The 57,671-nt window shown below is 41.8% G+C and carries 60 protein-coding genes and 2 pseudogenes (1 of these 62 running past the window's edge); 26 read left to right on the top strand and 36 right to left on the bottom strand.

Translation table 11 applies throughout. The annotated features are described in order from the left end of the window. The 5 genes from BA1DRAFT_RS01695 to tssD all read left to right on the top strand — a co-directional run. Positions 1-10, top strand: partial view of a fimbria/pilus outer membrane usher protein gene (locus tag BA1DRAFT_RS01695; RefSeq protein WP_036775715.1) — the end only. 2,531 nt of this gene lie to the left of the window's left edge; only the last 10 of its 2,541 coding nucleotides appear in the window; the start codon falls outside the window, past its left edge; the stop codon is at positions 8-10. A 19-nt stretch (positions 11-29) separates the two neighbouring features. Next, positions 30-1,022: a fimbrial protein gene (locus BA1DRAFT_RS01690; protein ID WP_036775627.1), complete on the top strand. Its 993-nt coding sequence runs from the start codon at positions 30-32 to the stop codon at positions 1,020-1,022. 365 nt (positions 1,023-1,387) lie between these two features. Next, on the top strand, positions 1,388-1,750 hold the full coding sequence (locus BA1DRAFT_RS01685; protein ID WP_036775625.1) for a tlde1 domain-containing protein: 363 nt from the start codon (positions 1,388-1,390) through the stop codon (positions 1,748-1,750). Further along, entirely contained in the window at positions 1,747-2,274 is a 528-nt protein-coding gene (locus BA1DRAFT_RS01680) for a hypothetical protein (RefSeq protein WP_036775622.1), read from the top strand. The genes BA1DRAFT_RS01685 and BA1DRAFT_RS01680 overlap by 4 nt, the downstream gene beginning before the upstream one ends. 2 nt (positions 2,275-2,276) lie before the next feature. Then, positions 2,277-2,762 carry a type VI secretion system tube protein TssD gene (gene tssD, locus BA1DRAFT_RS01675; protein WP_036775620.1) on the top strand — a complete coding sequence of 162 codons (486 nt, stop codon included), beginning with the start codon at positions 2,277-2,279 and terminating at the stop codon, positions 2,760-2,762. 221 nt (positions 2,763-2,983) lie between these two features. Here tssD and BA1DRAFT_RS01670 read toward each other — a convergent pair whose 3' ends face one another. The 5 genes and pseudogenes from BA1DRAFT_RS01670 to hrpA form a co-directional block, all read right to left on the bottom strand. After that, positions 2,984-3,706 (bottom strand): hypothetical protein, encoded by a 723-nt coding sequence (locus tag BA1DRAFT_RS01670; RefSeq protein ID WP_036775618.1) that lies wholly within the window; start codon positions 3,704-3,706, stop codon positions 2,984-2,986. Positions 3,707-3,723: 17 nt separating this feature from the next. Beyond that, positions 3,724-4,074 (bottom strand): hypothetical protein, encoded by a 351-nt coding sequence (locus tag BA1DRAFT_RS01665; RefSeq protein WP_036775615.1) that lies wholly within the window; start codon positions 4,072-4,074, stop codon positions 3,724-3,726. Positions 4,075-4,655: 581 nt separating this feature from the next. Continuing rightward, positions 4,656-5,378, bottom strand: a complete 723-nt coding sequence (locus BA1DRAFT_RS01660) for a hypothetical protein (RefSeq protein ID WP_036775613.1) — start codon at positions 5,376-5,378, stop codon at positions 4,656-4,658. Positions 5,379-5,389: 11 nt separating this feature from the next. Further along, positions 5,390-5,740 carry a hypothetical protein gene (locus BA1DRAFT_RS01655; RefSeq protein ID WP_036775611.1) on the bottom strand — a complete coding sequence of 117 codons (351 nt, stop codon included), beginning with the start codon at positions 5,738-5,740 and terminating at the stop codon, positions 5,390-5,392. 285 nt (positions 5,741-6,025) lie between these two features. Continuing rightward, a pseudogene (gene hrpA, locus BA1DRAFT_RS01650) lies at positions 6,026-9,772 on the bottom strand (ATP-dependent RNA helicase HrpA); the annotation flags it as partial. Between the two features lie 285 nt (positions 9,773-10,057). On the opposite strand from hrpA, the gene BA1DRAFT_RS01645 reads away from it, so the two are divergent. Further along, the gene (locus BA1DRAFT_RS01645; RefSeq protein ID WP_036775607.1) at positions 10,058-10,660 is read left to right on the top strand and encodes an FMN-dependent NADH-azoreductase; all 603 of its coding nucleotides are present in this window, start codon (positions 10,058-10,060) and stop codon (positions 10,658-10,660) included. Positions 10,661-10,736: 76 nt separating this feature from the next. On the opposite strand, the gene BA1DRAFT_RS01640 is transcribed toward BA1DRAFT_RS01645, so the two are convergent. Genes BA1DRAFT_RS01640 through BA1DRAFT_RS01630 form a run of 3 tightly spaced genes read right to left on the bottom strand, consistent with a single transcriptional unit; the run spans position 10,737 to position 13,899 of the window. Then, on the bottom strand, positions 10,737-11,063 hold the full coding sequence (locus BA1DRAFT_RS01640; protein ID WP_036775605.1) for a YdbL family probable chaperone protein: 327 nt from the start codon (positions 11,061-11,063) through the stop codon (positions 10,737-10,739). 14 nt (positions 11,064-11,077) lie between these two features. Then, positions 11,078-11,275 (bottom strand): YnbE family lipoprotein, encoded by a 198-nt coding sequence (locus BA1DRAFT_RS01635; protein WP_036775603.1) that lies wholly within the window; start codon positions 11,273-11,275, stop codon positions 11,078-11,080. After that, positions 11,272-13,899 (bottom strand): YdbH family protein, encoded by a 2,628-nt coding sequence (locus tag BA1DRAFT_RS01630; RefSeq protein ID WP_200868751.1) that lies wholly within the window; start codon positions 13,897-13,899, stop codon positions 11,272-11,274. The genes BA1DRAFT_RS01635 and BA1DRAFT_RS01630 overlap by 4 nt, the downstream gene beginning before the upstream one ends. 241 nt (positions 13,900-14,140) lie before the next feature. On the opposite strand from BA1DRAFT_RS01630, the gene BA1DRAFT_RS01625 reads away from it, so the two are divergent. The 3 genes from BA1DRAFT_RS01625 to BA1DRAFT_RS01615 all read left to right on the top strand — a co-directional run bounded on the left by BA1DRAFT_RS01625 (position 14,141) and on the right by BA1DRAFT_RS01615 (position 16,531). Beyond that, positions 14,141-15,145: a 2-hydroxyacid dehydrogenase gene (locus BA1DRAFT_RS01625; RefSeq protein WP_036775601.1), complete on the top strand. Its 1,005-nt coding sequence runs from the start codon at positions 14,141-14,143 to the stop codon at positions 15,143-15,145. 21 nt (positions 15,146-15,166) lie between these two features. Further along, positions 15,167-15,583, top strand: coding sequence for a heat shock protein HslJ (gene hslJ, locus BA1DRAFT_RS01620; protein WP_036775598.1), 417 nt, complete (start codon positions 15,167-15,169; stop codon positions 15,581-15,583). A 327-nt stretch (positions 15,584-15,910) separates the two neighbouring features. Continuing rightward, the gene (locus BA1DRAFT_RS01615; protein ID WP_036775596.1) at positions 15,911-16,531 is read left to right on the top strand and encodes a hypothetical protein; all 621 of its coding nucleotides are present in this window, start codon (positions 15,911-15,913) and stop codon (positions 16,529-16,531) included. Positions 16,532-16,599: 68 nt separating this feature from the next. Here BA1DRAFT_RS01615 and BA1DRAFT_RS01610 read toward each other — a convergent pair whose 3' ends face one another. The 4 genes from BA1DRAFT_RS01610 to BA1DRAFT_RS01595 form a co-directional block, all read right to left on the bottom strand. Then, positions 16,600-17,241 carry a hypothetical protein gene (locus BA1DRAFT_RS01610; protein ID WP_036775594.1) on the bottom strand — a complete coding sequence of 214 codons (642 nt, stop codon included), beginning with the start codon at positions 17,239-17,241 and terminating at the stop codon, positions 16,600-16,602. A gap of 188 nt (positions 17,242-17,429) precedes the next feature. After that, positions 17,430-17,861, bottom strand: coding sequence for a YcgN family cysteine cluster protein (locus BA1DRAFT_RS01605; protein WP_036775592.1), 432 nt, complete (start codon positions 17,859-17,861; stop codon positions 17,430-17,432). Positions 17,862-17,885: 24 nt separating this feature from the next. Beyond that, the gene (locus BA1DRAFT_RS01600; protein WP_036775589.1) at positions 17,886-18,542 is read right to left on the bottom strand and encodes a fumarylacetoacetate hydrolase family protein; all 657 of its coding nucleotides are present in this window, start codon (positions 18,540-18,542) and stop codon (positions 17,886-17,888) included. A gap of 264 nt (positions 18,543-18,806) precedes the next feature. Beyond that, positions 18,807-19,079 carry a YcgL domain-containing protein gene (locus tag BA1DRAFT_RS01595; protein ID WP_036775587.1) on the bottom strand — a complete coding sequence of 91 codons (273 nt, stop codon included), beginning with the start codon at positions 19,077-19,079 and terminating at the stop codon, positions 18,807-18,809. Between the two features lie 140 nt (positions 19,080-19,219). Here BA1DRAFT_RS01595 and minC point away from each other — a divergent pair, with 140 nt between their 5' ends. From minC to minE, 3 genes are read left to right on the top strand one after another with little or no spacing between them, the layout of a single operon-like run. Next, positions 19,220-19,903 (top strand): septum site-determining protein MinC, encoded by a 684-nt coding sequence (minC, locus tag BA1DRAFT_RS01590; protein ID WP_036775585.1) that lies wholly within the window; start codon positions 19,220-19,222, stop codon positions 19,901-19,903. A 23-nt stretch (positions 19,904-19,926) separates the two neighbouring features. Further along, positions 19,927-20,739 carry a septum site-determining protein MinD gene (minD, locus tag BA1DRAFT_RS01585; protein ID WP_036775582.1) on the top strand — a complete coding sequence of 271 codons (813 nt, stop codon included), beginning with the start codon at positions 19,927-19,929 and terminating at the stop codon, positions 20,737-20,739. Between the two features lie 3 nt (positions 20,740-20,742). Continuing rightward, on the top strand, positions 20,743-21,012 hold the full coding sequence (minE, locus tag BA1DRAFT_RS01580; RefSeq protein ID WP_036775580.1) for a cell division topological specificity factor MinE: 270 nt from the start codon (positions 20,743-20,745) through the stop codon (positions 21,010-21,012). Between the two features lie 270 nt (positions 21,013-21,282). Here minE and rnd read toward each other — a convergent pair whose 3' ends face one another. Together rnd and fadD are read right to left on the bottom strand one after the other, a co-directional pair. After that, complete coding sequence (gene rnd, locus BA1DRAFT_RS01575) at positions 21,283-22,410, bottom strand: ribonuclease D (RefSeq protein ID WP_036775579.1); 1,128 nt, start codon at positions 22,408-22,410, stop codon at positions 21,283-21,285. 90 nt (positions 22,411-22,500) lie between these two features. Then, complete coding sequence (gene fadD / locus BA1DRAFT_RS01570) at positions 22,501-24,189, bottom strand: long-chain-fatty-acid--CoA ligase FadD (RefSeq protein WP_036775576.1); 1,689 nt, start codon at positions 24,187-24,189, stop codon at positions 22,501-22,503. Between the two features lie 353 nt (positions 24,190-24,542). Between fadD and BA1DRAFT_RS21160 the strand changes: the two genes are divergently transcribed. Next, positions 24,543-25,076, top strand: coding sequence for a GNAT family N-acetyltransferase (locus BA1DRAFT_RS21160; RefSeq protein WP_051560617.1), 534 nt, complete (start codon positions 24,543-24,545; stop codon positions 25,074-25,076). Between the two features lie 97 nt (positions 25,077-25,173). Here the strand turns inward: BA1DRAFT_RS21160 and BA1DRAFT_RS01560 are convergent, their stop codons facing one another. From BA1DRAFT_RS01560 to BA1DRAFT_RS01540, 5 genes are all read right to left on the bottom strand, one after another. Continuing rightward, complete coding sequence (locus BA1DRAFT_RS01560; protein ID WP_036775575.1) at positions 25,174-25,755, bottom strand: Slp family lipoprotein; 582 nt, start codon at positions 25,753-25,755, stop codon at positions 25,174-25,176. A 90-nt stretch (positions 25,756-25,845) separates the two neighbouring features. After that, positions 25,846-26,541, bottom strand: coding sequence for a tRNA (adenosine(37)-N6)-threonylcarbamoyltransferase complex dimerization subunit type 1 TsaB (tsaB, locus tag BA1DRAFT_RS01555; protein WP_036775573.1), 696 nt, complete (start codon positions 26,539-26,541; stop codon positions 25,846-25,848). 232 nt (positions 26,542-26,773) lie between these two features. Further along, positions 26,774-27,091, bottom strand: a complete 318-nt coding sequence (locus tag BA1DRAFT_RS01550) for a helix-turn-helix domain-containing protein (RefSeq protein ID WP_011146385.1) — start codon at positions 27,089-27,091, stop codon at positions 26,774-26,776. Then, positions 27,084-27,269, bottom strand: a complete 186-nt coding sequence (locus BA1DRAFT_RS01545) for a type II toxin-antitoxin system RelE/ParE family toxin (RefSeq protein ID WP_051560616.1) — start codon at positions 27,267-27,269, stop codon at positions 27,084-27,086. Before BA1DRAFT_RS01545 ends, BA1DRAFT_RS01550 begins: the two co-directional genes overlap by 8 nt. Positions 27,270-27,271: 2 nt before the next feature. Further along, positions 27,272-29,203, bottom strand: a complete 1,932-nt coding sequence (locus BA1DRAFT_RS01540; protein ID WP_036775571.1) for a DNA repair helicase YoaA — start codon at positions 29,201-29,203, stop codon at positions 27,272-27,274. Positions 29,204-29,303: 100 nt separating this feature from the next. Here BA1DRAFT_RS01540 and BA1DRAFT_RS01535 point away from each other — a divergent pair, with 100 nt between their 5' ends. The 4 genes from BA1DRAFT_RS01535 to BA1DRAFT_RS01520 all read left to right on the top strand — a co-directional run bounded on the left by BA1DRAFT_RS01535 (position 29,304) and on the right by BA1DRAFT_RS01520 (position 32,184). Then, positions 29,304-29,648 (top strand): RidA family protein, encoded by a 345-nt coding sequence (locus BA1DRAFT_RS01535; protein ID WP_036775570.1) that lies wholly within the window; start codon positions 29,304-29,306, stop codon positions 29,646-29,648. Positions 29,649-30,011: 363 nt separating this feature from the next. Then, a complete protein-coding gene (locus BA1DRAFT_RS01530) occupies positions 30,012-30,344 on the top strand; it encodes a helix-turn-helix transcriptional regulator (protein WP_036775567.1) in 333 nt (110 codons plus the stop codon). Continuing rightward, the gene (locus tag BA1DRAFT_RS01525; protein WP_152544260.1) at positions 30,334-31,590 is read left to right on the top strand and encodes a type II toxin-antitoxin system HipA family toxin; all 1,257 of its coding nucleotides are present in this window, start codon (positions 30,334-30,336) and stop codon (positions 31,588-31,590) included. Before BA1DRAFT_RS01530 ends, BA1DRAFT_RS01525 begins: the two co-directional genes overlap by 11 nt. Before the next feature lie 357 nt (positions 31,591-31,947). After that, a complete protein-coding gene (locus BA1DRAFT_RS01520; protein ID WP_036775565.1) occupies positions 31,948-32,184 on the top strand; it encodes a hypothetical protein in 237 nt (78 codons plus the stop codon). A 240-nt stretch (positions 32,185-32,424) separates the two neighbouring features. On the opposite strand, the gene mdtI is transcribed toward BA1DRAFT_RS01520, so the two are convergent. From mdtI to zwf, 3 genes are all read right to left on the bottom strand, one after another. Beyond that, positions 32,425-32,757, bottom strand: coding sequence for a multidrug/spermidine efflux SMR transporter subunit MdtI (gene mdtI, locus BA1DRAFT_RS01515; RefSeq protein ID WP_036775564.1), 333 nt, complete (start codon positions 32,755-32,757; stop codon positions 32,425-32,427). Position 32,758: 1 nt separating this feature from the next. Beyond that, a complete protein-coding gene (gene mdtJ, locus BA1DRAFT_RS01510; protein WP_036775563.1) occupies positions 32,759-33,175 on the bottom strand; it encodes a multidrug/spermidine efflux SMR transporter subunit MdtJ in 417 nt (138 codons plus the stop codon). Between the two features lie 502 nt (positions 33,176-33,677). Then, positions 33,678-35,153 carry a glucose-6-phosphate dehydrogenase gene (gene zwf, locus BA1DRAFT_RS01500; RefSeq protein WP_036775560.1) on the bottom strand — a complete coding sequence of 492 codons (1,476 nt, stop codon included), beginning with the start codon at positions 35,151-35,153 and terminating at the stop codon, positions 33,678-33,680. A gap of 343 nt (positions 35,154-35,496) precedes the next feature. Between zwf and BA1DRAFT_RS01495 the strand changes: the two genes are divergently transcribed. The 4 genes from BA1DRAFT_RS01495 (at position 35,497) to pyk (ending at position 41,137) form a co-directional block, all read left to right on the top strand. After that, positions 35,497-36,357, top strand: a complete 861-nt coding sequence (locus BA1DRAFT_RS01495; protein WP_036775559.1) for a MurR/RpiR family transcriptional regulator — start codon at positions 35,497-35,499, stop codon at positions 36,355-36,357. Between the two features lie 600 nt (positions 36,358-36,957). Beyond that, complete coding sequence (locus BA1DRAFT_RS01490) at positions 36,958-37,860, top strand: tail fiber protein (protein WP_036775557.1); 903 nt, start codon at positions 36,958-36,960, stop codon at positions 37,858-37,860. A gap of 269 nt (positions 37,861-38,129) precedes the next feature. After that, positions 38,130-39,143: a tail fiber protein gene (locus BA1DRAFT_RS01485; RefSeq protein WP_036775556.1), complete on the top strand. Its 1,014-nt coding sequence runs from the start codon at positions 38,130-38,132 to the stop codon at positions 39,141-39,143. 551 nt (positions 39,144-39,694) lie between these two features. Next, positions 39,695-41,137, top strand: a complete 1,443-nt coding sequence (gene pyk / locus BA1DRAFT_RS01480; RefSeq protein WP_036775554.1) for a pyruvate kinase — start codon at positions 39,695-39,697, stop codon at positions 41,135-41,137. A gap of 281 nt (positions 41,138-41,418) precedes the next feature. On the opposite strand, the gene lpxM is transcribed toward pyk, so the two are convergent. From lpxM to znuA, 3 genes are all read right to left on the bottom strand, one after another. Next, positions 41,419-42,387 (bottom strand): lauroyl-Kdo(2)-lipid IV(A) myristoyltransferase, encoded by a 969-nt coding sequence (lpxM, locus tag BA1DRAFT_RS01475; protein ID WP_036775552.1) that lies wholly within the window; start codon positions 42,385-42,387, stop codon positions 41,419-41,421. Positions 42,388-42,544: 157 nt separating this feature from the next. Then, positions 42,545-43,852 (bottom strand): murein DD-endopeptidase MepM, encoded by a 1,308-nt coding sequence (gene mepM, locus BA1DRAFT_RS01470; protein WP_036775551.1) that lies wholly within the window; start codon positions 43,850-43,852, stop codon positions 42,545-42,547. A gap of 20 nt (positions 43,853-43,872) precedes the next feature. Beyond that, positions 43,873-44,820 (bottom strand): zinc ABC transporter substrate-binding protein ZnuA, encoded by a 948-nt coding sequence (gene znuA / locus BA1DRAFT_RS01465; RefSeq protein ID WP_036775550.1) that lies wholly within the window; start codon positions 44,818-44,820, stop codon positions 43,873-43,875. Between the two features lie 76 nt (positions 44,821-44,896). Between znuA and znuC the strand changes: the two genes are divergently transcribed. Next, positions 44,897-45,655 (top strand): zinc ABC transporter ATP-binding protein ZnuC, encoded by a 759-nt coding sequence (znuC, locus tag BA1DRAFT_RS01460; RefSeq protein WP_036775548.1) that lies wholly within the window; start codon positions 44,897-44,899, stop codon positions 45,653-45,655. Continuing rightward, positions 45,652-46,437, top strand: coding sequence for a zinc ABC transporter permease subunit ZnuB (gene znuB / locus BA1DRAFT_RS01455; protein WP_036775547.1), 786 nt, complete (start codon positions 45,652-45,654; stop codon positions 46,435-46,437). Before znuC ends, znuB begins: the two co-directional genes overlap by 4 nt. Before the next feature lie 90 nt (positions 46,438-46,527). On the opposite strand, the gene ruvB is transcribed toward znuB, so the two are convergent. From ruvB to aspS, 6 genes are all read right to left on the bottom strand, one after another. Then, complete coding sequence (gene ruvB, locus BA1DRAFT_RS01450; RefSeq protein WP_036775545.1) at positions 46,528-47,535, bottom strand: Holliday junction branch migration DNA helicase RuvB; 1,008 nt, start codon at positions 47,533-47,535, stop codon at positions 46,528-46,530. 16 nt (positions 47,536-47,551) lie between these two features. After that, complete coding sequence (gene ruvA, locus BA1DRAFT_RS01445) at positions 47,552-48,169, bottom strand: Holliday junction branch migration protein RuvA (RefSeq protein WP_036775544.1); 618 nt, start codon at positions 48,167-48,169, stop codon at positions 47,552-47,554. 79 nt (positions 48,170-48,248) lie between these two features. After that, positions 48,249-48,770, bottom strand: coding sequence for a crossover junction endodeoxyribonuclease RuvC (ruvC, locus tag BA1DRAFT_RS01440; protein ID WP_036775543.1), 522 nt, complete (start codon positions 48,768-48,770; stop codon positions 48,249-48,251). 144 nt (positions 48,771-48,914) lie between these two features. Continuing rightward, the gene (locus BA1DRAFT_RS01435; protein ID WP_036775541.1) at positions 48,915-49,658 is read right to left on the bottom strand and encodes a YebC/PmpR family DNA-binding transcriptional regulator; all 744 of its coding nucleotides are present in this window, start codon (positions 49,656-49,658) and stop codon (positions 48,915-48,917) included. Between the two features lie 29 nt (positions 49,659-49,687). Beyond that, positions 49,688-50,125 (bottom strand): dihydroneopterin triphosphate diphosphatase, encoded by a 438-nt coding sequence (gene nudB / locus BA1DRAFT_RS01430; protein ID WP_036775540.1) that lies wholly within the window; start codon positions 50,123-50,125, stop codon positions 49,688-49,690. Next, entirely contained in the window at positions 50,125-51,897 is a 1,773-nt protein-coding gene (gene aspS / locus BA1DRAFT_RS01425) for an aspartate--tRNA ligase (protein ID WP_036775539.1), read from the bottom strand. Before aspS ends, nudB begins: the two co-directional genes overlap by 1 nt. 231 nt (positions 51,898-52,128) lie before the next feature. On the opposite strand from aspS, the gene BA1DRAFT_RS01420 reads away from it, so the two are divergent. After that, the gene (locus BA1DRAFT_RS01420) at positions 52,129-52,524 is read left to right on the top strand and encodes an MAPEG family protein (RefSeq protein ID WP_036775538.1); all 396 of its coding nucleotides are present in this window, start codon (positions 52,129-52,131) and stop codon (positions 52,522-52,524) included. A 130-nt stretch (positions 52,525-52,654) separates the two neighbouring features. On the opposite strand, the gene BA1DRAFT_RS01415 is transcribed toward BA1DRAFT_RS01420, so the two are convergent. Further along, positions 52,655-52,906 (bottom strand): type II toxin-antitoxin system Phd/YefM family antitoxin, encoded by a 252-nt coding sequence (locus tag BA1DRAFT_RS01415; protein ID WP_036775536.1) that lies wholly within the window; start codon positions 52,904-52,906, stop codon positions 52,655-52,657. Positions 52,907-53,184: 278 nt separating this feature from the next. Between BA1DRAFT_RS01415 and cmoA the strand changes: the two genes are divergently transcribed. Next, a complete protein-coding gene (gene cmoA, locus BA1DRAFT_RS01410; RefSeq protein WP_036775710.1) occupies positions 53,185-53,943 on the top strand; it encodes a carboxy-S-adenosyl-L-methionine synthase CmoA in 759 nt (252 codons plus the stop codon). Continuing rightward, a complete protein-coding gene (gene cmoB, locus BA1DRAFT_RS01405) occupies positions 53,940-54,911 on the top strand; it encodes a tRNA 5-methoxyuridine(34)/uridine 5-oxyacetic acid(34) synthase CmoB (RefSeq protein ID WP_036775535.1) in 972 nt (323 codons plus the stop codon). Before cmoA ends, cmoB begins: the two co-directional genes overlap by 4 nt. A gap of 40 nt (positions 54,912-54,951) precedes the next feature. Here the strand turns inward: cmoB and cutC are convergent, their stop codons facing one another. The 4 genes and pseudogenes from cutC to BA1DRAFT_RS01385 all read right to left on the bottom strand — a co-directional run. Further along, positions 54,952-55,698, bottom strand: a complete 747-nt coding sequence (gene cutC / locus BA1DRAFT_RS01400; protein ID WP_036775534.1) for a copper homeostasis protein CutC — start codon at positions 55,696-55,698, stop codon at positions 54,952-54,954. 167 nt (positions 55,699-55,865) lie between these two features. Continuing rightward, entirely contained in the window at positions 55,866-56,420 is a 555-nt protein-coding gene (locus tag BA1DRAFT_RS01395; protein ID WP_036775531.1) for a VOC family protein, read from the bottom strand. A gap of 187 nt (positions 56,421-56,607) precedes the next feature. Next, complete coding sequence (locus BA1DRAFT_RS01390) at positions 56,608-57,387, bottom strand: DUF4123 domain-containing protein (protein ID WP_036775530.1); 780 nt, start codon at positions 57,385-57,387, stop codon at positions 56,608-56,610. After that, positions 57,384-57,671, bottom strand: a pseudogene (locus BA1DRAFT_RS01385) (type VI secretion system tip protein VgrG); the annotation flags it as partial. The gene BA1DRAFT_RS01390 and the pseudogene BA1DRAFT_RS01385, both read right to left, overlap by 4 nt.

Here is a 57,671-nt window from a genome sequence, read left to right as displayed (position 1 = left end):
CTGTAAATAACAACCTACAGGAAAATGCTATGTTTAATATTTACAATAAACTTAAGTATTTGTTCATTATCATCAATTTATTAATTGGTTCAATCGTTAGTTCTTATAGTCTTGCTGCTAACTGCCAATTTGAGAAAGGATTTAAGCCAGAAATCACTCATCTCTCTTTTGGAACCTTATATGTCCCAAGAGATCAACCTATTGGCACAACGATTTACGAATATCGTGCAGATGAATTAGCCAACAAAAACAATATTTTCTATTGCGATACAAACGTTAATACATCATGGGGATATACATCCTATAAAAGCGCAGATTATAACAAGGATGCTATTTACGAGTCCGGTGTTCCCGGTGTTGGCATCAGAATAAATACCTGGGGTCCCGGCTATGGTATCGACTGGTTACCACGTATTACTAATAACCCTGTAAGCTGCGACAATTCTGGTCGTTGGTATTGTGGTCAGACATGGGGTTATCTGACAATTCAGCTAATAAAAATAGCGCCAACAACAGGCTCTGGTTTTGTCAAAAATGAACAATTAATTCAAGCACGAGTAAATAACCACATCGTGCATACTTACCGTTTGGGAAATACCCGAATTATTACTAAAAGCTGTTCATTGAAGGATAGCAATATCACTGTTCCTATGGGCGATATTAAAAAAATCGATTTTTCTGGTATTAGCAGTACCGCAGGAGGGAAAGATTTTGAGGTTATTTTAGATTGTGATGATGATGTTCAGATTCAATTAATGCTTGACGGAAAGAGAGCAAAAAACAACTTATATCATGTATGGGCGCTTGATCAAAATAATAATCACACAACTGCTTCCGGTGTGGGTATGCAAATTCTTTACAACAACCAACCTGTCATTATCCACTCACAAATAAATATTGGTAATAGTTATTCAGGTGGGAAGTTATCTATCCCTTTACACGCCCGCTATTTTCAGACCGATCGCAATATTACTCCTGGGCAGGCAAATGTAACGGCAACAATGACATTAACTTATCAGTAATAAATTTACCTGCATCAGTTATAGAAATTTTATTTCTTGGCTGATGCCCTGTTATTTTATTATTTTTATCTTAAAGGTTTTTGGGGAAACTCAGAATATTACTCTCACTAATTAACATGTTATGCGTTAATATAGTCGCATCGTTTACGAGTCAGTTCCATTTCTCCTATTGAATTCAGTAGAACATTTAATCTTGTTGATAAACTTTCAAAATAATCATGCTGAATAACCAGATAATAAGGTCAAAATTTATTAATTTCATAAATTAATTTACAAAAAATTTCTTTTTTTTACAAAATTATGATTTTAAAAATGTTTATTAAGTTTAAAGTTAAATTCCTTAATATTTACTAATGGAAATAAGTATGACTTGGCAATACTCACAAGGCACTGGTGTGCTTACACATAACGGCTCTTTTATTGCAAAAGGCTATAGCGGTCATGGAACCGGAATAAACAACCCATCTATGGAACAGGTTGAAGGCGAAGGACCAATTCCCCGTGGTTATTACAGAATCAACGGTTACTCTAACTCAATAACCAAGGTTACCGTGATATTAGACCCTATTATGGGAACTAACACGTTTGGACGCTCTCTCTTCAGAATACATGGTGACAGACGGGATGGCACATATCGGCAGGCATCACATGGTTGCATCATTATAAATGGCTCTAATCTCAGAAAAGAGATAGCCAACTCTAGCGATACAATTCTGGTGGTCGAATGAAAAAACTAGTTTTACTTTTAATACTGACATCATCTAGCTCACTGGCCGTGGATCGTCATATTACAGCTAAAAATCCATATCCAAATTTAACACCAGAGCAATTGAGCCTACAAATAAAACAGCAAGGTGCAAGAGCAGTAATTAAAAATATGCCAGAAGGAGACAACGGAGAATGGGATTATATAACAGATCACATTGCAAGTGGAGATATAGCATGGCTCAAAGTAGCGCCTTTGCTTGCAAAAGGAAGTGATGCCCATTCATCAGAAACGCTATCAACAGCATTAGCAACTGCATTACCGAAAAACGTAAACGGAGTATTATCTATTCTTGATGATTCCAATATTTCAATTAGCACTGATTCTGTCTGTTCTCTACCTTTTTATCAAGGAACAGAAGCAGAATTAAATCAGTATGTCGTTGATAGTATTCGTGCACTGTATAAAAGTAAAAGTGGTGAAAAATGCTTACAAAAGCTTATTTCTACCACAGGTAATTCAAAATCGTTTTCTGAAGGAGATTAATCATGGCTATTCCTCTATATATGTACATAAAAGACGACGGCGGAGCAGATATTAAAGGTTCCGCTGATGTCTATGGTAGAGAAGACAGTATTGAGATTTTAGGTCTTCATCATAGCGTCAGTATCGCCACTGATGATAATACAGGAAATTTAACTGGAACGAGGAAACATATTCCATTTATGATTGAGAAAGAAATTGATTCGTCATCCCCATACCTTTATAAAGCATTAACCACAGGACAAACATTAAAATCAGCAGAGCTTAAATGGTATAAAATAAATGAGCATGGGCAAGAGAAAGAGTATTTCAATACTTTCATGGAAAATGTAAAGGTGGTTAATATTGTTCCTGTTATGTTAGATATAAAAGATTCATCAAAAGATAAATTCAATCATATGGAAATCGTTGAACTTCGCTATGAAAAAATCACCTGGAAGCACAATGATGGAAATATAATCCATTCTGATAGCTGGAATGAAAAAATATGAATAAGACCATAGAATAATTATTCTATTAATGACGACAATTTAATGGTTATGTATTATCACTATTAGTATGATAATACCCATTTCCTCTATTGCCCTCTAATTATGGAATATTTAAGCAAACATAATAGACGATGAAGTGAACCTCTAATTGTTAAGCATTCAATTTTCAGGGTTCATTTCAGTCTTAAACGGCCAGATATAAAAAAACGCGAGAGGCAAGTTTATGAATGAGAATCTTTACTAATGATGTTAACTATATGGTGGCAAGATTCGGGCGATAAAGGTCTTGGGTCCCACTTAGATAACTCACTAACAGGCAAGTCTAAAGCACTCCAGGGAATAATACCATTAACCCCTATACCATATGGAGTTAATACATCTATGAACTGTTTTTTAATAACGTCGTAAATACGGACATCACCCAACTTAATAATACCAGAAGCCCACAAAGCACCACCTGCCAAGCTCTGAATATTGTCGCAAATAATATGTCCATGTTTTAATAACAAGATGTTATAAACCGAACGAGCCAAACCAGATCTCCGAAAATCTTCTGATACTTCAATAGCTCTTATTTGCTTGCCAGTTTTGGTTATCCCTTTATCGACAAAGTTAAAGTCATTATATGCAATTCTGCCAATTAAAGTGTCCTCTGATTCCTCATGCATATCAAGAGAAAGCAATTCATTAATAATCCGCTCAGAGCTATACCCACATTCTCTTAAGTGTTCGGCATATTCAGAGTAGAAATTAGCGGTCGAACAACCCATATAAACTATTTCTGAATAGTAATGATATTCACTCCCGACAAGGGCGTATTCTATAATTTTCAACAAATCATCTTCCAATGATAGATGATGAAATTCGTCTATAATATTCTCTGAAACACAACTTGGCTTTCTGCTCAAGTCCTTTGAATATGAACCAATAAGGTTAGGAGCCATCGCTATCCCTGTAAGATTTAATGGACAGTCGTTAGTTTGAAATTATCAATAAAGTTTTTAACAACGGATTCAATATGTTTCATGATGGCATCAATATTGCCATTGTATTCTGGATATTGCTTCTCAGGAGAAACAAGATATTTCACTCTTTCCCTTCTGACAACTAATTCGGCGAATGGGACCACATAGAAATTATCACTCTTATTATCATCTTTAAGAGTTACTATGAATAACTGCCTATTAACATCTTGTCGTTCACTGAGACGGAGAACAAAAAAGAGTTTATTTGTATTATTATCTTTAAAAGAGTCAATAACTTCTGTTGAGTGGCTAATAGTCTGTATAGACCTGGTGTGTTCAGTCCTCATATAGCCTCCTAACATTATGAAATTCAAGTGAATAGATGATTAGCAGTTATCAAATTTATGTCACTTAACATGACATAAATTTATATCACATAACGTGATAATAGTTGGATTGCCCCCCTAGTTCAACAAATTTAACAACCAAAGTTGTGTTTTACTGCTCTGTGATGTACCAAAATGTTTCAGATTTTAAGCTATACTTACCTTGAGGTTAGGTTAGGAATTCTGATTTCTAAAATGTCTGTGCGGTAATGCCCCAATCGTATAATTATCCAAAATTAACGTGAAGGTTTAGGTTCGGGTAAGTCAAATACGTCACAGATAAATTTGTGACCAGGCGTGGAAACCCGATTAGCTGGATGACGCAACAGTAGATGATCACATTGGTAAATAACTGACTACACTGGTTGGGCTTCGCTACGAAAAAATCACCTGGAAGCACAATGATGGAAATATAGTCCATTTTGATAGCTGGAATGAAAAAATCTGAATAAGACCATAAAATAATTATTCTATTAATGACGACAATTTAATGATTATGTACTATCCTATCACTATTGGTAAGATAATACCTATTGGCAAGTTTATAAATGAGGATCTTTACTAATGATGTTAACTATATGGTGGCAGCAATCATGAGATATCGAGTTCGGTTCCCATCGAGAAAGCTCACTCATAGATAGATGCGTGGCGCTCCAAGGTTTAACACCATTAATCCCAATTCCACCTTCTGTTAGCACATCGACAAATTCATGTCGTATGGTGTCATATACCCTAACATCAGCTAATGTTATTATTCCACTCGCCCACAAAGTACCGCCAGCAACACTTTGAATGTTATCGCAAATAATATAATCGTGCTTTAAAACTAATCTTCTATATATTGAGCGTCCCAGACCTGCTGCCTGATAATCTGACGAAATAAACGCCCCCTTTATCTGCTTACCCGTCTTTTTTATACCACAGTCATAGAAAATAAAATCATTGTATGCAATGCGACCTATTAACTCATCCTCATCAGGATTGTGCATATCAAGATCTATTAGATGCTGGATGATTTCACCTTCGCTGTAGCCGGAATCAAGCATCTCAAGAGACTGAGACCTATAATAATCATCAGTGAAACATCCTAATCGAATGATCCCTATGTAGTAATGATACTCACTACCACTCAAGAGGTACTCAGTCACCTCTAATAAATCACCACCTTTTGATAAGTGGTAAAACTTTCCTACAATCTCTTCTTTTATACAGTCAGGTTTTCTACTTAAATCTTTGGTGTATGAATCGTTCAGGTCAGGGGCCATCTTTATCTCAGCTACACATTAGCAACAGGACTATATTTCTGAATAAAATCACAAACAGTTTTTTCAATACTGGTATTTATTGAAGGCAATCTATCTTTCAGTTCAGGATATTGATATACCGGATTTACAAGGTATCTTACTTTGTCTTTACACACTGTAAGTTCAGCATATGGGATCACTCGGAACTTGCTTGAATTGTCTGCATTTTCAACAGTAACGATAAACAGTTGACGCTTAATATCAACCCTACAGCTTAAGCGTCTAACAGAGAACATCCTTTGTGATGGTTCATCAAAAAAAGAATTGATGACTTCTGTTGAGTGGCTAATAGTCTGTATAGATCTGGTGTGTTCAGTCCTCATATAGCCTCCTAACATTATGAAATTCAAGTGAATAGATGATTAGCCGTTATCAAATTTATGCCACTTAACATGACATAAATTTATATCACATAACGTGATAATAGTTGGATTGCCCCCCTAGTTCAACAAATTTAACAACCAGAAGCCAGCTCATTCGTTTCAGTCTAAGTAAAAAGCCACCTTTAGAATAGGCGGCTTTCAGTTTGACGATTTAACTGACCTATAAAAACTGCATCGCAAATGTAAAACTTGGGACGCAGTTTAGAATATGACCTTCTTCTTTGATCAGGAAGCAATTTGCTCCATTGTTTGCAAAATTCTCTTATCCGAGACCGGATATGGCGTACCCAGTTGCTGAGCAAACAAGCTGATCCGCAGTTCTTCAATCATCCAACGAATCTCTTGTACCTCAGGCAACTGCTTTTGTTGCAGTGATAATTTTGCCAGCCATTGCTGCCACTGTTGCTGGACATTTTCGACACGCCCCATTTGTGCTCTATCTCTGTGCGGATCAATCGCTAATTTTTCAAGACGGCGCTCAATACCTTGTAGATAACGCAGGACATCCGGCAAACGTTTCCAACCATTAACGGTGACAAATCCTTTGAAAACCAGACCAGAAAGCTGCTCTTTGATATCCGATAACGCCAGGGCTAGTGAAATATCAATTCTCCCCTTAAGGCGTTTGTTAATAGCAAAAATAGTGGTGAGTATCTGTTCTACCTGTTTAGCTATTTCCACGACAGTATCGTTCAACTCAGCCCGAACTTTGTCCTGTAGCTGAATAAAATCCTGCTCATTCCAAGCTGGTCCACCATTCACTGCCATTAATTTATCCACACCACAGGAGATACAATCATCAATCAAATCCAGTACCTTGCCATAGGGATTAAAATAGAGCCCCAATTTGGATTTATTCGGCAATTTCTCATGTAAGTATTTAATTGGCGAAGGAATATTGAGCAACAACAGACGACGAGTACCTTCCCACATGGCAATCTGTTGTTCCAATTCAGTTTCAAACAATTTGATACCGATACTCTCTTTTTCATCCACCAGCGCGGGAAATGCTTTAACAGAGTAACCACCGCGTTTTTGCTCATATCGTCCCGGTAATTCACCAAAACTCCAAATATGCAGCCCACTCTGTTCAATCCCATCATCAGCAACAGAGGAAAGTGTCTCCTGAACTTTCTCTTTCAAGCGTAATTTCAGTGCCGATAAATCTTTACCCTCAGCGATAGTCCGATTCTTTTCTCCTGCCACTCTAAATGTCATTTTGAGATGATCGGGTACTTGCTCTAACTGCCAATCATCACGTGACACCGTAACGCCAGTTATCCGCCGTAACTCCCTTTCAAGACTATCTAACAAAGTGGATTGAGGTTGAGATACTCGCTCCATAAATGCCTGAGCATAGTTTGGCGCAGGTACAAAATTACGACGAACCGGCTTTGGCAGTGATTTAATCAGCGCAACCACTAAATCATAGCGAATACCTGGGATCTGCCAATCAAATCCTTCATCCTTAACCTGATTCAGCACCGGCAGCGGAATATGAACGGTCACACCATCAGCTTGTGTGCCCGGTTCAAACTGGTAGCTAAGCCGTAATTTCAGTGCATCCTGACACCAGTAATTGGGATAATCCAACGCACTGACTTTATCGGCATCACCTTTGATCAACATATTTTTTTCAAAGTTGAGCAGGTCAGGTTGCTCTTTACCTGTTTTCATCCACCAGCGATCAAAGTGGCGGGCAGAAACTACATTCTGAGGTATCCGTTGATCATAGAAGCTAAATAGAGTTTCATCATTCACCAAAATGTCACGACGACGGGATTTATGTTCCAACTCCTCAATTTCCTCGCGTAATTTCAGATTCGCTCGGAAAAATGCATGTCGAGTTTGCCAGTCGCCTTCCACCAGCGCATGGCGGATAAACAACTCACGGCAGAGCATTGGATCAATTTTGCTGTAATTAACCTGACGATTAGCCACAATTGGCAAACCATATAAAGTGACTTTTTCCTTAGCCATTACCGCGCCCTGAGATTTTTGCCAGTGCGGTTCGCTATAATGATACTTCACCAGATGTCCGGCTAACGGTTCAACCCATTCAGGTTCTATCCGCGCAGCAATACGTCCCCACAAGCGGCTAGTTTCAACCAATTCCGCGGCCATTGACCATTTAGGCGGCTTCTTGAATAAACCAGAACCAGGAAAAATAGCAAAACGAGCATTACGCGCACCGGTATATTCCTGTTTGTCTGTATCTTTTTGGCCAATATGGGATAACAGCCCAGAAAGTAACGCAGTATGAATACTGCGATAATCTGCATCCTGACTATTTACCGACAGACCAATTTCTTTCACAACTTGTCGTAACTGAGTGTATATATCCTGCCATTCTCTGACTCTCAGGTAGTTAAGATAATCTTGACGGCAAAGCTTGCGAAATTGCGAAGAAGAGAGTGCCTTTTGCTGCTCTTTCAAAAAATCCCATAATTTCAGAAATGCAATAAAATCCGAGTCTTTATCAGCAAATCTACGGTGTTTCTCATCAGAAGCCTGTTGTTTCTCTAGCGGCCGCTCCCTTGGGTCCTGAATAGACAGCGCAGAAGTGATGACCATCACTTCACGCACACAACCATGATGACGAGCTTCCAATACCATACGCGCCAATCGGGGATCAACCGGGAGCTGAGCAAGCTGTCGTCCGATTAATGTAAGACGGTAATTACTCTTAGCCATTGCGCCTTGATTAATGGTGCTCTGATCAATAGCCCCAAGTTCTTCCAAAAGCCGAACGCCATCCTGAATATTACGTTTATCAGGCGGTTGCACAAATGGAAATGCGCTGACATCCCCAAGACCAATTGCCGTCATTTGTAGAATGACCGATGCCAGGTTAGTACGCAGGATTTCTGGATCAGTAAACTCCGGCCGAGAAAGGAAATCCTCTTCTGAATACAGCCGGATACAGATCCCATCGGATACACGTCCGCAACGCCCTTTCCGCTGATTAGCCGACGCCTGTGATATTGGCTCAATCGGCAATCTCTGTACTTTCGTCCGATAACTGTAACGGCTGATACGTGCATATCCGGTATCAATCACATATTTAATTCCCGGTACAGTCAACGAAGTTTCTGCCACGTTAGTTGCCAGCACAATTCTCCGCCCCGTATGTGACTGGAAAATCCGGTTCTGATCACTGTTAGAAAGACGCGCAAATAGCGGCAGTACTTCGGTATGACGCAGATTCAGTTTATTCAGCGCATCGGCTGTATCACGAATCTCCCTCTCACCACTCATAAAGATCAGGATATCCCCAGGCCCTTCCCGGTTGAGTTCACCAACAGCATCAATAATTGCCTCAAGCTGATCCCGCTCTCCATCATTATCTTCCCCCATCACCGGACGATACCGCACTTCTACCGGATAGGTTCGACCAGAAACTTCAATAATTGGCGCATGATTAAAATGACGGGAAAAACGCTCAGGATCGATAGTCGCCGAGGTAATAATCACTTTCAAATCAGGACGTTTTGGCAGCAACTGACGCAAATAACCCAGAATAAAATCAATATTCAGACTACGCTCATGCGCCTCATCGATAATGAGCGTGTCATATTGTTTAAGCAACCTGTCATTTTGCAATTCCGCCAGCAAAATACCATCGGTCATCAGCTTAACCAACGTGTTATCGCCCACATGATCACTAAACCGGACTTTATAACCGACAGCAGAACCCACCGAGGTTTCCAATTCTTCCGCCAGACGATTGGCAACCGCGCGAGCAGCCAATCGACGGGGTTGAGTATGGCCGATCAGACCTTTTATTCCCCGACCTAGTTCAAGACAAATTTTCGGGATTTGGGTTGTTTTACCCGAACCGGTTTCACCCGCAATAATAACAACTTGATGGTCACGAATAGCTTTGTAGATATCATCTTTCTTCTGGCTGACGGGCAAGTTTTCTGGATATTTGATCGTTGGACAAGCAGCCTGACGGTTAATGATTTTCTGAGACTCTTTCACTTATATTGATCCTTGTAACTTCTTAACTTTACTGATTAGCCAGCTTTTATTGATGATGCGGTTCTTATTGACGACATAGTAGCACATCTTATCTATTGGCAATAATTTCGGCGGATATTTCCCCATCACGCTATATCAACGTGGGTAAAAGTTTTTCAATAAATTTGAATGCTAAGCTCTAAATATTGCTCTATTACCAGAAGATAATAACTCATAGAATCACTATATCGTGATTAACAAGTGAATTACCAAAAGTTAATTTAAGGAATAAAAATGAGTAAAGTTCTGGTTCTTAAATCCAGCATTATGGCGCAGCATTCACATACTAACCAAATGGCAGATTTCTTCATTGAAAAGTGGCAAACCAATCATGCTGATGACACCATTAGGATACGTGATCTGGCCGCACAACCCATTCCTGTTCTGGATAATGAACTGGTTCATGCATTACGTCCAAGTGGCAGTGAAATGACTACTCGCCAAAAAGAGGTATTAGCATTATCTGACGAACTGATTGCGGAATTGCAGGATAATGACATTATTGTTATCACTGCGCCGATGTACAACTTCCACATTCCAACCCAACTGAAAAACTATTTTGACCTGATAGCCCGTGCTGGCGTGACTTTCCGTTATACCGAAAATGGCCCTGAAGGTCTGTTAAAAGACAAACGGGTAATTATCTTGACCAGCCGTGGCGGCATCCATAAAGACGGCCCCAGTGATCTGTTAGTGCCTTATTTGCGTCTGTTCCTGAATTTCATTGGTCTCACTGATGTAGAGTTTGTTTTTGCCGAAGGTGTAGGGTTAAGCCTTGATGCAGCAAATCAAGCGCAACAAACTGCCCGTGAAGTTTTAGCGGCAATAGCTTCCTGATAACCACGTTTTTGTTCATAATTCATACATTATCTATATTTATATTGCTGTTTTTTGCGCGTCATTCGACGCGCTTTTATTTCTTCAACCATTTACCATTAATACCAAGCACATATTCACCAGGTTCAGCTCTGTTCACCAGTTTTTCGCCAGTAAGTTTAGCCACTTGTCCTGTAGGAATATTATTGCCAGCCGCAATTTCTGCGTATTTTTCCTTACGGGCCCGATTAATCTCTGCCACTAAAGCCTGTGCCTGACTATCTGCTTTTACTATAGCCAGATAACCACTGAACGTTTCACCCACCAGCCCTTCCTGCTTTGCTTCATTCAGGGTCATTCCTCCCACAAAAGGGCTGAACAATACACTTGCCAATAACAATATTCTCGTACCTGTTATCTTCATAATGCTAACCCCCCCTAGAATAAACCCGTGTTATTCTTGAGCATCTCTTCAACTTGCCTGTCTACTTTTATCTGAATTTCATGCTCAATTTTGACATTCATATTAATATTAATGGGCTTCTCAGGTGTTGCCACTTCAAGGCGTATACAACCTGACAATATTAAAGATCCCATTGATAGTAAGAACAGCTTTGTTCTGGTTCGTTTTGTCATTTATCACTCCCATTTAATACAGATATATTCTGCTGTAACCAATCTTCAAGATTGTTGCCAAACCGTAAGCTACGCCATAAATGAAAGATATTCTCTTCATGATGGTAATTCAGCTTGACTTGCCGTTTCTTATCTCTTAATGAATTAACATCTTGAATTTCAGCATTAAGTGTCAAAACCCCTAAATTATCAAGACTCACTTGCGCCCGTAAGCGGCTGATTTCTAAATAGCGTAACCAATCCATAGCGGCACCAGCGGAAATATTATCTTTATTAATGGAGTCTATCGTGTCTTTATCCAGACGTAAGGTCATATGGTCGATATTAGCAATCCGACCTTGCTGAACTATCCATCGTTCATTGTTAATAAATAACGGCAATTTTCCGCTGATTTTGCCGGACATCGCAAATTGTTTAACTTTCAACACAGTAAAAAGGCGACTTAGCTCCAATTTATCAAGTGTCAAAATAGTGGAGTGATGCTGAGGAAACCTTAATTTATCTAAGTTAATACGCCCATCCAATATACCTACATTCACATTAGTCAATTCCAGCGGTTTTTGTTCCGATGGCGGGTAAAATCCCTGTAAATCCGCCGTCAAGTTATGCATTTCAAACAGATTATTAATTGTTTTCACTCGTAGCTGAACCGGCGATTTAACACCAAATTGCCAGATACTATCTTTCAGCCTCCAAGGTAAGACAAAATCAAGGCCACTGATTTCACCATCTTTAAGCCACATGCTGCCATTTTTTACCACCCAGTGACCACCCGCAACAAAACCTTGTCCTCGTGTGGCAGAAAAAGCGGCCTGTGCATAAAGATCTCCTGAACGCAAGTTTATCCCTAAATCTTTAGGTACCAACGGCTGAAATGCGAGTAAGGACTGAGTAGGCCAACGTGCTTCACCACGCAATCTTGCTCCATCCCAACGACTGTAAAAAGGGATCGGGCCAATATTTCTTGATGAAAGATCACCATTAACAATAAAGTTGTTCGGGCTTTTCCCTGTCAATTTTGCTGTCAGTTCAGTGGGGGGCAGAAAGCCACCGGACCGAAACGATATTTTCTTCGTTGCCAGTCGTAACTCACCCTTAAAGGTGGGAGATTTCTCTGAACGTTGCCATTCCAATGGCTTTGTTAACTGTAGACACGGCGTATCTACCTGAATCATGCCGTGTTTAATAACATTAAAGCCGGTAACCATTTCGTTGACGCTAATCAATGTGTCACGCCAGCGACCTTTTCCAGCGATATCCCATTTAGCCTGTAGTGACGGCAAATCGCCACCTCCCCAATAGTTCCAACGCCAATAGCCTTTATCCAGCATAAAATTCTCGGCATGACCATCAAGATGCAAACGGAACTTTCCCCAATCACGGTGTTGCGCATTAACAATCGCCTGTAACCGGCCAGTAAAACCTTCACGTGTCAGATAAGTTCCCGCTAATGGTGATCGAGCATCTTTAACAATAAACTTATCGGACAAACGCCCCCAAGTCCGAAACAACGAACCTGACTGGAAAGTCATTCTCGGATTAACCAGCGGACCACTAATTACCGCAGGCAATGACATAGCCATAATCATATCCTGCACATTAATCTGACCTGTTAATTGAAAAGGAAGTTGCATATTTAACGAGTTTATCCGGCCCGGTTTTATGGTTAACACTATATTCGCTTTACCACGTTTCCCCTGCGTGACCAAATTTATACGGCCACTCATCAGCAGGTTATCCAATCCTTGTTGCCAATGAGCAATCTTAATATTCACTCCACCCGCAAGAGGTTGTCCCGCACTCGTCCACCGCCATTTACCATCAGTAATATCAAACTGGTCTTGGTTAAACTGCCAAGGTAATTCAGCCAAAGGTACTACCGTCCCCTCTTCTCTGATAATAAGTTTGCCGAATTTCCCTTGCCAACCTAACTCGATATTTAGCGGGTGCGTATATTGACTGGCAATAATTTTACCTTTTACTTCACCATGAGGAGGTAGTTTGCCCACATTAAGTGGTAAAGTCACTTCACCATTAAGGCTGATTTCCTGTTCTGGTAATTTAATTGCCAGTTGGTCAATAAATAACGATTCCTTACCATAAATATGCGCTGACAATTTAACATTCTTTCCCTGATAACTCAGTTTTTGCCCCTGAGGAGAGGAATTGAATTTTAGCTTTCCGGCAAAATCTTGCCAGGGATGAAAAGAAAGATTATCCACAGACAAACTTCCTTGTGGCATAAGAGCTAAAATATCAGCAACAGACAATGGAGCAAGGCCCTGAGTAGATTCGGGCAACTGATTTAGGCAATGGATATCTCCATTAATATCTGCGGCATTTAATTGCCAATGATAACCGTTATCTATCTCTGAATATGGGTAACTAACAGATAATCGCGATACACGAATGAGCCTGCAATCTTTCACCTGCAATGAAATATCAGCCAGTTGCAAAGCCCCATTTTTCCATTCTGGTTGTTTCAATGAAACCGTCATACCTGGAGGTAACCAATGACTGGTGACTTTAGGCAACCAATGAGGAATAGAAAACCATCCCGCCGCCATCAGCAATACCAGCAACATCAGTATGGTAATGAATATCTTTAACCCTTTGGTTATCAAGTTCTTTCCTCTCCTTATTAAGTCTTAGATCGGTTACTTCTATTGTTATTCCATAATTTAGCAGACAAACCTTAAACTAAAATATTGATTATTAAGCAAATTGTGTTGAACATATAGGGGAACAACAAGCAATACACTTATAGAGTTAATTAATTTATTGGTTTATTTAACCCTTTACGTCAGCAATAATTTAAGCCCAAAACAATTTATTAGCTACTTAAATTATAGCGGAGATAATCCCATGAAATTAGTCGTTTACAGTACCAAACAGTATGACTATAAACATCTGGAGCAGGTCAATAAAAAGCTCGGATTTGGTTATGATTTCGAGTTTTTCGACTTCCCTCTCAGTTCAAAAACTGCCAAAAACGCTATTGGCGCAGATGCTGTTTGTATTTTCGTCAACGATAATGCTGACCGTGAAGTGCTTGAAGAATTGGCTGAAATGAATATAAAAATCCTCGCATTACGTTGTGCAGGTTTTAATAATGTTGATCTGGATGCGGCTGAAGAATTGGGTATTCAGGTTGTACGGGTTCCAGCCTATTCTCCTGAAGCTGTTGCTGAACATGCCGTCGGATTAATGTTGTGCTTAAACCGCCGTATTCACCGAGCTTATCAACGTACCCGTGACGCCAATTTCTCTCTTGAAGGCTTAATTGGTTTCAATATGCACAACCGTACAGTAGGAATTATCGGAACCGGGAAGATTGGTATTGCTACCTTACGTATTCTTAACGGATTTGGTATGCGTCTGTTAGCTCATGATCCCTACCCCAATCAAACTGTTTTGGAGCTCGGTGCTAAATATGTCGATCTGGATACGCTGTATGCACAATCCGATGTCATATCCCTTCATTGCCCGTTAACACCAGAAAACCATCATCTGCTGAATGAAGTTGCTTTCAGCAAAATGAAAAACGGCGTAATGATCATCAATACCAGCCGAGGGGCTCTGATTGATTCCGCGGCTGCCATTAATGCATTAAAACAACAAAAGATTGGCGCTCTGGGTATGGATGTTTACGAGAATGAACGCGATCTCTTCTTTGAAGACAAATCTAATGACGTAATTCAGGATGATATTTTTCGTCGCTTGTCTTCATGTCATAACGTGCTGTTTACCGGTCATCAGGCATTTCTGACAGAAGAAGCCTTAACCAGTATCAGTGAAATTACGCTGGGAAATATCCAGCAATTACTCAACGGGGAAAATTGCCCGAATATTGTTAGTAAGTACCCTTAAAATAATATATAGGAGATAAACATGAAAAAAATACTACCTTTGGCAACAGCAACTTTATTGTTAGCCACATTCCAAGCTTCAGCGACAGAAAACGTGTCAGTTAATGATTTACAACATCACAAATTTGTCCTGGTGAGCGTTAACGGAGAAGGCGCGCAAAATCAAGATGGTCGCGTACCAACTATTGAGTTCGGTGAAAAAATGCATATTTCTGGTTCCATGTGTAATCTCTTTATGGGTCAAGGCAAACTGAAAAATGGTGTACTGACCGTTAAAAACTTAGCCAGCACTCAGATGCTTTGTTCTGATGATAAATTAAATCAATGGGATTACCTGATTGGTAAAGTATTAGCCGATGGCGTTAAAGTGAAGTTGAAAGGTCAAAAACTGACACTCTCTCACTCCGATAATACATTGGTTTATAAACTGAAAGATTAAGTTCAGTAATTAAAAAAACTCATTTATAAAGTTAGCATTAGACATTCAGCAGAGTGAAATTCCTTGAATGGACTCAGAATTAAACTCTGTTTGTCCAAGTGTTTTATGTTTTATTTAGGTGCCGAAAAATACTTTTCGGCACCTATAGATATAATATCTAAGAATAAATTTATCACTGACATTGATCTTTTAAATATTATAGGAGAAAAAATCGACAAAAATAGATAATGTAATTTACTTTTAACTTATTCCTTCCAATTTAAATAAAGAGTTATACGCTTTTAAATTTAATAGATAGTTTACTAACTAAATAAAAGGAAATAATTTATGTCTAATATTACATCGACAGATATTCAATTTATCGACCTCATGAACGAAATGCGTCAACACGCAAAGCATATGTTAAATGACTCTAAAACTGAACAATTTGTGCCATCGACACCTGAACTCCAGGCATATGCAAATATACTTGGGGAACAATATGAAAGTGTAGATATTACCGAAAATAAGGAAATAGATGGTATTATTAATCAATTGAAAGATTCAGTGAAATCTGGTGCTAATTCAACAACAAACGTTTCCAAGGCAAGTGTAACTGATAGCACACAGAAATATCAGGAAGCAATTGCCGCTGATCCAGACAACGCAGACCAAGACTGGATCGATAACATGAATAAATCTCGTCAAAGAACCAAAGATGAGAACAACAGACAAATTGATACAAGTTACGATAAAGCCATTCAATTTGGGTTACAATTTCCTAACGCCAGAGCAGCAATCCAAAGTTTTATGGAAAAAACTAATGCATTCTTCTCCAGTTTGTTTGGCAGGCTTTCAAATTTTATACTTGATGCAGCCAGGCAACTCTCTGAATGGATAAGCAGAGCATGGGAATCAATTAAATCGTTCTATGATAAAATTAATGCTTGGGTTTCCGGTGCTTTGTAATTAACTAATAATGGTTCGAATTAGCTCGAACCATTATATTCACCTCAGATACAACTTGGAAAAATTAATTACTTATTAGGCAACTTGATTCTGGAAATAATCGCCAGTCTATCCATATAATATTCCGCATTACCCCATAACCAACTCTGCTCTTTACTGACATCATCTTCAGCTAAAATACTTCTTAACTCACAGGTCATAACATCATAACCGTAAACATAAAGCCCAAACTGTAACGCCTCATACATTCTGGCTTGCCAAAAAGAGGTGCCTTCTATTATTTGACTTATATTTGAAGCGACAACATCATAGGTTTTAATCAGATAGTGGAAAAAGATTTTAGCAGCCAAATCACTTAATGCTGCTTTATGCTGCGGTTTCCTCGTTCGCCACACAAGTATCTGCGAAGCGGGACGACAGTTAAGCACTAGGTCACTTATTACAATCACTTTATTGTAATAAACCACTTCTTTTGTTTCATCACTAAGTAACGCTAATTCAAAGTAAGGTTCATCTATATCATCCAAATCTAACCGGTTATCAACCCTGATTAACCGGTAACCTGGAGGAAAAATGAGTTCATCCACATCATGCACAATATTAGTACCAGAGGAATCAAGAGCATCATACAGAACACGATTGAACTCTAACTCACTCAATTGGATGAAATCATTGGTAATCTTTTCTATGTTTCCCACATGTATTGGCATACTTTATGCCTCCTATAATAGACCACAGGTTCAATTACCTAATGGTAATAGTATAGACGCAATTATATACAATCAACCTTTAGTTTATTCTTGGCGGATACACCCATTGGATAGCTTAACTCTGGAACAAGCCCCAACGAGGGAAACACAGAAAATAATTTGTTAAATTATAGTTAGTTAGATCATTATTAAGGTTTATTAATAATATGATCTTCCCACTCTACAACATCAATTTCCCGTACAGCGATATGCCTAACTGAAATTCTTTCGCTATGCATTGCTGATTTGGAACCTTTAATCAGAGGATGCCACGGTAACAATGACTTCCCTTCTTCAAGCAAACGATATGCACAAGTCTTTGGCAACCATTCGAAAGTCGGCAAATTATAACGGGTTAACTTGATACAATCCGGCTCATATCTGAAACGCTCTTCGTAATTTTTGCATTGGCACGTTTTTATATTGAGCTGATTACAAGCAACATTAGTAAAATAAATTTCATCGGTATCGTCATCCATCAATTTATGTAAGCAACACTGCCCACAACCATCACATAATGACTCCCATTCTTCATCCGTCATCTGATCTAGAGTTTTTACCTGCCAGAAAGGCTGAGACATAGCTTCTACTATTCCTTATATTATTCAAATCACCCTGGTAGTGAGTGAATTATCATTCAGAGTAACCTTTAACACATCACCGGCTTCCAGTGCTCCAACACCTTCCGGTGTACCAGTGAGAATCACATCCCCCGGCCGCAAAGTGAAAAAGTGCGACATATGGCTGATCAGAGGAATGATTGGTGTCAGCATATCACTGCTGTCGCCGTTCTGCCGTAGCTCATCATTGACTGTTAGTGAAAACTGGACATTCTGTGGATCACCAAAATGGCTTATTCGAATAAACCCAGATATCGGGCAAGAGCCATCAAACGCCTTACTTTTTTCCCACGGTTGACCTGCTTTCTTAAACTTAGATTGCAAATCACGCAAGGTGAGATCCAACGCAACAGCAAAACCAGCGATCGCGGCGCTAACTCGCTCTTCATTTGCCTGTTTCAACGGTGTACCAATCAGCACAGCCAGTTCAACTTCATGATGAACGGCACCAAAATCTTTTGGAATTGCAATTGGCTGATGTATATCACACAGTGCAGTTTCTGGCTTAATAAAAACGACTGGCTCTTCCGCTGGCTGAGCTCCCATCTCTTTAATATGTTTAGCGTAATTACTACCAACGCAAACCACTTTATTGACAGGAAGATCCAGTAATGCCCCCTGCCAGTCTCTGTGTTGATACATATTCGTTCCTCACTCTGGTTTATTAGGCAACACACCCATAATTATAGCACTTATTGCCATATCTCATCGGCCACCACGCCAAGACTCATCGCAAAATAAGGAGCACAGGAAACGGAAAGAGGTTACCGCTATTCAAAGGAAATTTTTCCTCTAAAATACAAACCTGATTGTTGTCCTTTAAAAGCACGGCTCACTGTGAATATTGTGGTGGTTAATAAAACCGCGATGACGATTAACTTTGCTCATCAAACTCTTGGATTCTTCTTATTTTTCCATCTGGTTCAGATGTGCATTCATTAAGTTTTCAACCGGAGGTGGGATTTGCAGGTAAAAACCTTGCTCAATTAACGATATTTTTACCTTTTCTATATCAGCGCCTGCCAGTTTCTTTCTGTCTGCCAGAGAAATCATCATTGTATATTGAGGCTGGCCAAAACTTTTCAGTAGCTCTTCGGGGACGCGAGAGAAATTATCTCTTTTTTCAACATAAAGGTATGTTTGCTCTCTTTTCGGGCTTCTGTAGATCACACAAATCATTATAATAAACTCTTTTAAATTCAGGTCACAACTTGCTTGAATAATTCAGTAATTATAACATGTTTATTGTATTTCAAAATATCGTATCCCAGAGGTTGTTCTGGGGTGATCTCAAATTTGCTGAATCTGAGTCAGGATAGATGTCACAGTCGCCAATTGAGCTAAAAGGCAGTAATTTTACGCTTTCGGTTGTTCATTTACACAGTGACCAACCAGAAATCATTCTACAGGCCCTACAGGAAAAAGTGGAACAAGCACCGGATTTCCTGAAAAACGCGCCTGTTGTCATTAACATCTCCGCTCTGCCGGCAGACGCTGATCTGAAAGCGCTGCATCACGCTATTGATTCAGCAGGATTCCGTATTGTCGGAATGAGTGGTTGTCGTGATGAGCAACAACGCAGAGCGGTAATACAAGCATCCTTACCATTACTAAGCGAAGGCAAAAAACAAAAAGCCTCAGCAAAGGAAAATAAACCGGCAGAACCTGAGATTAAAAAAACTCGCGTAATTAATTTACCAGTTCGCTCAGGTCAAAGGATTTATGCCCAAGGCAGTGATCTTATTGTCACCAGTAATGTAAGCGCTGGCGCCGAGTTGATTGCCGACGGCAATATTCACATCTACGGCATGATGCGTGGTCGGGCGTTAGCCGGTGCATCCGGTGATCAGGCGTGTCTGGTTTTTTGCACCCATTTAAATGCAGAACTTGTTTCTATCGCAGGGCAATATTGGCTTGGCGATAAAATCCCGACTGAATTAGCAGGAAAAGCCGCAAAACTTAGCCTGGTAAATAATGAATTAACTATTGAACCTTTAATCTAGCCCTTTTAATAAGGAATCACTTCATGGCACGCATTATTGTTGTTACATCAGGTAAAGGTGGCGTTGGCAAAACCACTTCAAGCGCGGCCATTGCTACTGGCCTTGCTCAAAGAGGTAAAAAGACCGTCGTTATCGATTTTGATATCGGCCTGCGTAACCTCGATCTGATTATGGGATGTGAACGCCGCGTAGTTTATGACTTCGTGAACGTTATCCAAGGTGACGTCTCGCTTAACCAGGCATTAATTAAAGACAAACGTACCGAGAATCTTTATATCTTGCCTGCATCACAAACCCGCGATAAAGACGCTCTCACCCCTGAAGGCGTTGAGAAGGTTTTAACTGATCTGGATAAACAAGGTTTCGATTTCATCATCTGCGATTCCCCGGCAGGGATTGAAAGTGGTGCGTTAATAGCACTCTATTTTGCTGATGAAGCGATCATCACAACTAATCCTGAGGTCTCTTCGGTACGTGATTCGGACCGTATCTTGGGTATTCTGGCTTCTAAATCTCGGCGAGCTGAACGGGGTGAAGATCCCATTAAAGAACACCTGCTATTAACTCGCTATAACCCGGGTCGTGTAAGTCGTGGTGATATGCTAAGTATGGAAGACGTTCTGGAAATTTTATGCATTCCTTTAATCGGTGTTATTCCAGAAGATCAATCTGTACTGCGTTCATCTAACCAAGGGGAGCCAGTCATTCTGGATACAGAATCCGACGCAGGAAAAGCGTACGCAGATACTGTTGAACGTTTATTAGGAGAAGAACGTCCTTTCCGTTTCATTGAAGAAGAGAAAAAGGGCTTCTTAAAACGCCTATTTGGGGGATAAAACATGGCCTTGCTAGATTTCTTTCTGTCGAGAAAAAAGACGACAGCAAATATCGCTAAAGAGCGGTTGCAAATCATCGTGGCAGAGCGTCGCCGTGGTGATTCTGAACCTGCTTATCTGCCTGATATGAAACGAGATATCTTGGCGGTAATCTGTAAGTATATACAGGTAGATCCAGATATGCTCTCTGTGCAATTTGAACAAAAAGGTGATGATATTTCCGTGCTGGAACTTAATATAACATTACCCGAGACAGAAGAAGCTCAAAAATAACACAGATATACCCTATGGATTTCAAGATGCGTCGCGACGGCAAAGGAGTGAATCCCCGGGAGCATAGCGAACTATGTGACTGGGGTGAGCGAATGCAGCCAACAAAGAGGCAACTTGAAAGATAACGGGTATAGACAGGGCTGTTTTATCATTACCACCATCAAAGTAACCAAGCTCATTATATTATATGGCAGTCTGAAGTGGGGTAACCCTAACGGGAACCCCTTTCTCGCGCTTTAGCCTAGCATCAAGCTAATGCTCTGATATGGATTAATCAGGATAGTTCGACAAAATCTCGGCAACAGGTTCAGCCAACAACTCTCCCCGCCATCCACTAAGCAGCTCAGGCTTGCCATTTAATTGTTTCAATTTCCAATGAACACTGAGTAATTGATTAATCTGACGACGAGATGCCAATAATTCAGAATTAAATCTATGCTGCTCACTTACCTGATGGATCAGCGCTTTAATATCCTTAAACGCTTTACGATAACCAGGTTGATCAATCAGGTTCGTCACTGGCGGCGGGCATTCGCTTTCAGGGATATTTCCACTTTCAGCGACCATTGCCAATAGACGACGGCCATGACAACGAATCTCCTGCCCACTTAGACCTAACGCATCCAACTCTGCCAAAGAAGTTGGCATATAACGCGCTACCTGCCACAGGTTTTCTTCACGAATGACGAAGTTCACGGCTAAATCGCGTTCTCTGGCCTGATTCAAACGCCATGCAGCCAGTTTTTTCAAACACGCAAGCTGTTGGGGGCGTAATTGACAGAGGTTGCCTATCTGTTTATAAGCAGATTCTGGTTCTAATATCTCTTTGCGGCGTCGACTGATAAGCTGACATTCACCCGTCGCAGCCTCCATATATCCGGCCTGCGCTGTCGCAGTCATCAGGATATCCGCCAAAGGCAACAGATAATAAACATCCGCTGCCGCATATTCGCACTGTTTTTCACTTAACGGGCGAGCAAGCCAATCAGTTCGGGATTCGCTTTTATCCAGCTCGACATGAATATATTCAGCCACCAGCGCGGCAAAGCCACATGAAAGCGGGCGCCCAATAAAAGCCGCCAGGACCTGAGTATCAATCATCGGTTCAGGCAAACATTGGAAAGCATTCAGAAAAACTTCCAAATCTTCACTGCCGGCATGCAACAGCTTCAATATTTGAGGATGAGTAATTAACTCACGAAAAGGTTGCCAGTTGGTGATATTAAGTGGATCAATCAGAGAAAGTTGTTCGCCATCATACAGTTGTATCAAACCTAATTGTGGATAATACGTCCGTGTGCGTACAAATTCAGTATCCAATGCTACTTTTGAGTATTTTTTTGCCCTTTCGCAAACTTGCTGCAACTGAGCATCTGTGGTGATCAACTGATAATTCAAAACATAGTTCTCTTAGCCATTCATGGAATAAGCACGACAACGCCGGCTGATACCGGCGTTGTCGTGCTTATCAATATTATGAAGAGGATCTCAGGCTATAGCTACATTCCTGACCTTTTCCTCTTCATCACGCAGTTCCCTGCGAAGAATTTTACCTACATTAGACTTAGGCAATTCATCCCGGAACTCAATGATCTTCGGTACTTTATACCCTGTTAGATAACGACGGCAATGGGTTCTAAGCTCATCCTCGGTCAAACTAGGATCTATCCGAACCACAAACACTTTGACAGTTTCACCGGAACTTTCGCTTGATACACCTATTGCTGCTGACTCTAGCACTTTAGGGTGAGCTGATACAACATCTTCAACTTCATTAGGATACACATTGAAACCAGAAACCAAAATCATATCTTTTTTACGATCTACGATATGAATGGAACCCTGTTCATTAACATTCGCAATATCACCCGTTGCTACCCAACCATCTTTCAACACTTCTTCTGTTGCATCAGGGCGATTCCAATAACCAACCATCACCTGTGGTCCACGTATCCACAATTCCCCCTGCTGGCCCATCTCTACCTCATTACCATCATCATCCACAAGTTTGATTTCCGTTGAAGAGACCGGGAAACCAATACTGCCAGTATAATGTTTCGAGTTATAAGGATTACAGGAAACCAAAGGTGAACATTCTGTCAGACCATAACCTTCAAGCAGATTGGTGCCTGTCACTTTTGCCCATTTCTCAGCAACCGCTTTCTGTACCGGCATACCACCACCAACAACCAGACGCAGCGTAGAAAAATCAAGCTTCTTAAATTCTTCATTATTCAACCAGGCGTTAAACAACGTATTCACCCCGGTGACAGAAGTGAACGGATAACGACCTAATTCTTTAGCCGTACCCGTAATATCACGCGGGTTAGTGATCAGAAGATTACACCCACCCAAGTAAATAAGTAACAAGCAATTCACCATTAACGCAAATATGTGATAGAGAGGCAACGCCGTAACAATCAGCTCTTGGCCTGCACGTAATAATGGAGAATAAACCGCTTTTGCCTGTTCAAGATTTGCCAATATATTACGGTGAGTCAGCATAGCTCCCTTAGCTACGCCGGTAGTGCCGCCGGTATATTGCAGAAAGGCCAAATCATTACCGTTAATCTCCGGTTTTACATATTGCATGCGATAACCCCTCTGTATCGCACAACGGAATGAAATGGCATCAGGCAAATTATACTTCGGCACCAACCGCTTAATGTATTTCACCGCAAAATCGACCAACGTACCTTTAGGACGAGATAGTTGGTCGCCCATACGCGTCAAAATAACATGCTTAACTTTAGTATTAAAAACGATCTTTTCCAATGTATGGGCAAAATTGGAGACGATCACAATAGCGGAAGTGCCGCTATCATTAAGCTGATGTTCAAGCTCACGCGGCGTATACAGCGGGTTTACATTTACAACAATCATACCTGCACGCAGAACACCAAACAGTGCAACGGGATATTGCAGCAGGTTTGGCATCATCAGAGCAACGCGATCTCCTTTACTTAATCCCAAACCATTTTGCAAATATGCTGCAAATGCCCGACTACGCTCTTCCAATTTACGGAAGGTCATAATCTCACCCATATTGATAAATGCAGGTTGATCTGCATAGTGCGCTACGGCATTTTCAAACATCTCAACCAATGATGCATAACGATCCGGGTCAATTTCCGCAGGAACATCCGCCGGATAGTGTTTTAGCCAGACTTTCTCCAAGGTAGTACTCCTGAAATTTTAATTGCTATGTTATCACTCGCCTAATAAATAACGCACGCCTTGATTTAACAAATTATTAACTCAGCGTACCAGTTTAAAAAAGAAACATTGTTCAGGTTGAGATACACATCACTAATTTCATGTTAATCCTTATACATAAAAACAAAGAGAATGGTGTCGTCTGTAAATTATTTTTAATTATCAGTATATTATTGCTCTAGTTAATATTTAACTTAGTAGCTATTGGTTATACATTGACCTACTTATTTTTTGCTTAAGATAGCATTTTTGAAATAGCATTTATTGCTTTCGTCTATTCCAATACGCTATTAGAAATATAATGGTAATAAAAAATGATTATAAATAACATTACAGTCAGAAGGGCAACCTATGAAGATAGTGCAACTATCAGCAATATAGAGCGCCAAGCAGCTTCTCTTTTTCCAGAAAAACTCTTACCAAAAGCACTCGGTGACCAAACCCTATCCACGTATGAAATTGAATCAGGTATTCAGGAACAGCAACTTTGGGTTGCTGAAAGTGATCAAAAGCTGGTTGGATTTGCGCTAATCCGACGTTTAAATCAATTGATGCTGCTAGCTGAGATTGATGTGTTGCCAAAATATAACGGGCAAGGTATTGCCAGTACCCTACTTAGCTTAATCATTGAGCAATTAGAACAGAACAGGGAAACCACTCTTTATCTCACAACTTTTCGTGATTTTATGCCAAGCCGTAAATTATATGACAAATTCGGTTTTGTCATACTACAACCGGATGATATTCCTGATGAACTACGAAAAATTCTGGCAGAAGAAATGACTGCGGGTTTGGGTGCAAGAATTGCAATGAAATTAACGATCAATCCAAAGATAGATAGGAAATAATAGATAAATTACCGCCACATATTATTGCGGCGGCTCAAATTGGAAATAAAGTTACAATGTCACAAAGTCTATATCGACAATCCCGATTAAGATAACTCTATCTGGTCAAAATAGTCTCAACAGGTGCGGGGTCGGGGTAATACCAATTCCATCCCCAACCTGAATAATATGGATAGCCATAATAATTCCAAGGCCCCGGGCCATAAGGCATCAATACTCGCTGAACAACTTTCCAGCGTTGATAGCCCATCGCATTAATCACAACATAAGTGTAATCCGCACAACCAATTTTTCCCTTTTGCAATCCCACTATCGGGCCTACGACAGTGACGTAATTTCCTTTAAAATCGTCAGGATCAAGGAAATCATTAACATAAACATAGATACGGCCAAGGGAAGGCTCATGTAGCTCTGGACTGGCATCCGACGCTAATGGCAATGACGATATTTCCAGACGAGTACGGTGATTTTCATTCACTACACCAAGTACCTTGCCGCCGAATCGCCCTTCCTGACCGATAAACAGCTCAGGCGTACTCTTAACAGCAAGCAGATCTTGAACAGGTGTTGGTGACGTTCCTTTTACTGAATCAGGAACAGCGATACAGCCTGTAAGCATTACAGCACCTAACAAGATTAGCGCTTTAACACTCGTCCGGTAGTTTATTACTCTTAACATAACCACCTCCTCCTGAAAATTGTCCCAATCATCATGTTTAAAATAACTTATTAGATACCTTCTTTTACTACAAGTTTCATCAATAAATACTTAACGGCCTGGTAATTTTTTCCAAGTAACTTCATTACGCAAGTATACCGGTTCAGCATGTTCTACAGTCGTCACCTCACCGTTTTGCCACATCTGTATCGCTATAGGTAACATATCTTCAGCATGAGGTAATGTGATACTACTATCAGTTAGCGTTAAATGACTTGTCATCAACTGAGGATAAGCCTGCCAGCCAGTACCAGCAACCACCCAATCGCCACTCAATGAAGCCATGAATGTCTGTACCTGTTCCGGTTTCAACACAGCTTCTGTTTCACTTCCTTGCCATTCACCTTGCTGATTACGGATATATTGCCCCCAGTAAACTTCTCCCATCCGGGCATCAATGGCGGTTAATACCTGAGTTGCACCTAGCAGACGAAAAACACCTTGCGCCATTGCATTGAGCGTTGATACACCAATCACCGGCAGTTCAGCCCCCAAAGCCAAGCCCTGAGCAATACCAACACCAATACGCACACCGGTAAAACTACCCGGCCCACGGCCAAAAGCTAAAGCATCAAGCTGTTGTAAACTCATCCCGGCTTCTGCCAGAACAGATTGAACCATAGGTAAAATACGTTGCGTGTGTTCACGTGGAGAAATTTCAAACTGTGCCAAAACGGCACCATCATTCCAAAGAGCAACAGAGCAAGCTTCCGTTGCAGTATCAATAGCCAGAATTCGTACAGGCATGCCTTAAGCACCTCGGCAAGAAATATAATCCAAAATAAGGCGCTATTTTATCATAGCCTAGTCGATTTTACCCAGTTGGCAGCCATATGAAGGCCATTACCCTTTGCCATATGTACACAGGGGATAGCTGTGTTTTTATGAATTATCAGATAGAAAAGAGATAAGTTTACCTGTGCTCCATCGCTTCTCAACGTGATCTGCTGCTATAATTATGGAGCAATCCTTAATTATGTCATGCAATAGCCTGAATTCCGTTCTTCTTAACTATCGTAAGCAACCTCAAGGCTGGGCCTCCGGGTTTTTTTGCTCCACGCTCCCAGTCTGATATAAGATTTTTGCTCACATTCAAATATCGGGCAAAAACAGGCTGTGACAAATGCTCCCGCTCACGAAGAGAACGTATTTCCTCTGGAGATAGTGATTCTATGGGAGTCAAACAGGCAGCATCAAACTCACGCATAGTTTGCTTACTGACAGCCCCTATTTCGCTTAATGCCTCCATCGTTTCGTGAATTGCAGCAAACGCATCACTACGATACTTTTTAACCATATTTAATCACCTCCGAAAAATGACCTTTTTCAATTAGTCTAGCTAATTGTTCATCTGATAACCCTAAAACGTGGGACGCCATCTTCTTAAACTGTGTCTCTTCGTCATATTCAATATTAGATCTGTCACTTTTAGCAAACCCATAAACAAAAAAAGCATGCTCTGCGGTCTGGTACAAAATTACCGTGCGAAACCAGAAATATTAGGAGATTGCCGGGCTTGCAGGAAAGCGACCGCTTTCGTTAAATCTCGGGTTCGTGGTGAAGGTGGCAAACTATTCAAAAACACTTCACCATATGGACGCATCACTAAACGATTATCACAAATGACAACAACGCCATAATCATCAATATCACGAATAAGCCGCCCGACACCTTGTTTTAAGCTAATAACCGCGTCCGGCAACTGAACTTCATTAAATGCATCACCGCCTCTCAGTCGGCAATCTTCAATACGGGCTTTTAGCAGTGGATCATCCGGCGCAGTAAAGGGCAATTTATCGATAATGACACAGGAAAGCGCCTCGCCGCGCACATCGACACCTTCCCAAAAACTGCTGGTTGCCACCAATAAAGCGTTGCCGACAGCAATAAATTGCGAAAGTAGCTGACCTTTGCTGGTTTCACCCTGAACCAAAACCGGCAATGTCATGTTGGCACGAAACGCTTCCGCCAGATTGCGCATCATCTGGTGTGAAGTACATAAAAAGAAACATCGACCTTTATTGGCTTCAATGAGTGGTTTGAACATCTCTGCCAACCATTTTGCACTACCAGGCTGATTTGGTGATGGTAAATGACGAGGAACACAAAGTAGTGTCTGACTTTGATAATCAAATGGACTTGGCAGTAATAAGGTTTTCGCCTCTTTTAAACCTAACCGTTCAGTGAAATGGGAAAGTTGCTCGTTAACAGACAATGTAGCTGAGGTAAACACCCAACAACCTGATTGCTCATTAATTATCTCACTAAATTTATCAGCAACAGACAGCGGTGTGAGTGCTAAAAGAAAATGGCGACCATAACTTTCAAACCAATAGCTATAACCGGGGATAGTTACTTCTTTCAAGCGCTTAAGACGATTACGATAAATTGTTGCCCTTTCAAATGCCGCATCCAACATAACTGAACGCCCTAAAGATAATTTCATCACGTCATAACAAAGCTCAAGCGCATCATCAAGCAATACCAATGCCCGCTGCACTTGCGGATTTTGCAATAACTCCCGCAAATTACCCCGATAACCGTTCTCTCCCAACGCTAGCCGGAAATCTTGTGTACTCTGACTCAGACGATCTGCGCTCTTTTGTAATTGAACTTGATCTCGGACTTCCGTGCGATACGCCATAGTGATGTCTCTGGAGAGATCCATCAATTGGCGGCTACTTAATTGCTGACCAAAATATTGACTGGCAATATCAGGGATTTGATGCGCCTCATCAAATATTTTGACTTCTGCTTGCGGGATCAACTCACCAAATCCCGTTTCTTTCACCACCATATCCGCCATAAATAGATGATGGTTAACAACGATAACATCCGCCTCCATTGCCCGGCGGCGAGCTTTGAGAACAAAGCATTCCTGATAACGCGGACAATCACTACCTAGGCAGTTATCATTCGTACTAGTGACCAACGGCCAAACCTGGCTATCTTCCGCCACTTGGTGACAAGTACTGATATCCCCCTCTTCAGTTTGTGAAGACCAGCCTCTTAGCCGAACAATATCTGACAAAATTTCTGCTTCTAATTGTCCGCCCCCAAAAGAGTGCTGTTCCAACCGTTCCAAGCACAGATAATTTGCACGGCCTTTCAACAACGCCAATTTACCGGTGAAATTAATTGCTTCAGCGACTGTCGGTAAATCACGATTATAGAGCTGATCCTGTAATGCCTTAGAACCTGTAGAAATGATCACTTTCTGCCCAGAACGCAACGCGGGTGCTAAATAGGCAAATGTCTTACCTGTTCCCGTGCCTGCTTCTACGACCAATTGTTGATGGTTTTTAATCGCACACTCAATAGCCACTGCCATTTCTCTTTGAGCATCACGGGGTTTAAAACCTGTTATTGCTTTAGCAAGGGCGCCATTTTTCGCAAAATCGTCTGACACAAACCGTCTCTTTCAATAGAATGGATGGAGATTATGCCAATAGTATGTTCTGATCACCACCCAAAATCAGGCAGATAGTCATTCACAGAAAGGAGTATCCATGACAATTGAACATATTGATCCACAGGATCGCTGGTCCGAAGCGGTAATTTACAATAAAACCATTTACTACACCGCCGTACCGGAAAATCTGGATGGTGATATTACTGAGCAAACAGCGAATACACTGACCGCCATTGATATTATGTTACAGCGTCTCGGTTCTGATAAAAGCAAAATTATCGACGCCACTATTTTTCTGGCTGATGGAAAAGAATTTGCTGGCATGAATGCTGCCTGGGATGCGTGGGTTGTTGCAGGAAGAGCGCCAGTACGTTGTACAGTTGAAGCTAAACTAATGAATCCCAAATACAAAGTCGAGATAAAAGTTATCGCAGGTATTTAATATTAATTTTGGGACATTCTCTATCGCCTCCATTTATATTTTAATTATATGGAGGTTATTCAGAATATCCCAATAGATGTTACTAATGTAAATAAGATATAGCTTTCTCCATTAATTTAGTTACAATAACATTCTAAAATAAAATATTAATCGACATTTTCATTAACTATATTATTCATTGTTCTAAATGGAATGTTATAAACTCAACAATTCTAACCTTCCTCTTATGCCTTGAACTATAAGATGTGACCATTATAATGCCCATCTAATATTGACATTCTCATTTTGACAAACCATGATGATGACCATTATAGTGTTCATTAAGGCCATCAATGACCACTATAATGGTCAACAGGAGGAAGTATGTTAAAACATAGAGCCTATTCAAAATTCTCCCAAGAGGCAGTTATGTTACTCGGAGAACAAATCAAGTTAGGTAGAAAACAACGCCATTGGTCAGAAAAGAATTTGGCAGAACGTGCTGGTATATCCAGAACCACGCTACAAAAAATTGAAAATGGGGATATGGGTTGCTCCATAGGATTAGCATTTGAGCTGGCCAACCTTGTAGGTATCAACTTGTTTGACAATGATAAATTTCCTATCTCAACACGTATAGAACAAACAAGAGATAAATTAGTTTTATTACCACGGCGTATTCAGGAAAAAAAGAGAGAGGTATACGATGATTTCTAACAACAAAGAAGCTTATGTCTGGATATGGTTACCAGAACAAACTGAACCAGTGGTTGCTGGCCGCCTGGAAGAATTTAACGGCCGTATTCTATTTAACTATGGTAAAAGTTACCTTGAAAGATTCAATAGCCAGCCACCATCTATCTCGATTTATGAACCAGAATTACCATTAAAATCTGGTATCATATCCCCACAGAGTGATCTGACAATACCTGGCTGTATCCGCGACGCTTCACCTGATGCGTGGGGTCGCAGAGTTATAATCAACAAAAAATTAGGATTAAAAGGAGCAGATACAGAAACTACTATATTAAATGAAATAACTTACCTTCTTGAATCAGGATCTGACCGTATAGGTGCTTTAGATTTTCAGCTATCTCCATCGGAATATACACCACGATCTATAAAGAATGTCAGCTTAGAAGAATTAGTTCAATCCGCAGAACGAGTTGAAAATGGTCTATTATTAACGCCAGAATTAGACCAAGCACTTTTTCACGGTAGTTCAATTGGCGGAGCACGGCCCAAGGCACTAATTGAAGATAAAGGAAAAAAATATGTCGCTAAATTTTCTTCAAGTAGTGATCTTTACAGTGTGGTTAAAGCAGAGTTTATTGCTATGAGACTTGCGAAGCTAGTTGGTATTGATGTTGCACCAGTAAAATTAGCAACATCTGCAAATAAAAATGTACTATTAATTGAGAGATTTGATCGAGAATATACCCAAAATAGTTGGTTACGAAAATCAATGGTCTCTGCTCTAACTCTATTTAGTTTGGATGATATGATGGCCAGATATGCTAGTTATGAAAAATTTGCCGAGATTATACGATATAGTTTCACTAATCCTCAGAAAACATTAGAAGAATTATTTTCACGATTAGTTTTTAATATACTATGCGGTAATACAGATGATCACGCTCGAAATCATGCTGCATTTTGGGATGGAAAAAATTTAAGTTTAACTCCGGCTTACGATATATGCCCTCAAGGTAGATCGGGTAATGAAGCATCTCAAGCAATGCTAATAGTCGGAAATAAAAATCTAAGTCAATTACAAACTTGTTTGGAAACTGCGCATAACTTTAATATTTCAGAGCAAAAAGCAAAAGAAATATTTAATAAACAAATATCAATAATCCAAGATAATTGGAATAGTATCTGTGAAGAAACTGAATTAAGTGAAATAGATAAAAAATTGCTCTGGCATAGACAATTTTTAAATCCATTCTCTATAGCTTTTTGAGAATTTTAGGAACCTGCACATAAATTCATTATAACGGGTCAAAATACCTACTTTACTTTAGCAATGGCCCTTAATGACCCATTTTATAAATATATGTTATGTTTGAACTGCTGATAGTACTCTGATGATCAATGTAAATAAAATAGTTTCCAATATTGCTTATCACAAATAGCGTTAATTTCATCTGGTAGAGTTAACTCACCAAATGGATTTTCTATTATTTACCTTTTCAATGTTGAATTATACTTATACGTCGTCCATACTTTCTAATAAGCACATCAATGTCGGGCCACTGTTGAGTGAATATAAACATGGCCTAATCTTCAATAACTTTTATCACTTGGTATGGAGCATTCTATGGATGTTTGTTCAGGTTGTCATGAGCCCCTTCATGATTCTGTTGTTGCGGAAGTAGAAGGCAAGATCTATAAAAGTTGCCCATCTTGTTCCACCGCAATGGGTCAACATGTTTTTTATCGTTATAAAGACTTTGACATGAAGGAAATGGGGAATGGCCGCTATATTGTTCAGTCTTGTTGTCCTGGTTGTTGTGTGAAAGATGGCCATAAACCAGACGTCTGTTTTAGCTGTTAAAAGTCACTTTTATTCATATCTGCTGGTTATTATGCAAAATAGTTGCTAGTTGCATGCCAGCAGATAATATAAGAAATAAACAATAAAATTCGTTATTTAAAAACCAAAGCGGGAGGAGTTATACAGTATTTAATCAAAATACCTGAACAGAGAAAAAAATAGTTATAAGCGCATCAGGAGCGACAAAATTAAAACAATCTCTGTGAATCATACTCCCCCCAGATTGGGTTACTCCACGACTTAAGCCATCTTGATCATCACCATGCCCAACAGCAACAAGGCAATTCCACCCCAACCTTTACAATTCAAACGCTGATTAAACATAATCCAGCCAGCAGCAACCGTCGCAATAATACCGAAAGCGCCCCATAAGGCATAAGCAATAGAAAGCTCAATTCCCTTCACTGCCTGAGCAAGCGCACTGAACGCCCCAAGGACAGCAATAAGCGAGAGAACACCCATCCAAGGACGTCTAAAACCATTAGAAAGTTTCAGTAAAATATTCGCTAAAATATCCAACGCGACGGCAAGGAATAAGAACGCCGCATGCCACCATTCAAATTGTTGCAACATGTTATGCCTCCTTTATTTTACTGTTTTTGGTTGTTGCGACACTGACAGCCTTATTTGCCACCTGCTTCACTACCTCTGCCGATTTTTTAACTGCCGCTTTTCTAGTGCCGGATTTAATCAACATAATTCCTGTTATCAGCAGAGCCAAACCACCTACTTTCATCAATGACAGTGATTCATCAAACCACATGACACTAAAAACAGTAATAAATAAAATGCCAACCCCTTCCCACAAAGCGTACGCAACGCCTAATGCAACTTTTTTCACCGCCATTGCCAGCAAAATATAGGATGTGGCGATCATGATGTACATAACAGCCATGCCAACTACACCACCGGAAACGCTGGCATGTTTCATCGATAAGGTACCGATAACTTCGGTAACAATTGCCATTGCAAGGAATAACCAATAAATCATTTTCTTTCTCCTGACCACGTAAATACGCACGTCAAGACGCAAGCTAATAAATGATCTAACTCATCTATGCATGAGATGAGAAATAATAACCTGACGTTTTGACGAAATAGAAATACCGGTTGAGAACCGGTTAACAGGAGTCAGACGCTATAATGCACCACACCAGTAATGCTCACTGGATAAAATGGCAGAAAGGAAAAGTACATGGGTGGAACTTTGAAACTTGACGCTTTTGGCGCTGTTCATGATATCTCATTCTTTCATCGCACTGATATTCCGCGCGATATACGAAGAATCCTCATAAATAGTGTTAGTGTTAGTGTTCCTATTACTTCTACCATACGAAATAATAGAAAGCAACCACTCAATTTTGCTCATTTTTTATCTGATAAACAGAGTTGAATCAAAAAACAGAATTGATATCAACATAAGCTGATACCTTGTTGATAACAACCCAAGCCGCTTACAGCGCGGCTTGAGCTTCAACAGAAAGGTTTATCAATTACTCAAACTCATTCCACGAACGACCATCGCGAGTGATCATAGCAACAGAAGCAACCGGCCCCCATGTTCCCGCCTGATAAGGCTTAGGCGCATCATTATCCGCCGCCCATGCATTCATAATAGAATCAACCCATTTCCAAGCTTCTTCCACCTCATCACGACGAACGAATAGCGCCTGAATACCCCGCATAGCTTCCAGCAACAATCTCTCATAAGCATCTGCCAATGGAATATGGTTAAACGTTTCAGAGAAACTCAGATCCAGCTTAGTGGTTTGCAAACGATGCTTGTGCTCCAGCCCCGGGGCTTTGTTCAGAACTTCGATATCAATACCTTCATCCGGTTGCAGACGAATCGTCAGTTTGTTCTGTGGTAGTTGCTGATAAGATTCAGAGAACAAATTCAGCGCGGGCTTTTTGAAGTACACCACCACTTCAGAACATTTCGTTGGCAAACGTTTACCCGTTCTCAGATAGAAAGGCACCCCGGCCCAACGCCAGTCATCAATATCGACACGGATAGAAACAAAAGTTTCCGTCCGACTGGACTTGTTCGCCCCCTCTTCCTCCAGATACCCCGGTACCTTGTGCCCTTGAACAAAACCGGCAGTGTATTGACCACGTACTGTTTTCTCCCGCACATTCGTATGATCAATACGACGCAGAGAACGCAATACTTTTACTTTCTCATCACGGATACGGTCTGTCGTCAGATCTGCCGGAGGAGACATAGCAATCATGGTCAATATTTGCAACAGGTGATTCTGAATCATATCGCGCATTTGCCCGGCTTGGTCAAAATAACCCCAACGGCCTTCAATACCGACCTCTTCAGCTACCGTAATTTGTACATGATCAATTGTCCGGTGATCCCAGTTATTCACAAATAGGGAATTGGCAAACCGCAATGCTAATAGATTCAATACGGTTTCTTTACCCAGATAATGATCGATACGATAAACCTGACGCTCATTGAAATATTTTGCTACTTCATCATTAATGGCTTTAGATGATTCAAGATCAGTCCCTAAAGGTTTTTCCATCACAACCCGGTTTGGCTCTTTATTTAACCCGGCAAGGCCCAATCCGTGACAAACCGAACCAAAAGTGCTTGGCGGCATGGCAAAATAGTGAATTGCTGGCTGGTGCCCTTGATTAAGAATCGCTTTCAGTTTGGCAAAATCTTCCTTTTGATTAACATCCAGATTGCAGAACGCCAAACGTTCACTCAATGTCTTCCATAACTCTGGATCTAATTTTTCCGGCAAGAACGTATTTAAAGCTTCTTCAACAACCTTGGTATACGCCTTTTTATCCCAATCAGCCCGGCCAACACCGATAATTCGGGTTTTTGGGTGGATATAACCCGCTTTCTCAAGCTGGTAAAGGGAAGGCAATAATTTCCGGCGAGCCAAATCCCCTTTAGCGCCAAAAATGACTAAATCACAAGCCTGAGCTGTAGAAGTAACCGCCATATGTATCTCCTCATTGCGGGATATTGTAATTTTGTTACAGCATTAACCAATAATGTACTCTTTTGACTATGGCGCGTAAACAGCGATAACGAATAACCACGTCCCTCTGTTAACAATATGTTTTATCAATGATAAAAATGTGATAGCTTTATGTAACTTTACAACGTTTATGAAAGATAATTACCAATGTGAAAGTTAGACACTTGTCATACTTTTATGAAAAACATTAAATTATTGTGACTTCCTACTGCCAGCTTCAATTTGCTAATAGTATATTTTCATAAAAATTTATATAGATTTCTCATCTGAATGAAATCGTCAAAACCACAGGTAACTGCGTTTTATGAATACACTGGAACGAGTCCAAAATAGTATCGAATTCTTGAGTAAATCAGAAAAAAAAGTGGCGCAGATAATCCTGGCTTCACCACAAACTGCAATTCATGCCAGTATCGCAACGCTGGCAAAAATGGCGGAAGTCAGTGAACCCACAGTAAACCGTTTTTGCCGCCGTCTGGATACCAAAGGTTTTCCCGATTTCAAACTCCATCTAGCCCAAAGTCTTGCCAATGGCACGCCTTACGTAAATCGCAATGTTGAAGAGAGCGATACAGTTAGTGCCTACACCAATAAAATATTTGAATCGGTAATGGCAACTCTGGATACCGTCAAAAACAATTTGGATATCACAGCCATTAACCGAGCTGTCGATTTACTGACTCAAGCCCGAAAAATCTCATTTTTTGGCCTAGGGGCTTCTGCGGCCGTCGCCCATGATGCAATGAATAAATTTTTCCGGTTCAACATTCCCGTTATCTATTTTGATGACATTGTGATGCAACGAATGAGCTGTATTAACAGTGCCGAAGGTGATGTCGTCGTACTCATTTCCCATACCGGCAGAACTAAAAGCCTGGTGGAAGCAGCACAACTTGCGCGAGAAAATGATGCGACAGTTATCGCAATTACCTCCCAAGATTCTCCCCTCGCCCACGAAGCAACGCTCGCCATTCTTCTGGACGTCCCGGAAGATACAGATATTTATATGCCAATGGTCTCAAGAATCGCTCAATTAACCGTTATTGATGTTTTAGCTACAGGTTTTACCCTGCGCCGTGGTTCAAAATTCAGAGATAATTTGAAAAGAGTCAAAAAGGCGCTACGAAATTCACGCTTTGATAAAATTGACTTTCCCCCGACCTGAAAATAATCCTCTCGCTATACCCTATGGATTTCAAGATGCATCGCGACGGCAAGGGAGCGAATCCCCGGGAGCATAGAGAACTATGTGACCGGGGTGAGTGAGCGCAGCCAACAAAGAGGCAACTTGAAAGATAACGGGTATATTAGGCTGACTCGCAACAATTGCGTAGTCAGTGATCGTTTATGGCTCATTGAGCACCAGTAAATAATTTACACTAGCCGAGATAAACAGGAGTTTACAGAATTATGGCAAAAAAATCCTATATTACTTAGTTAATTCAATAAAATAATGACGGTTTAAAGTGTAAAGACTAAACTAGAGAGTATCATTATAAAAAATTACCGAAAATATATGAAAAGCAGGAAGATAAAAATAACTTTCAAATGTTGAATGTAAATCATTTAGATATTTACCCGATCAACAGTTTCGTATTTTTTATTGCCACCTATTATATAAAAACTATTACCCCCTTAAGTTATAAGAATAATTTATTATGCTTTTTACGAGCTAAACTATTATTGACATATACTGGTGAAGATGAGTTTTTCAATAATTCAACATGCTACTTATAAACGCTATTATTTAATCTGAGGAAAATATATGAATCCCAAGAGTGATTTTAAAGCTTTTTCTATTGGTAACAATGCTAATGTAGTCAGTCAAGAAGCCTATGAAGAAAGCCGAAGTTTGAAAACTGGGTTTCCCCCAGACAATATTACTATTCATGTGCTAAACAAGGTATTACGTCAAGCATCAACCATATCCTCTGTCGTTGCTAATTTTATCGCGACCCAATCTGGCAATGATATTTTAGATGATGGTGATATAGTTAAACTGATTGCTCAATTAAATAGAGCGTTAGAACAAAAAATTACAACAACAGTACCAAGTGCCTCATTAACACAACAAGGCGTTATTCAACTCACAGACAATACAGGCAACAGTAATACCCTTGCGGCAACGCAGAAGCTTGTTTCTGATGTCAATCAGAATGCGAATAACCGGCTGGCAAAAGACCAAAACGGCGCAGATATTCCTGATAAAGATGCTTTTGTGAGAAACCTCAGTTTATTTGAAAAATTGATCCCGGTAGGGGTACCACTCCCCTGGCCGACTGCCACCCCACCAGAAGGATGGGCACAATGTAACGGCGCTTCTTTTGATAAAACAAAATATCCGAAATTAGCGCAAGCCTATCCTAATGGAGTATTACCCGATTTACGTGGTGAATTTATTCGTGGTTGGGATAGTTGGCGTGGTATTGACAATGGACGTAGTATATTGAGTTTTCAATATGATGCGTTCAAAAGGCATAATCATAGTATTTCTACCACTAACAGCGATCAAACCTCTCTTCAATATCCAGACCCCGTGCGTGGCGGTATGCATGGCGATCCTAATGATCGAGGCGGCTTAGGGGAATATAAATCTATTGGGATGAATGGTGATAATGAAACACGTCCAAGAAATGTAGCATTTAATTACATTATAAGGATGGTTTAATTAATAAAACCGCATTGAAAAAAAATAATATGGTTATTAGCATCTTTTCAGATGTTGAATATAAATGGCTTAGATATTTATCTGCTCATATAATTTCGGATTTTTATTTCTATCCATTATACAAAAACAATTAACCTCCTAAGTTACAAGGACACTTTATCATAATTTTTCCGAGCTAAACTATCATTAAAATAGGTTTCAGGAAATTATTTTTACAATAATTTAATACATTGATTATAAAATAATATTATTTAATTTAAGGATAATGTATGAGTGCCAAAAATGATTTTAAAGCCTTTTCCATTAGTAGTAATGCTAATGTAATTAGCCAAGAAAGATATGAACAAGATCAGGGTTTGAAGACTGGATTTCCACCAGAAAATATTACTACTCATTTACTAAATAAGGTATTACGTCAGTCATCAACCATATCCTCTGTTATTGCTGATTTTATCGCGACCCAATCTGGCAATGATGTTTTAGATGATGGAGATATAGCTAAACTCACTACCCAATTAAATAGAGCATTAGAACAAAAAATCACAACCAAAGTACCAAGCGCCTCATTGACACAACAAGGTGTTATTCAACTCACAGACCAAACAGGCAACAGTAACACCCTTGCTGCAACTCAGAAGCTTGTTTCTGATGTAAACGATAACGCTAATAATCGGCTAGCAAAAGATCAAAACGGCGCAGACATTCCTGATAAAAATACATTTGTGAAAAACCTTGGCTTAATTGAAACCATTATTAACACCCAATATCCTGTAGGAATTGTGATTTGGTTCGCTCAAAATAAAAACCCAAATGTGCTATTTCCGGGTACTACATGGGAATATATTGGTGAAAATAAAACCATTCGATTAGCTAACGCCAATGGCTCCGATATTTTATCAACCGGTGGCAATGATTTGATAAGCCTGACAGCGGCGCAAATGCCAGCACATAATCATACATTTTTTGGGACAACGAGCACATTTGATTATGGCGCTAAAACCACTAATGTCACTGGAGATCACTATCATGATAGCAGTTGGGGTGAAACTACTGGTGGGCGTTATGGTCATTTCGACGGTTCTAAGAACAATCAGGGATCAAAATCTACAGATTGGAACAATGCCAAATTTAACACTAGCACTAATGGCGCCCACTCTCATACGGTATCAATAGGATCACACAACCATACCATTTCAGGTAATACCGGAGATTCTGGCGGCAATGCAGCGATTACAATTACCAATTCATATATTAAGTTGATGGGATGGTATCGGAAAACATAAGGCTCTACATCCTCAAGCCACTGACAAATCTCACGTAAATAACTGTCTCTTGATCATAAATCTGACTTAAGAGACAGTTCCAGCTCGTCCTCCCCAAGGAGAACTTATCATTTGCATACTTTACAGCATACCCATCCTGGACGTTTCACCTCTTCCAACCCCAAGTATTGCCAGATTCCAGTAAACCTAATCACTACCACTTTCATTATCAAAACCTCTAGAGCTATTAGATTATTGATAAATCGGCAACAAATCGTGATAGGATAGAAATGCGGCAATAAATATCCGTTAAAAATGGTTAACTGATTCGCTAGGGCATAGCGATTGTGTAAAACGTTCCCCCTGTCGTTCCCCTATAGTTGACAACGGTCAATGGGCACTACAGCGAAAAGTATCATGATAAGTTGATACGGGTCACAAAAGTAATCTATAAACAGCCTTGATAGTTGGATTGCCGAAGAGTTTTTTTACTCGTTTTATAGGATAATTAATAGATTATTGATTATTTTTATATAACCAATACCAGTACTCACAGGTCAACGGAGTAACACATGTCCAGACGGCTCAGAAGAACTAAGATTGTTACTACACTTGGTCCGGCTACCGACCGCGATAATAATCTTGAAAAGATTATTGCTGCGGGTGCAAACGTAGTCCGCCTCAATTTTTCCCACGGTACCGCCGAAGATCATCTCCAGCGAGCCAGCAAAGTCCGCGAGATTGCAGCCCGCCTGGGGTGCCATGTTGCTATTCTTGGCGATCTTCAAGGGCCTAAAATCCGCGTATCAACGTTTAAAGAGGGCAAAATTTTCCTGAATGTCGGAGATAAATTTCTGCTTGATGCCAATCTTGGTAAAGGCGAAGGCGATAAAGAGAAAGTCGGTATCGATTACAAAGGATTACCCACGGATGTTGTACCGGGCGATATTTTGTTGCTGGATGACGGACGTGTTCAACTCAGAGTATTAGACGTTCAGGGAATGAAAGTCTTCACGGAAGTCACTGTAGGTGGCCCGCTATCTAACAATAAGGGCATTAATAAACTGGGCGGTGGATTATCCGCGGAAGCCCTAACCGAAAAAGACAAAGAAGATATTATTACGGCGGCCAGAATCGGCGTTGATTACCTAGCCGTCTCTTTCCCCCGCACCGGAGAAGATCTTAATTATGCTCGCCGTCTGGCGCGAGACGCGGGCTGTGAAACGCAGATCGTGGCGAAAGTTGAACGCGCAGAAGCCGTTAGCAGTGATAAAACCATTGATGAAATCATTCTGGCTTCTGATGTCGTCATGGTTGCTCGTGGTGACCTTGGTGTAGAAATCGGTGATCCAGAGTTGGTTGGCGTTCAGAAAAAATTAATTCGCCGTGCCCGTCAGCTAAATCGTGTAGTGATTACCGCGACTCAGATGATGGAATCTATGATCACCAACCCAATGCCTACTCGTGCAGAAGTGATGGATGTGGCAAACGCCGTTCTCGACGGTACTGACGCCGTAATGCTCTCCGCTGAAACCGCTGCGGGCCAATACCCTGCCGAAACGGTTGCCGCAATGGCGCGAGTCTGTCTCGGAGCAGAAAAAATGCCCGGCCTCAATGTATCAAAACATCGGTTAGACACCACTTTTGACAGTATCGAAGAAGCCATTGCGATGTCTACCATGTATGCGGCAAACCATCTAAATGGGGTTAAAGCCATTATTGCCATGACTGAATCAGGCCGCACCACTCGTATCATGTCTCGCATCAGTTCTGGTCTCCCCATATTCTCTATGTCCCGTCATGAGAAAACCTTAAACCAAACAGCGCTTTACCGTGGCGTTACACCGGTTTATTGCAGCAGTCATACTGACGGGATTACAGCGGCCAATGAAGCGGTTAATCGTCTGCGCGATAAAGGTTATCTGGTTTCCGGTGATCTTGTTCTGGTTACTCAGGGTGATCAGATGGGGACAATTGGCAGCACTAACACCTGCCGTATTCTTGAAGTGGAATAACACGTTACAACACTTTAGCGCCAAATTCTCGGGGAATTAGGTTGGATAGAGAATGCTGGCGCATCCCATTTAATCCAACAGTAATTCAGTAACTCGACGGTAAAACAGACTTTTACCGTCTTTTATAACATTTCATGTAATCCTAATTGCTTATAGTAATGAATCATAGTAATAAATGACTCGTCACAAAACCCCCTAATCGTTGGATGCCATGTCCAATATTAGGGGGACAAGACAAACTTTCAAGCCGTGATAATAACTCTACATCTTTGTAACGAAAATCACAGGTCTTCTCTCCCATATGGCCCAATATCACCGGCTTTCCGAGTCTTAAGTAATTTAAGTATCCAGGTATATTGTTCAGGGTTCGGTCGTACCAATTGCTCCAACTCTTCATTCATCCGACGAGCAATAAAAGCGTCATCTTTGCCATCAATATCATCCATCGGTGGACGAATATAAATATCAAGTTGATGGGTACGGTAATTATAAACCGGAAACAACGGCACAATAGCAGCACGACAAACCTTCATCAATCGCCCAATTGCCGGCAATGTCGCTTTATAAGTTGCGAAAAAATCAACAAATTCACTGTGCTCCTCACCATGATCTTGATCAGGCAGATAATATCCCCAGAAACCCTGGCGAACAGTAGCAACAAATGGTTTAATTCCAGCATCACGAGAATGTAAACGGCCACCAAAGTGATGGCGAACTTTATTCCACAGATAATCTGCAACCGGGTTTTTCTGGTGATGGAACATGGCTGATATTTTCTGTCCACCCTCAGACAGTAATATAGCTGGAATATCCACCGCCCAACCATGAGGCACCATGAAAATAACGTTTTTCCCCTGCGCTTTCAGTTGAAGAATAACTTCTTCCCCATGCCACTGCGTCCGGCTTAATGTTGATTTTGTACCACGTAAACAAAGTTCAGCCAACATAACAAAAGGTTGAGGTGCGGTAGAAAACATCTCATCAATCAATGCTTCACGCTGTTGCTCCGTCAGTTCCGGCATACAGTAACACAGATTTATTCTTGCTCTACGACGTGCCCCTTTCGCTAACTTACCCGCCAACCAGCCTATTTTAGCCAGCAGAGGATCACGCACTCTAACCGGCAGGTAAGCCAGCCCGGCCAACGCACCAATGCCCAGCCATAACCCCCAGTAACGAGGATGCAGGTAAGATTTATGAAATGTCGGCACATAACCAACTTTACTGTCTGTATCTGTTTCTTTATACATGAGCTAACTCTTTTAAAACAAAAAGATCATTGTTCATTTCACATGTACAGGGGGCTATATCAACGATATCAACACACCTTTTTCTGAACATAAATAAAACGACAGCGGATGATAGCAATCATCCGCTTTAAAGTCTGTTACTAATGAACAATTAAACTCAATCTAACAGAAGCTGAGGCGTGACCTCTTTTACCGTTGCCAGGAATTCCGAGCGTTCTTTACCACTCAAACCACCAGAGCGCGGCAATTTCGCCGTTAATGGGTTTACCACCTGCTGATTGATCCAGAATTCATAATGCAAATGTGGACCCGTAGAACGACCGGTGCTACCAGACAACGCAATACGATCACCCCGTTTTACCTTCTGTCCTGGTTTCACCAACAGCTTTCTCAGGTGCATATAACGCGTGGTATATTGGCGACCATGACGAATGGCAATAAAGTTACCTGCTGCTCCATTATATTTAGAAACAATCACCTCACCGTCACCCACCGCCAAAATAGGCGTTCCCACTGGCATAGCAAAATCCACCCCTTTATGTGGTGCAACCCGACCAGTGACTGGATTCACACGCCGAGGATTAAATTGGGAAGATACCCGAAATTGCTTAGTAGTTGGAAAACGCAAAAATCCGCGCTCCAGACCGGAACCTTGACGATCATAAAAACGCCCATCTTCCGCCCGGATAGCATAATAATCTTTACCACCACTATTTAGGCGAACACCAAGTAATTGGCTCTGTTCACTGCGACCATCCAATATTTCACGGGACAGCAATACAGAAAAACGATCACCTTCATGTAATTTACGCAAATCAATTTGCCATTGCAGTGCCTTGGTGACTTCACGAGCTTCACTGCTGGTTAAGCCGGCATTTAAAGCACTGCTGGTAAAGTTACTATCAACAACGCCAACAACGACGCTGTTTTTCCACTCCCCTTTCTGAAACTCTTTTGTTTCTTTAAACAGATCGCCTTCACGGGTATAAATGCGCGTTTCACGGCGGGAAACACCCCAAGTCAGAGTTTGCAAGTCACCCGCTTCATTGACTGTCCATGACAATGGCTGGCCAATGTTCAGCCCCCGTAACACTTTATGCTGACTCGCGAGTAACGCGACATCAGAAGAGTCGATGCCAAATTGGGTCAGAATATTACTGAGGGTGTCACCGTCGGAGACAATATATTCATGCGGAGTTTGAGCCGTGACCTCTGAGTTCGTCTCTTCATCAGGAATACCTTCGTCCGGTAGCTGTTCACTGCTATCTGCAATAATCTCATCGCTATCTACAGAAGGATTAATGGCAATGCTGCCGACTGTTGTTTCTTCTTGTTCATGATGATAAGCAATAGGTTGCCACATAGTGACAACCAATGTTGCTACAGTCAGCGAACCCAACATAATTTTATGCGGTCGCGGTAACTCCTTATACACCAGAACGATAGTTTTAACTATCTGTTGCACTCATTGAGTTCCTTATTACTTTAATTCAGGCAACCCATGTACTGTTCCGACAACTGAGTTATAAATTTCATATAGCTGTCTTTATCCAATACGATGCGGCTTCCTAACGGGTCCAAGGTGCCCATACGCACTCCCGTATCCTTCGCCACAGCATTAATAACGGTTGGCCTGAATTGTGGCTCAGCAAAAATACAAATTGCTTTCTGCTCAACCAATTGTGTTCGTATATGATGTAGTTTTTGTGCGCCAGGTTGTATTTCAGGATTAATCGTAAAATGTCCTAATGGTGTCAGGCCATAATGCTGCTCGAAATAGCCATAAGCATCGTGAAAAACAAAATACCCCTTACCACGCACCAGCTTAAGAATATTAGCAATATTTTTGTCAGTTTGCGCAAGCTGAGCATTGAATTTACGTAGGTTTACGTCCAGCGCTGCTTTTTTCTGCGGAAAACGCATTTGTAATTGGTCATGAATCCCCTGTGCAACCTGTTTTGCTATTTCTGGCGATAACCAGATGTGCATATTATATTCACCATGAGAATGATGTTCATGACCTTCTTCATGTTTATGTTGATCTGGTTCATGTAAATCTTCATCATTCTTCAGCAATAATGGCTTAATCGTTGGCAATTGCGCTAAAGCTAGCTGTCTATTTTGTGGCACTTTGGCTAACGGTTTAGACAAAAAGATTTCCATCTCAGGTCCAACCCACACAACTAAATCTGCCTGGTTAATTCTCTTAAGATCAGACGGTTTCAATGCATAATCATGCGGTGATGCCCCATCAGGCAACAGTACCTGCGTATCAGTTACACCATCAGTTATTGCCGCAGCAATAAAACCTAACGGACGAATTGATGTCACAACATCAGCATTAGCCGATTGTATCGTCCCTGACATGAAAACAGCAGTAATCGCGGCCTTACAGAGAAACTTGTGCGCTAGTTTATATGATTTGTGTAACATAATGTAAATATCTCGTGGACAGAAACAAGAATTGTTATATTATAACATCTCAATGTTCACGCAAGATATATTTAGCATGTCAACACTCATCACTTTAAAAAATGTTGCTGTTACCTTCGACAATCGTCAGGTATTAAACAATATCTCTCTTAATTTACAACGAGGGAATATTCTGACTTTGCTAGGTCCCAATGGTGCCGGTAAATCAACTTTAGTTCGTGTTGTTTTGGGGCTTGTCGAACCATCATCCGGCACAATTGAACACACCGCCGGATTGAGAACCGGCTATGTTCCACAGAAGTTGCATCTTGATCCCACTCTGCCATTAACAGTCAAACGCTTTATGATGCTAAAACCCGGCGTAAAATCTGCCGATATATTGCCAGCACTAGAGCGAGTGAACGCTGCTCATCTATTGCAGCAACCCATGCAAAAATTATCCGGCGGGGAAAACCAACGGGTTTTATTAGCCAGAGCGCTATTAAATCATCCGCAATTATTAGTCCTTGATGAACCAACACAAGGGGTCGATGTTAATGGTCAGTTGGCACTTTATGATCTAATCAATCAAATTAGAACCGAATTGCATTGTGCTGTATTGATGGTATCCCATGATTTACATCTGGTTATGGCGAAAACAGACGAAGTTTTATGCCTTAATCAACATATTTGCTGTTCCGGCACACCTGAAGTTGTTTCAACTCATCCTGAATTTATCGCTATGTTTGGTCATCATGGCGCTGAACAATTGGCAGTATATCGCCACCAACATAATCACCACCATGATTTGAAAGGGAAAATTATCTTGGAAAATAACAGGGAATGCCACTCATGATTGAATTACTATTCCCCGGTTGGTTGGCCGGCGTATTATTGTCTATTGCTGCCGGACCATTAGGTTCATTTGTTGTCTGGCGCAGAATGTCCTATTTTGGCGATACTCTGGCTCATGCTTCATTACTGGGCGTTGCCTTCGGATTATTGCTAAATATTAGCCCTTTTTACGCGATTATCGCTGTCACTTTGATACTGGCAATGATGCTGGTTTGGTTGGAGAAACGCCCTCAACTGGCAATCGATACTTTGTTGGGGATTATGGCTCACAGCGCACTATCATTAGGGCTGGTCGTTGTCAGTTTGATGTCTAATGTGCGAGTTGATTTGATGGCTTATCTGTTTGGTGATTTGTTGTCAGTCACCTATGAAGACATTTGGTTGATTGTCATAGGCGTCACCCTTGTCGCCACACTTCTGTTCTGGCAATGGAACGCTCTGCTCTCTGTCACCGTCAGTCAGGAAATGGCTTTTGTGGATGGTATTAAAATACAGCGGTTAAGAGTACTGTTAATGCTGGTAACAGCGTTGACAATCGGCCTGGCAATGAAATTTGTCGGTGCGCTGATTATCACCTCCCTACTCATTATCCCGGCAGCCACTGCTCGCCGTTTTGCCCGTACACCAGAGCAAATGGCCGGTATTGCCATTGCGGTTGGTATGCTTGCTGTCACCGGCGGATTAGCGTTCTCCGCCGTTTACGACACACCAGCAGGGCCATCTGTCGTGCTATGCGCTGCGGTGATGTTTATTATCAGTCTGATCAGTAAAGCAAAAAATTGATCCACTGAGTGGGTATAACCCAGTCATGGAGAGCGGGATAGGTTTCCCTTGCTGGAGTACCCATCCCGATTTCTCAGGCAATTAAACAGCTCATTCCTGATCTCTGACCACACCAAAATGGCGATAAGCATGTTCGGTAGCAATTCGTCCACGGGAAGTACGTTGAATAAAACCCTGTTGGATCAGAAAGGGTTCCAACACATCCTCAATCGTTTCCCGCTCTTCACCAATGGCAGCGGCAAGGTTATCTACCCCAACCGGCCCACCCATAAATTTATCAATGATGGCAACCAGTAACTTACGATCCAGATAATCAAAACCGGCAGCATCTACGCTCAACATATCCAGCGCTCTGGCGGCAATATTGCCATCAATCGCGCCATTCCCTTTCACTTGAGCAAAATCACGCACCCGGCGCAGTAAACGGTTTGTAATCCGCGGCGTCCCACGAGAACGCATGGCAATCTGCCGGGCGCCATCGTCAGTGATCTCGACCCCCATAAAACGAGCACTGCGAGAAACGATACTTTGCAAATCGTCCACATTATAGAATTCAAGACGCTGCACGATACCGAACCGATCACGCAGTGGAGAAGTCAAAGAGCCTGCACGAGTGGTAGCGCCAATCAGAGTAAAAGGGGGCAAATCAATTTTGATCGAACGGGCTGCCGGCCCCTCGCCAATCATAATATCCAGTTGGTAATCTTCCATTGCCGGATAGAGAATTTCCTCCACTACCGGCGACAAGCGGTGAATTTCATCGATAAACAACACATCATGCGGTTCAAGATTGGTCAGCATTGCCGCCAGATCGCCCGCCTTTTCTAAAACTGGGCCAGAAGTTGTACGGAGATTAACCCCCATCTCATTGGCAACAATATTCGCCAGCGTTGTTTTCCCCAACCCCGGCGGACCAAAAATCAGCAGGTGGTCAAGGGCATCACCACGCAATCTGGCAGCCTGAATAAAAATCTCCATCTGCTCACAGACTTGCGGCTGCCCAACATATTCAGACAACAATTTAGGTCTGATTGCGCGATCAATGGCTTCATCGTCTTGTAAAACTCCCGCGGAAACCAGACGGTCAGCTTCAATCATGGCTTACTCCTGCAACTTAAAGAGCGGCGCGAAGTGCTTCGCGGATAAGTGTTTCACAATCAGCGCCCGATTTAGCGACTTTACTTATCATGCGGCTGGCCTCTTGTGGCTTGTAACCCAGAGAGACTAATGCCGCCGCGGCTTCTGCTTCGCTATCCGCATCAGAATTTGTCTGTTCGGCCGTTGTCGGCAAATTAATATCACTGCTCTGATTGAAGAGATCGCCATTAAGCCCTTTAAAGCGATCTTTCATTTCAACCACCAGCCGTTCAGCAGTTTTCTTACCCACACCCGGCAGTTTAACCAGAGAAGCAATCGCCTCTTGTTCAATGGCAGAAACAAATTGCTGCGCAGACATGCCCGAAAGAATAGCCAATGCCAATTTAGGCCCTACGCCATTCACTTTAATTAATTCACGGAATAGCGCCCGCTCCTGCTTATCATTAAAACCATAAAGTAATTGCGCATCTTCACGTACAACAAAGTGAGTAAACAGGACAGCTTCCTGTCCGGCATCAGGCAATTCATAAAAACAGGTCATTGGCATATGGACTTCATAACCAACGCCATTCGTTTCCAGTAAAACCAAGGGTGGTTGTTTTTCCAGCACAATTCCTCTGAGACGCCCTATCACTCGTTTACCCCCTAAAAAATAAAACTGATTGTTCTGCTTATGGTTATAACATAAAAAAAGCTGGATGCATATCCAGCCGTTATCTTAAACGTCCACGTGCCAAAATTAATCTGGGATCGCCAACCCGCAAAAGATTCTGATTAAAGTGACAATGGGTTATCGCAATAGCCAATGCATCCGCCGCATCGGATTGCGGGTTAGCAGATAATTTCAGCACAGAGCGCACCATGTGCTGAACCTGACTTTTTTCAGCCGCCCCGGTTCCGACAACCGTTTGCTTCACTTGTCGAGCTGCATATTCAAAAACCGGTACAGATTGATTAACGGCGGCAAGAATCGCAACGCCCCGCGCTTGCCCTAATTTCAGCGCTGAATCGGCATTTTTTGCCATAAAGACCTGCTCGATGGCAAAAGCATCGGGTTGAAATTGTGTAATAATTTCAAGGATACCCGCATAAATACGCTGTAACCGGTTAGGCAGATCATCAACTTTTGTTCGGATACAACCACTACCAAGGTAGCTCAAATGACGCCCCTGCTGACGGATCACACCATAGCCAGTGACGCGGGAACCTGGGTCGATACCTAAGATAATCGCCATATTTTGTTTTATTCGCCTTTGATTATCACCTTTAATAAAGGAGATAAAAACGTTAGAGAAAGCGTCCTGTACCACAGCACACTTTCTCTACGCTATATACCCATTATCCTTTTGAAATCCATAGGGTATATAACCTGATTGAAATTACAGCAACTCAGCAACTTCATCAGAGATTTCACCGTTATGGTAAACCTCTTGTACATCGTCTGAATCTTCCAACATATCAATCAAGCGCAATAATTTAGGTGCGGTTTCCGCATCCAATTCCGCTTTCGTGGAAGGGATCATCGAAACTTCTGCTGATTCAGCCACAAAACCCGCTGCATCTAACGCATCTTTCACATCACCAAAGGTTTCTGGCGTGGTGTAAACATCAATCGCGCCATCATCATAGGTTTCTACATCATCAGCACCGGCTTCCAACGCTGCTTCCATAACCGCATCTTCATCTAGTCCTGGCGCGTAAGAAATCACCCCTTTCTTGGTGAACAAATAAGCAACCGAGCCATCAGTGCCCAAATTACCACCAGTTTTAGTGAAAGCATGACGGACATCAGAAACAGTACGGTTACGGTTGTCGCTCAAACACTCAACCATCACCGCCGTTCCCCCCGGACCATAACCTTCATAAATGATGGTTTCCATGTTATCCGCGTCATCGTTGCCGACACCACGGGCGATAGCACGGTTCAAAGTATCGCGGGTCATGTTGTTGGACAGTGCCTTATCAATCGCGGCACGCAGACGTGGGTTAGATGCCGGATCTCCACCACCCAGACGGGCTGCCGTTACCAACTCCCGGATAATTTTGGTGAAAATCTTACCGCGTTTCGCATCCTGCGCAGCTTTGCGGTGCTTGGTGTTGGCCCATTTACTATGACCTGCCATAAGGTTCTCCGATAAAACGTCTAATAAACTTATTCAATGACAAACTCTTCTATCGCCTGCTGATTGCTCCACGACTTAGTGAGCTTTACTGCTTTATCCGCATCCAGCCACTGGTAAGCCTGATGTTCAGTCAACAGGCATTCTCGTTCTTTAGGCAATGCCAGACAGAACCAGTACTCTTTATTACGGGTGACTCCTGGAGCATAGCGATGGCGCAAGTGGGTAAAAATCTCAAAATAGAGAGAACGTCGGCAATCTATCAATTCAAGATTTTCACCTATGATATCAATACCAACTTCCTCTTGCACTTCGCGCAATGCTGTCTCCCACGGCGTTTCGTCTCCATCAAGGCTGCCAGTCACAGACTGCCAAAAATCAGGATCGTCCCGCCGCTGTAACATCAGCACCCGTCGGCTGGAAAACGCATAAATAACCACCAGCACAGACTCAGGGCGCTTATAAACCATTATTCACTCTCTTTTCTAGCAACAACCGAGATTGATAACTCTTCAAGTGCCGACGGATTAGCATAACTTGGCGCTTCCGTCATTAAACAAGCGGCAGCGGTGGTTTTAGGGAATGCAATAACATCACGAATATTATCCGTCCCTGTCAGCAACATCACCAAACGGTCAAGACCAAATGCCAAACCTGCATGGGGAGGCGTACCAAATTTCAACGCATCCAGCAAGAAGCCAAACTTCTCCTGCTGTTCCTGCTCATTAATACCCAGAATACGGAACACCGCCTGTTGCATTTCATTACGGTGAATACGCACCGAGCCGCCACCGACTTCGTAGCCGTTAATCACCATATCGTAAGCATTGGCAATGGCCGAAACCGGATCTCGCTCTAACTCCGCCGCTGACATATTACACGGTGAAGTAAACGGATGATGCATAGCGGTCAGACCACCCTCCCCATCATCTTCGAACATTGGGAAGTCGATAACCCACAATGGCCGCCAGCTATCCAATTTTGTCAGGTTCAGATCGCGCCCTAATTTCAGACGCAACGCTCCCAAGGCATCAGTGACCACTTTTATACTGCCGGCACCGAAGAACAAAATATCGCCATCTTGTGCATCAATACGGGAAAGCAAGCCTTCAATCACCTCTGCATTCAGGAACTTGGCTATCGGACTTTGCACCCCTTCCAGACCGGCGGCACGTGCATTGACTTTTATCCACGCCAGCCCTTTTGCGCCATAAATCCCAACGAATTTGCCATATTCATCAATCTGCTTACGGCTCAGTTCAGCACCACCCGGTACTCGAATTACGGCTACACGGCCTTTACTGTCATTCGCCGGTTCAGCAAAAACACTGAATTCTACCTCTTTAACCAGATCAGCAACATCAACCAACTCTAATGGGTTACGCAGATCAGGTTTATCAGAACCGAAACGACGCATCACTTCGGCAAACGTCATCACCGGGAAATGCCCCAGATCAACACCTTCAATTTCAAGCCACAATTCGCGGATCATCATTTCCATCATTTCCCTTACCTGCTCAGCAGTCATAAAGGAAGTTTCCACGTCGATCTGGGTAAATTCGGGCTGGCGATCCGCTCGCAAGTCTTCATCACGGAAGCATTTAACAATTTGATAATAACGGTCAAAACCGGACATCATCAGCAATTGTTTAAATAACTGCGGGGATTGAGGCAAGGCATAAAATTTGCCTTTATGAACACGACTTGGCACCAAATAATCACGGGCGCCTTCGGGGGTTGCTTTAGTCAACATTGGCGTTTCAATATCCAGGAAACCCTGATTATCCATGAAACGACGAACAAAACTGGTGATTTTAGCGCGTGTTTTCAGGCGATTTGCCATTTCAGGCCGACGCAGATCAATATAGCGATATTTCAGACGTTGCTCTTCGCTGTTCGTCTGATTGCTATCCAAAGGCAGAGGTTCGGAACGGTTGATGATATTTAAACTTTCCGCAAAAACCTCTATTTCACCGGTAGCCATATCTTTGTTGATTTGACTGTCAGGACGAGCGCGTACAGTACCGGTGATTTGAATGCAGAATTCATTACGCAGTTCAGCAGCCTGAGAAAATGCGGCTTGCTGATCCGGGTCAAAAAATACCTGAACGATCCCTTCACGATCACGCATATCAATAAAAATCAAGCCACCCAGATCACGGCGGCGGTTTACCCAACCACAAAGAGTCACCTTCTGGCCTTCATGGGTCAGATTCAACTGCCCACAATAATCAGTACGCATACAATATCCTTTTACTCGGCTGTTGTGCTGTTGCTGCGGAAAAAAGGCCGCCATTATAATAGAAATTCTACTCAGAGATAAGGGCAGGCAATATCCCGATGCAATACCATTGCTTGATGTCTGATAATCAGGCAATTTATTTTCAATTCCCATCTATTTATAGCGACAGTTTTATTTTTGGGGTTTATCATAACTTAATTGGCCAATTTCGGTTAGGCAATGGAGTTAAAAATGGTTAGCTCGCTTTATGTTGTGTTGGGCGCACTATTATTGATTAAGCTGTCTTTTGATGTGGTTAAGTTAAGAACACAATATCGTGTCTCATATGGAGATGGCGGTTTTTACGAACTACAAACAGCGATCCGCATCCACGGTAATGCTGTGGAATATATCCCCATCTCTATGTTATTGCTGGTCATGATGGAGATGAACGGCTCAAATGTCTGGATGATACATGTCTGTGGTTTGATTCTGCTCACCGGCAGAGTCTTGCATTATTATGGCCTGCACCACCGTGAATTCTATTGGCGGCGTTCAGGCATGGTAGCAACTTATCTTTCCATCGTATTAATGGTGATGACGAATATTTACTACTTGCCTTGGGAACAAATATTTTCTCTCTACTAACGAAACGAATAGTACTGGCACTAAAATAACAGGCAGCAAACTCGGCTGCCTGTTATTCTAACCATAGTGGTTCCCTATGAAGGAAGACTTTCCGACGTTGACATGCAACGCGAGCAAGTCAAATTCCAGGCTATAGATCATCTAGGTTCACACTAACAAATTCAGCATCTTCTAAACGTTCATCTGCAATTTTGTTCAGTGCGGCATCCTCTGCTAGCTCCTGATAGTAGGCGAATAATTCGGGAGGCACACAATAAAACGCAGGTTCATTCCGATTCAGGATTGCGACCGCTTCACCTTCCCCCTGCAAATATGTCCCCATTGGGTTACGTTTCAAATCGGTAATACTTGCCGCTAAGTTTGTTAAGATTTGATATGCCATACACCACCTCACTCTTTTACGTAAACAAGCAATAGATCATTTAAAGGTGCTTTTCAATGCATCTTTACTTTTTTATATAAAACCCAAAACTCCCCTAATGCTGACTGACTCATGAAATCAAGGATTGATCGCGCCATGATATGATTTTTATACCACACTTAAATTCCTCAAATATTTCCATTATTCACTACTTTTAAGCACAGAGAAAATTGGTTCAAGGTCAAGCTGTACATCTGTTAGAATGCCACCCTCTATTTTTTCTGATAATTAATGCTGTTATGTCAAATCAAGATCCTTACCATCAAAGGGATAGCCTGTTTGCCGCTCCCATCGCCAATCTGGGAGACTGGCGTTTCGATGAACGGGTAGCCGAAGTTTTCCCTGATATGATCCAACGCTCCGTGCCAGGTTATTCAAATATTGTTTCCATGATTGGTATGCTGGCCGGTCGTTTTGTGACATCAAACAGTCAAATTTACGACCTGGGTTGTTCCCTAGGCGCATCAACCCTGGCAATGCGCCGCAATATTGCCGCTGAAAACTGCAAAATTATCGCCGTTGATAATTCCCCGGCAATGGTGAAACGCTGTCGTCGCCATATCGACGCTTTCCGAGCACAAACACCGGTTGAAGTCATTGAAGCCGATATTCTTGATATTGATATTCAAAATGCTTCGATGGTCGTGTTGAATTTCACTTTACAATTCCTCAACCCGCAAGATCGACAAGGTTTACTTAACCGGATTTATCAGGGATTACGTCCCGGTGGTGTTTTAGTTTTATCAGAGAAATTCAGCCTTGAAGATCAACAAATCGGTGAGTTGCTGTTTGATATGCACCACGATTTCAAGCGTGCTAACGGATATAGCGAGCTGGAAATCAGCCAGAAACGCAGCATGCTTGAAAATGTAATGCTGACCGACTCTGTAGAAACCCACAAATCCCGTCTCCATCAATCCGGTTTTAACCATGTTGAAGTCTGGTTTCAGTGTTTCAACTTTGGATCACTGCTGGCGATAAAAGGGGCCGATAAATGATCGATTTCGGTAGTTTTTATCAAATTATTGCCAAGAATAACCTCCAGCATTGGCTTAATTGCCTTCCTGCTCAACTGCAAGAATGGCAAAAAGCGGCCCTGCACGGCAGTTTTAAATCATGGGTAAAAACCCTGGAAAACCTACCGGCAATTTCACCGACCCAATTAGATTTGAAAAATGGCGTAATCGCAGAACGTGATCCTCCCCTATCCGAAGGTGAAGAAGTTTGCCTCACCAATATATTGCGAGTATTCATACCGTGGCGCAAAGGTCCATTCTCTCTTTACAGTGTAAATATCGACACTGAATGGCGTTCAGACTGGAAATGGGATCGAGTACTACCTCATATTTCCCCACTAGCTGGCAGGACAATTCTTGATGTTGGTTGCGGCAGCGGCTATCACCTATGGCGGATGGTGGGTGAAGGGGCTGAACTTGCCGTTGGTATCGATCCAACTCAGCTCTTCCTCTGCCAGTTTGAAGCTGTCAGAAAATTACTTGGCAATGATCAACGCGCCCATCTCTTACCTCTGGGCATTGAACAATTACCGGCACTGGCTGCTTTCGATACCGTCTTTTCAATGGGCGTTCTCTATCACCGCCGCTCTCCTCTTGACCATCTCTGGCAATTGAAAAACCAATTGGTGGCCGATGGTGAACTGGTATTAGAAAGCCTGGTTGTTGAAGGAGATGAACATACCTGTTTAATCCCTGGTGAGCGTTATGCTCAAATGCGCAACGTCTATTTCATTCCTTCGGCAAAAATGTTGAAAATCTGGTTGGAGAAGTGCGGTTTTGTCGATGTGAAAATTGCCGATCAAGCGGTAACAACCACAGAAGAGCAACGTCGTACAGCCTGGATGAGAACTGAATCGTTATCTGATTTTCTTGATCCTACTGATAGCAGTAAAACCATTGAGGGTTATCCCGCTCCTCTGCGGGCGATACTGATCGCCCGTAAGCCCTGATTTTGCGAACTGGCCCAAAATTGGGCCAGTTCATAATAGGCTATTCAAATAAAGTCAGACTCAGCATCCCTTTCATCACCTCCACCACACCACCATCAACACAATAATGTGAAAACTCATCCACCTCATTGTCGGCGCTCATCGTCACCCCCGCTTTGCGGTAAGTCATGGTAGAAGGCATAATCCGGCTTGCCGAACTGTGAACTTCCGTTAACCCGATATCAATAAATTTATGAATATTACTCATACGAACACCCGCACCTGCCATAATAATTGGCCCCTGACTGGCTTGATGCAGTTCTTTCAACAAAGGTAATCCCAATTCGGCATTCTGTTGCTGACCGGAAGTCAATATTCGCTTAACACCAAGCTGAGTGAGTTGATCCAATGCCACATAAGGATTAAAACACATATCAAATGCACGGTGAAAAGTGACGGCCATATCGCCAGACAACGCCATCAATTGTTGCATGCGGGGCAAATCGATATGCCCTTCTTCATCTAACACACCAAAAACGACGCCCATAAATCCCATATCACGGATCTGAGCAACATCATTTTTCATCACCTCAAAATCTGAGTGACTGTAGCAAAAATCACCACCTCTTGGACGTACAATGGGATGTACAGGAATAGTTAATTGCTCAATAGCCTGCTTCAACGTACCAAGACTCGGTGTTAATCCCCCTTCCGCCGGACTGGCGCATAACTCTATCCGGTCAGCACCAGCCTGTTGTGCGATTAATGCGCAACCTACGCTAAAACAACAAATTTCTAACTTTGTCATCAGAAGTTCCTTGGACACCTAGTCATTAACGAGCAATCAATGAATCTAAGCGATTCAGTAATTCAACTCACTAACTATGACATCTAATTATTGCCGATGATTTGTAGGAAATCACAAGGTCAGAACTTTTATCTGGATCACAAGGATGAAAAAGTTAATTTTGCCGACTAGTGCTCATTTTTAACAATTTCACGCAATGTAAATGGGTGAAACTTGACGGTGATCTCACCATCAGTGATAGCTAAGGTCGGATTAGGCAACTGCTCTTGTTCCCCTTTGGGTTGACTCTCTTTGACAGAAAAACCTACCGGTAAAGGTTGCGGTAATAATGCTTTTGCTGCTGCTGATAAGAGCTCAGGTGCCACCGGCAGCACCAGCTCCACATGTTCCCATCCCTGATGCAAGTAAGTTTTCTTGCCAGGATAAGGCAATTCTACACAATCAATTTGCCAATTAAGCACCGCGATTGGGTGCTCTAAATCAAACAGACAGATTGGACGTCCATTAATGATACTTTCTGACATCAAACTGCCACATTGTAAAAAACCTTTACGCCAGCGCTCAGCTACAGAGATATCGTGGCAACGTAAGGAGATATGATCGGCTTGATATTGTTCAACATTCAAATTAAGCCGCTGTTTGAACCGTGCCAATTTTTGCTCAAATATTGCCAGATCAGCCACTAAATCCTGTAATTCAACAATAGAAGAAAAATGTGTCATATTATCCCAGTTAAGATTATAGATTAGCCCTTTCCTTGGCCCCCAGCAGCCCAAGAGTTTTAAAGGCTTGCCGCCGTTTCAAGCCTCGAATGATACTCTCGATTTGTAATAATTGAAATTTGCTAGCGCCGACACAATTACTCTTTCAATAACCGCCATAAATCCGCAAGATGTTAACCATCACACACTATCCAGTGGTCGTATATTGTTCATCAAGCTTCTGCAAATAGTCTGCACTGGTCAGGTTACTAATATCACCTCCGTTTTCTAAACACGTTTTTAGCCAATTAATAATCTGTTCCTCTAACCGTCCCTCTGGCTCATTCAGTCTTTCAGCTAATTTACCGTGGTTTTCCCATACATCACTACTGATCACAAATGCCTTCCCTTTCAGAGCATAATCGGAATGGTGCCAGGCATGCAGCAAATGACTCCCCAGAACAAAGGGTTGCGCACTCCCACCATGACCACAGTTTTCAGGCCGACAATAAATCTGTGGTTCTGGTATATCGATCATTAACTCACTCACCGGTGTTAGAAACGCTGACCAATCGCTGACACTCATTACCGGTAATAACTGACCGAGAATTCGCGGGTCCATACTGCGCAAAATCACTTGCCTCTCCCGCAAGATCACCTGCTGGCGTGAGCGCCAATGATTAAGCTGCTGCACCCATAAATCCTCACTGCGATAAGCCCACCCCCAACTGTTATCGCTCAGAGTTTGGCTATCAAGCAGATGACCGATTACTGACAGGCAACCTGACTTAGGCTGAACCAACCAAGGTCCTTGCCCCAATATGTGATCCATCGGTGTACCGCTATACAGCGGAAAAGCCTGCTCTACCCAGTCGTTGCTATAAAAGAGTGCCACGGGGTTAGGCTCTGCCAGTGAATTCAGCATAAAGAAAACAGGCGGCTTATTAGGCGTAGTCAGCCATTGTTGCCAGTTTATGGAAGTGTTCATTCATCCTCCTGGTTATTAATAGTTAGATTAACTTCTCTCTGAGCTTGCAAAGCACAAACCGGTTTAACTGGAGATTTCACATCAGGCAGTGGTTCTACACCCTCTGGTAGTTGTAGTGATAGGCCCCGCCCGGTACCGGCTGAACCTTGCCCGACTGATAAATTCGGGGAGGTCAGAATACCTCCGGGGGTTATCCGGATAAAATGACCGCCGACTTTTAAAGTAATTTCCGACGCTGCTTCCAACACCATTTTACCGCCGCTTTTTAGATGTGTTTCCTGACC

The sequence above is a fragment of the Photorhabdus aegyptia genome, from assembly GCF_000612035.1.
In the GTDB taxonomy this organism is placed as follows: Bacteria; Pseudomonadota; Gammaproteobacteria; order Enterobacterales; family Enterobacteriaceae; genus Photorhabdus; species Photorhabdus akhurstii.
Note: the sequence above shows the minus strand (reverse complement) of the source record. Positions and strands in the feature narration are given on the sequence as shown.

Excerpts from the sequence above, each read along its gene's own strand:
- BA1DRAFT_RS01690 (WP_036775627.1), top strand. The coding sequence starts at position 30 with ATGTTTAATATTTACAATAAACTTAAGTATTTGTTCATTATCATCAAT.
- BA1DRAFT_RS01685 (WP_036775625.1), top strand. The coding sequence starts at position 1,388 with ATGACTTGGCAATACTCACAAGGCACTGGTGTGCTTACACATAACGGC.
- BA1DRAFT_RS01680 (WP_036775622.1), top strand. The coding sequence starts at position 1,747 with ATGAAAAAACTAGTTTTACTTTTAATACTGACATCATCTAGCTCACTG.
- tssD (WP_036775620.1), top strand. The coding sequence starts at position 2,277 with ATGGCTATTCCTCTATATATGTACATAAAAGACGACGGCGGAGCAGAT.
- BA1DRAFT_RS01670 (WP_036775618.1), bottom strand. The coding sequence starts at position 3,706 with ATGGCTCCTAACCTTATTGGTTCATATTCAAAGGACTTGAGCAGAAAG.
- BA1DRAFT_RS01665 (WP_036775615.1), bottom strand. The coding sequence starts at position 4,074 with ATGAGGACTGAACACACCAGGTCTATACAGACTATTAGCCACTCAACA.
- BA1DRAFT_RS01660 (WP_036775613.1), bottom strand. The coding sequence starts at position 5,378 with ATGGCCCCTGACCTGAACGATTCATACACCAAAGATTTAAGTAGAAAA.
- BA1DRAFT_RS01655 (WP_036775611.1), bottom strand. The coding sequence starts at position 5,740 with ATGAGGACTGAACACACCAGATCTATACAGACTATTAGCCACTCAACA.
- BA1DRAFT_RS01645 (WP_036775607.1), top strand. The coding sequence starts at position 10,058 with ATGAGTAAAGTTCTGGTTCTTAAATCCAGCATTATGGCGCAGCATTCA.
- BA1DRAFT_RS01640 (WP_036775605.1), bottom strand. The coding sequence starts at position 11,063 with ATGAAGATAACAGGTACGAGAATATTGTTATTGGCAAGTGTATTGTTC.
- BA1DRAFT_RS01635 (WP_036775603.1), bottom strand. The coding sequence starts at position 11,275 with ATGACAAAACGAACCAGAACAAAGCTGTTCTTACTATCAATGGGATCT.
- BA1DRAFT_RS01625 (WP_036775601.1), top strand. The coding sequence starts at position 14,141 with ATGAAATTAGTCGTTTACAGTACCAAACAGTATGACTATAAACATCTG.
- hslJ (WP_036775598.1), top strand. The coding sequence starts at position 15,167 with ATGAAAAAAATACTACCTTTGGCAACAGCAACTTTATTGTTAGCCACA.
- BA1DRAFT_RS01615 (WP_036775596.1), top strand. The coding sequence starts at position 15,911 with ATGTCTAATATTACATCGACAGATATTCAATTTATCGACCTCATGAAC.
- BA1DRAFT_RS01610 (WP_036775594.1), bottom strand. The coding sequence starts at position 17,241 with ATGCCAATACATGTGGGAAACATAGAAAAGATTACCAATGATTTCATC.
- BA1DRAFT_RS01605 (WP_036775592.1), bottom strand. The coding sequence starts at position 17,861 with ATGTCTCAGCCTTTCTGGCAGGTAAAAACTCTAGATCAGATGACGGAT.
- BA1DRAFT_RS01600 (WP_036775589.1), bottom strand. The coding sequence starts at position 18,542 with ATGTATCAACACAGAGACTGGCAGGGGGCATTACTGGATCTTCCTGTC.
- BA1DRAFT_RS01595 (WP_036775587.1), bottom strand. The coding sequence starts at position 19,079 with ATGATTTGTGTGATCTACAGAAGCCCGAAAAGAGAGCAAACATACCTT.
- minC (WP_036775585.1), top strand. The coding sequence starts at position 19,220 with ATGTCACAGTCGCCAATTGAGCTAAAAGGCAGTAATTTTACGCTTTCG.
- minD (WP_036775582.1), top strand. The coding sequence starts at position 19,927 with ATGGCACGCATTATTGTTGTTACATCAGGTAAAGGTGGCGTTGGCAAA.
- minE (WP_036775580.1), top strand. The coding sequence starts at position 20,743 with ATGGCCTTGCTAGATTTCTTTCTGTCGAGAAAAAAGACGACAGCAAAT.
- BA1DRAFT_RS21160 (WP_051560617.1), top strand. The coding sequence starts at position 24,543 with ATGATTATAAATAACATTACAGTCAGAAGGGCAACCTATGAAGATAGT.
- BA1DRAFT_RS01560 (WP_036775575.1), bottom strand. The coding sequence starts at position 25,755 with ATGTTAAGAGTAATAAACTACCGGACGAGTGTTAAAGCGCTAATCTTG.
- tsaB (WP_036775573.1), bottom strand. The coding sequence starts at position 26,541 with ATGCCTGTACGAATTCTGGCTATTGATACTGCAACGGAAGCTTGCTCT.
- BA1DRAFT_RS01550 (WP_011146385.1), bottom strand. The coding sequence starts at position 27,091 with ATGGTTAAAAAGTATCGTAGTGATGCGTTTGCTGCAATTCACGAAACG.
- BA1DRAFT_RS01535 (WP_036775570.1), top strand. The coding sequence starts at position 29,304 with ATGACAATTGAACATATTGATCCACAGGATCGCTGGTCCGAAGCGGTA.
- BA1DRAFT_RS01530 (WP_036775567.1), top strand. The coding sequence starts at position 30,012 with ATGTTAAAACATAGAGCCTATTCAAAATTCTCCCAAGAGGCAGTTATG.
- BA1DRAFT_RS01525 (WP_152544260.1), top strand. The coding sequence starts at position 30,334 with ATGATTTCTAACAACAAAGAAGCTTATGTCTGGATATGGTTACCAGAA.
- BA1DRAFT_RS01520 (WP_036775565.1), top strand. The coding sequence starts at position 31,948 with ATGGATGTTTGTTCAGGTTGTCATGAGCCCCTTCATGATTCTGTTGTT.
- mdtI (WP_036775564.1), bottom strand. The coding sequence starts at position 32,757 with ATGTTGCAACAATTTGAATGGTGGCATGCGGCGTTCTTATTCCTTGCC.
- mdtJ (WP_036775563.1), bottom strand. The coding sequence starts at position 33,175 with ATGATTTATTGGTTATTCCTTGCAATGGCAATTGTTACCGAAGTTATC.
- zwf (WP_036775560.1), bottom strand. The coding sequence starts at position 35,153 with ATGGCGGTTACTTCTACAGCTCAGGCTTGTGATTTAGTCATTTTTGGC.
- BA1DRAFT_RS01495 (WP_036775559.1), top strand. The coding sequence starts at position 35,497 with ATGAATACACTGGAACGAGTCCAAAATAGTATCGAATTCTTGAGTAAA.
- BA1DRAFT_RS01490 (WP_036775557.1), top strand. The coding sequence starts at position 36,958 with ATGAATCCCAAGAGTGATTTTAAAGCTTTTTCTATTGGTAACAATGCT.
- BA1DRAFT_RS01485 (WP_036775556.1), top strand. The coding sequence starts at position 38,130 with ATGAGTGCCAAAAATGATTTTAAAGCCTTTTCCATTAGTAGTAATGCT.
- pyk (WP_036775554.1), top strand. The coding sequence starts at position 39,695 with ATGTCCAGACGGCTCAGAAGAACTAAGATTGTTACTACACTTGGTCCG.
- lpxM (WP_036775552.1), bottom strand. The coding sequence starts at position 42,387 with ATGTATAAAGAAACAGATACAGACAGTAAAGTTGGTTATGTGCCGACA.
- znuA (WP_036775550.1), bottom strand. The coding sequence starts at position 44,820 with ATGTTACACAAATCATATAAACTAGCGCACAAGTTTCTCTGTAAGGCC.
- znuC (WP_036775548.1), top strand. The coding sequence starts at position 44,897 with ATGTCAACACTCATCACTTTAAAAAATGTTGCTGTTACCTTCGACAAT.
- znuB (WP_036775547.1), top strand. The coding sequence starts at position 45,652 with ATGATTGAATTACTATTCCCCGGTTGGTTGGCCGGCGTATTATTGTCT.
- ruvB (WP_036775545.1), bottom strand. The coding sequence starts at position 47,535 with ATGATTGAAGCTGACCGTCTGGTTTCCGCGGGAGTTTTACAAGACGAT.
- ruvC (WP_036775543.1), bottom strand. The coding sequence starts at position 48,770 with ATGGCGATTATCTTAGGTATCGACCCAGGTTCCCGCGTCACTGGCTAT.
- BA1DRAFT_RS01435 (WP_036775541.1), bottom strand. The coding sequence starts at position 49,658 with ATGGCAGGTCATAGTAAATGGGCCAACACCAAGCACCGCAAAGCTGCG.
- nudB (WP_036775540.1), bottom strand. The coding sequence starts at position 50,125 with ATGGTTTATAAGCGCCCTGAGTCTGTGCTGGTGGTTATTTATGCGTTT.
- aspS (WP_036775539.1), bottom strand. The coding sequence starts at position 51,897 with ATGCGTACTGATTATTGTGGGCAGTTGAATCTGACCCATGAAGGCCAG.
- BA1DRAFT_RS01420 (WP_036775538.1), top strand. The coding sequence starts at position 52,129 with ATGGTTAGCTCGCTTTATGTTGTGTTGGGCGCACTATTATTGATTAAG.
- BA1DRAFT_RS01415 (WP_036775536.1), bottom strand. The coding sequence starts at position 52,906 with ATGGCATATCAAATCTTAACAAACTTAGCGGCAAGTATTACCGATTTG.
- cmoA (WP_036775710.1), top strand. The coding sequence starts at position 53,185 with ATGTCAAATCAAGATCCTTACCATCAAAGGGATAGCCTGTTTGCCGCT.
- cmoB (WP_036775535.1), top strand. The coding sequence starts at position 53,940 with ATGATCGATTTCGGTAGTTTTTATCAAATTATTGCCAAGAATAACCTC.
- cutC (WP_036775534.1), bottom strand. The coding sequence starts at position 55,698 with ATGACAAAGTTAGAAATTTGTTGTTTTAGCGTAGGTTGCGCATTAATC.
- BA1DRAFT_RS01395 (WP_036775531.1), bottom strand. The coding sequence starts at position 56,420 with ATGACACATTTTTCTTCTATTGTTGAATTACAGGATTTAGTGGCTGAT.
- BA1DRAFT_RS01390 (WP_036775530.1), bottom strand. The coding sequence starts at position 57,387 with ATGAACACTTCCATAAACTGGCAACAATGGCTGACTACGCCTAATAAG.